The organism is Stenotrophomonas sp. BR163, from assembly GCF_047520985.2.
Lineage (GTDB): Bacteria > Pseudomonadota > Gammaproteobacteria > Xanthomonadales > Xanthomonadaceae > Stenotrophomonas > Stenotrophomonas sepilia.
This window is the reverse complement of sequence record NZ_JAXBRE020000017.1, coordinates 16,729-71,324: the sequence shown is the minus strand read 5'-3', so window position 1 is coordinate 71,324 and position 54,596 is coordinate 16,729. Positions and strand designations below refer to the sequence as shown.

Genomic DNA, 54,596 nt, shown 5'->3' with positions numbered 1-54,596 from the left:
CTCGCGCTTCAAGTTCGCGCCGTTGCAGGGTGACCGTGCCGGTGACGTACAGGCCTGGGCGCATGGCGCCGAAGGCATGGCCGGGCAGCCGCCGCACAGCCTGCCCAGCGGCCGCACCGCGTTCGTGGCCAGCGTGGCGGCACCGTCGCTGACCAGCGCGATGCTGGACCAGCTGCAACGCCGCTTCGAAAACGTGCACGTGGTGCGCACCAGCGCCGAATGCGCCGGCGTGCGCATTGCCTATGCCAGGCCGGAAAAGTTCGGCGTCGACCGCTTCCTGGCCCTGCTGGCTGCGGCCAAGGCGCAGCGCCCGGTGCTGGTGGTCGGCGTGGGCACCGCACTGACGATTGATCTGCTCGATGCCGACGGCCAGCACCACGGTGGCCGCATCTCCGCATCGCCCACCACCATGCGCGAAGCACTGCATGCCCGTGCCGTGCAGCTGCCCGCGACCGGTGGCGGCTACAGTGAGTTCGCCAACGACACCGCCGACGCGCTGGCCTCCGGCTGCGATGGCGCTGCGGTGGCGCTGATTGAACGCAGCGCGCAGCACGCGCACACGCTGCTGGGCGTGGCACCGTCGCTGCTGGTGCACGGTGGCGGCGCAGCGGCGCTGATGCCGTTGCTGCCCGCTGCCGATTACCACCCCTCGCTGGTGCTGGATGGCCTCGCCCGCTGGGCGGTGCACCAGCCCGCGCGCTAGTATCCGCGCATGCTCACCCGTGCCCTGATCGTCGTACTGGCCATTCTCAATCTCGGCGTCGCCTGCTGGTGGCTGCTGCGCGATGCGCCGCAGAAGCCTGCGCCTGCGCCGCAACCGGCTGGCGTCGCCGAGCTGCGCTGGGTGCCGGGTGGCGCGGATGCCAATGCCGCAGCCGAGGCCACCGCCGCCGCCCAGACCGCATCGCTGATGGAGCGCGAACCGGCGGCGAAGACCGCGGTGGCTGCGACACCCGCGCCCGTTGCGCCGGCCAAGCCGGAGATCGCCAAGCCGCAGGTGGCTGAGGCTGCGCCGGTTGCTGACGCCGCCAAGCCGGGAACACCGCCTGTACCCGTTCCGGCACCGGAAAAGCCCGTCACCCCGCCCGCGGCCGCCGAGCCGCCGCGCTGCGTCGCGCTGGGCCCGTTCGCCGACCGCGCCGCCGCGAGCAGCGCGCAGGGCAAGGCCGGCACGCTGCTCAGCCAGGTGCACCTGCGCGAACAGCCCGCTGCCAGCGGCAGCGCCCGTTACCGGGTGATGCTGCCGGCCGCCGCCAACCGTGACGAAGCCCAGGCCACCGTGAAACGCATTGTCGCCGCCGGCCTGAGCGACTACTACATCATCAGCCAGGGCGAGGAGGCCAACGCCGTGGCGCTGGGCCAGTACCGCAACCGCGAAGGCGCCGAACGGCGCATGGCGGCGGTGCAGGCCGCCGGCTTCCAGCCGCGCCTGGTCGCCAGCGGCGACGCCGGCCAATGGTGGCTGGAAGGGCAGCTGGCGGCGGGCACGCAGCTGGCGCAGGCCCAGCAGCGCAGCGGGGCGGCACAGAGCCGGTCGCTGGAATGCACGCGGTTGCGCTAGAATCCCCTGACCGCGGCGCTGCCGCCGGTGCACCACCCATGCCGCTTTAGCTCAGTTGGTAGAGCAACTGTCTTGTAAACAGTAGGTCATCCGTTCGATTCGGATAAGCGGCACCACCTGGGAAGCTCTGAAACGCTTTGAAAACAGGGGTTTCAATGAAAAAGGCCAGCGCGGTACGCTGGCTTTTCTACGTTTGCCGTCCGTCTCTATGCTGACCTCAGGGAAGCAGACCCCTAGGAGGAACTAATGAGCTCGACTGAACCCCGGCAACCTCGCTTCTGATCTGCTGGCATCGGTCCAGCATCAAGTCGCCGGATGAAGCTCCAAGCCGGATGCCTCCGTCCGCCAGCAACGGATAGGTTTCCAGTCGCACGCGATAGGCTTCCTGCGAGGAGTAGCGTACCGCCTGATCGCCGGACGCGAGAGGGGCCCCCGGTAAGTCTTCTTCCGCAATGAGGCCGTTGACCCGAAGCTGCGCGCACAGGCCCGCGTAGTAGGCGCTTCTTTCGTCCCGTCCTCGGGGATTTTTTTCAGCGTGGCCTAAAGCGTGAAAGCTCTCGTGCGCAACCAAGTCAACAAGATTCGCGAAGGTTCTATGTTGATTGCTGTATACAGGTGCCACAAACGCAAGCTGCCTGCCTGTGGCAAAGAGGCCAAGCGATCTTGCTCGTATTGCCCCAGCAGTGCCTTCCGGCACAAGAAGGATTCGGTACCTGTTTGATGCTGCCGGTATCCATGACTCGGATGCCGCAGCCGCAGCATCGACACGTGCGCACACATCTGCGGCATCAAGCACCAGCCCATCCGCGATCTGCAGGCTGATCGTCCGCGCAGTGTTCGTGCAGCGGACGAGATAAGTGGCACCTACGGCATCGTGACCAGGAAGCATGGATGCCGTGTACAAGTAGCGAAGAGGGCCTAGAGGGACGGAAACAACTTCAGTGTATCCCGCTGAGCCAACCCCATTGGGAAGTATCGTAGATGCGCAGCCTGAAAGAACGATGGTGCAGACGCCAACCAGGAAGATTGCGATTGTGTGCATTCTGTCCCCAAATAAAAGCGGGGCTGATGCCTCCGCTCCAGCGAATCGTGTCAGGTGTTCCACGACAATCAGGTCATCCGTTCGACTAGGATAATCGCCCAATCCCCATGATTCAGCGCCTCTTCGCGCTGCTCCAGGTACTCCCATTTGTTCGAAGAGCGGCAGAGCGGTTGCGTCGACAGCCTTACCTTGAGAAGGATGGCCCGTCCTGCGCATGAACCTGCTGCGCCGGATGCTGTTCAAGATTTGCGGCCAACACTTCAGCGCGATGAAGGGACTCTGCTTCAGGCACGCGAAGCGCGTCCATCGTATTCATGGTTCCACGGCGTTGGGCAGGATCGTCCATCGCCCCCTCGACGATGAAGACTTTCTCGCCACGTGCAAGGGACTCTGTCGGGTTGTTCAATACAACCTGGTCAACTCTTGAAAACCCTTGCTCCTTCGCGAGCACCAACAGACTCGCGGACAAGCGCTGGCTCGACTCATCCCACTGCTTCCCGCTCTGGGCGTCCAAGCGTTCCACACCCGCTCTTATCTGCATGTAGAGAGAGCGGTCAGCGTTTCCGAGTTCAGCTACTGAGGAAGCTGTTCGCTGCACTGAGAGTGAGTCGTCGGCGACCACGGCGTCTCTTTCCGCAGCCGAAGTGCGCTCGGCGTCAAATTCTGGCTCGGGCCTACGTCGACGCTGCGTGGGTGCTATGTGCTGATCATAGTGCGCGCCATAGTAAAGCTCGTATGTCGCATGAGGACCAACAGAAGGAGCCTCCGTTTTGAACACCTCAGCGATCTGTCCAAGCGCCTGGTTTCGATTGATGCGCCCGGCCTGGAGTTCAACGGCAATGGCTCCATATTGTTGCGGTCGATTACCCGTACCCGACACGCCAATGTCTGGTCCACCGGCCGCAATTAGTTCACGCTGGACCTGGACATTACTGAGCGTCGCAGCGGCTTCTCCGCGTAGCAGGGTGTTTACATAGGTTTGCTTGGACGTCGGATCGGGACGTTCGGTGAAGAGATGATGCCCCACCTCGTGTGAAAGAGAGCGCGCGATTCTGGAGCCTTGTCCAACCGCGTTCTCGTCAATAACGATCTTCTCACCGGGAACAAGATAGGTGCCCCTACCGGCTTGTCCCCAGACAACCTCCAGATCGTCGCGCTCGGCCTGTGCGAGACCCGCCCGAAGTGTTGGGGATTTCGCTAGAAGCGGCGCCAGCGAGGGGTCAGCTAACGGGGAGTCCGGCCGACGTACGGGTCCTGGGCGAGGCCCCCCCTGCGGCTGCGGCAGTACAGAGTCTTCAGTACGTTCCATGTTGGAGCTCCTGCCCTGGGGGTCAACGCTGACTGATCAATACGTGGGTCAATGTCGCATTGTCAGAGGCCAGAGTGAGTACAACCTCAGCACCGTTCACTGGCGCGGTCCAGTAAGGGCGTGAGTCAGGGGCATCAGGCCGAGGTGGATATTGCGCGGTTCCCTCCCAGATGACTTCTTTGAGCGCGACGCTCGGTGGCGCGACATCGAAGGTCAGCTTCGCCTGCGCAGGATTATCGACAGCACTTCTCAGTGAGATGTTCCGAACTTCAAGGCCGCCCAACATTCCACGTTCTGCGGTTCGCTCGTCTCTCAGGCCCTGCCGGGTCGGCTTTCCAAGATGCGTGTGAAGCTGTTCGTTCAACGCATCGATATCGCCAAAACGCACATTGGACAATCGCTCGATGCTGTTCTTGAATCGCTCCATACCAGCTTCACTCCCTGATTTGATGGCCTGTCTTTGATTCACATGATCTGATGGGGGCGGCGTCGCGGCGCTCGAACATGCTGTCAGCACCAGCGCCGGAATAACGATCGCGAGGCGACGACGCGCTGCGATCCAGAGGCGGCGCCGAAGTCCGCGTTTTGATGAAGAATCGCATTTCTCGACCCACGCATCCATGAAAGCATCTCTCGCGCCACTGTCACGCTCTTGAATCTAGCACAGCATCTTTTGACTGCGGATTGGGTCCGTGATCCGTGCCTTGGGTGTGCGCTTGCATGCCAGAGCAGCATGGGCATGCGCCGAGCATGATGCGTCGGCGCGGCGCCGGTCGCAAAGGCGGGGGAACGAAAATGAAGAAACCGCCTTTCGCCGGTCTTCTCGCCCCAACCCGGTGAGTCAGCTCAATGTATGACGTGGGCAGATCCTTCGATCAACGCCGCACACACACTGCGACCGCAGCAGCCTCAGCTACGCACCTGCAACGCCACATACTCCGCCAGTCCCCGGCAGGCCAGCATCAGTCCTTCGCGCGTGCCGTCGCCGATGTCGTCTTTCTTTTCCCCGTCCACGCGCACGCGCTCGGCGGCGTGGTACAGCTCCAACAGCGACACCAAACCCACCGCAGCGCGATCCCGGCGTGCGGCGGCCACGGCCTGGCCGGGTGTGCTGGCGGGCCCCGTCCACGGCTGTCCATCGGCGGCGTCACCGGCGCGGATGCGCTGCAGGCAGCTGGGCAGGTTGATGGACGCAGGCGCCTCGTTCGTGGCGGCGAAAGCGGCTTCCAACGGCTGCGCCAGTTCAGGTGGCAGGCGCAGCGCGGCCTCGCCGAGGGTGGCGGTCAGATACGGGTGAGGGGTTCTGGACATGCGGGCATCCTCGTCAGGAACAGAGGTGCCGCCACGGTAAGGTGGCGGGCGATACGTGGTTTCCAATCCCGGGACTGAATTAGCCGGTGGGCACGAGGCCCCCACGCACCGCCCGCCGTCGATCGGCGAACGGATTGCCAGCCGGCGCCGCACCTGGAAAGGACGACGCCGGCTGGCAAGCGTATACAGCTTTCAGTCTTCGGGTTGGAAATCCCGGCCACTTCGCTTAAGGTGGCGATTCATCATGCGCACGTGAAATCACCGCCTGCCAGTCGTTTGTTTCGATGGCATCGGGAGATCTGAAAGGAAAAATGAATTATCGCGTTTGGCCCGTTTCGAGCATCGCAATGCCAGAAGCGACAGATTGCGCAGTGGCGCCATCAGCGAGAAATCTGCCCGAACCATCGCTGCCGCATGCCCTGAGCTGGCCCACGAAGTAAAGGTGACTTAACAGCCCGGGCAAGGCTCCACAGCTACCATAGCAAACACAAACGCCCGAATGCGCTGCCGGCTTTTTTGATTCTCCTCACAGACCATTTGCAGACCCCCGACACATACTGGGGGCACATGCCCTTCGGGACCCGCCCATGCGTCGCCACGCCCTGCCGCTCACCGTCGCACTGTTGGTCACAACCTTCGCAGCCCCGGCCATGGCCGCCGTGCCGTTCTTCAACGCCAGCTGCCCGGGCGGCATCGATGTTCACGCAGACGATGGCGGGCCGGTCTACGTGCAGGGCCGCGAGACGGCGCTGAAGCGCTTCAACGACCGCTATTTCGAAGCACGCGATGCCAACAGCGGCATCACCCTGTCGATCAGCCGCAACGATGACGGCGCGCCGCAGGTCAGCTACACCGGCCGTGGCGGCGCCAATGGCATCTGCCAAGTCAGCGCCAGCGGCACGCCTGCGCCCGCCGCAAACGGCGAACGCTCTCGCGACGGTGCCGCCGGGGATGCCGCGCTGCCGCGCGAAGTCACCTGCGAATCCACCGGCCAGCAGCAGGTGTCGTGCGATCTGAATACCCGCGGCAATGTGGAAATCGTGCGCCAGCTCAGCCGCACCCGCTGCGAGGAAGGTAAGAACTGGGGCCTGTCGCGGCACTCGGTGTGGGTCAATGGCGGCTGCCGCGCGGTGTTCCGCAATGTGTCTTCGGTGACCACCCCGGCGCCGGCAGGCGATACCGCGTTGGGCGCCTGCAACATGCGCAAGGGCGCTCAGGGCGCGCTGGTCACCCAGATGCCGGTGGGCAGCGATTACCAGGAACTGATCATCGATTATCCCGACGGCCGTTTCCTGTGCATGATGCGCAACAACGGTCAGGCGCAGAGCCTGACGCCGGTTCGCCGCCGCGGCGGTTGAGGCGCGGCGGCGGCGTGTCTAAGGGGGCAGCGCGGTGCGCGTTGCCCCCGTTCCGCTACTGCTGGTTCACCGGGTCATTTCCCTTCTTGTAGGTGTAGCCGGTTACGTTCCAGCCGCCTCCATGGCCGGATGAGGGCTCCACCCAGGTGAATTCCCACGTCTGGATGGAGCCGTCGGGAAGCAGGTTTTCCACCCGGTAGATCTCACCGGGAATGCCCTGGTCCGGCAGCTTGCCGGGAATCGATTCGTCCGAGCGTGCAGACGCGCGGCCTACGGAGACTGCCTGTCGTTCCACCTGTACGTTGCCGTAGCCCTGCGGGGCGAACGACGGCTTCACCCGCTGCGCAACCCAGTCGAGTACCTGGCGTGCGCCCGCCGTCTGCATGGGATACGCATCGGAGGTCACCGTATGCGTGATGCGTTGCGAGGGTGCACTGGCAGCGGCGGGAAACAGTCCGCCCAGGGCAATTGCCAGTACCGCAAGTCCATTGAGTGCATGTTTCATGCGCGTGGTGCTCCATGATTGAGGAAGTGAGGCGGCACCTTCAGGGTGCCTGCGCAGCGTGGACACAACAACAGCCTTGCGTAAGAGGCGAAACCGACCGGGATGTGAGGTGGATCGCGGAAGGTCCAATTCCTGACGACCCAGCGCTGGAATGCCTGACCGGATACGGCTGGCAGGCCGCGGCGATCTGACCCATGCCCTGCTGCACCGCCGCGAGTGGTGTCACACAGCTCTGGCTAGACTGTGCTTCTTTTTCCGCACCGCAGGAGGCACCCATGGCCCATCCCATTTCCGTATCCCTGATCGGCGTTCCCACCGATGTCGGTGCGGGCCATCGCGGTGCGCGGCTGGGGCCGGAGGCGCTGCGCGTGGCGGGCCTGCCGGAGGCGCTGGAGGCCCGCGGCGTGGACGTGCGCGACGTGGGCAACCTGGATGGCCCGCGCAACCCGTGGACCGCGCCGGTGGAGGGCTACCGCCACCTGGATGAGGTGGTGGCCTGGAACCGCGCACTGATGGAAGCCAGCTACGCCGAGCTGAAGGCCGGGCGCATGCCGATCATGCTCGGTGGCGACCATTGCCTGGGCATCGGTTCGATCACCGCCGTCGCGCGCTGGTGCCGCGAGCAGGGGAAGAATCTGCGCGTGCTGTGGCTGGACGCGCATTCGGACTTCAACACCAGCGATGTCACGCCGTCGGGCAACATCCACGGCATGCCGGTGGCCTGCCTGTGCGGCCTCGGCCCGGACGCGCTGACCCGTCTGGGCGGCAGCGCACCGGCGATCACCCCGGCGCAGATGCACCAGATCGGCATCCGTTCGGTGGACCCGGAAGAGAAGCGCCTGATCAAGACCCACAAGGTCGATGTGTACGACATGCGCTACATCGATGAGAACGGCATGAAGCGCGCGGTGGAGGCGGCGCTGGCCGGCATCGACGAGAACACCCACCTGCATGTCAGCTTCGATGTCGACTTCCTCGACCCCAGCATCGCGCCGGGCGTCGGCACGACGGTGCCGGGCGGGGTGAACTACCGCGAGGCGCAGCTGGTGATGGAAATGATCGCCGATACAGGGCGCATGGGATCGCTGGACATCGTCGAGCTCAACCCCTTGCTGGACAAGCAGAATGCCACCGCCGAACTGGCCGTGGACCTGGTGGAAAGCCTGTTCGGCAAGTCCACCCTGATGCGCGACTGACCGCCCCCTGCTGAACGGATCGCCGAACCGTTCACGCCCGCTCCACGCCCCTGCCGCCAGATTGCACTTCACGCGGCGGCAGTGGGCATTGGTGCCCTCCCGCCGAGCGAAAGAATCCCATCCGCGAATGAAGCGGTATAGCGGCGAACCCAAGGAGAAGCCCATGAAGCGCGTAGTTGCCCTGATGCTGTTGTCGATGTTCTCGGTGGCCCTGCTGGCCGGTTGCAACACCGTGGCCGGTGCCGGCAAGGACGTGCAGAAGGCCGGTGAAAAGGTTGAGGACGCCGCCAAGGGCCGTTGAGCCTGAATTGGAACGGAAAGCAAAAAGGCCGGGGGATCTCCCCGGCCTTTTTGCTTGCGCGTTTCCCTGCAGCGTACGTGTCGAAGCGTAGTGAACCATTCAAGCAGGTGAGCGTGCATTTCATTGCCGGTTGACCGGTACTCAACAGCGACTGCGCGAAGCTGGAGCCACGGTAAGAACGCCGTTGCAACCAAGGACTCCCAGCAATGAACAAAGACATCATTTCCGGCAAGTGGTCGCAGCTGAAGGGCAAGGCCCAGGCCAAGTGGGGCGATCTGACCAACGACGACTTCGATGTGGCCGAAGGCAATGCCGAGTATCTGGCCGGCCGCCTGCAGGAACGTTATGGCTGGGCCAAGGACCGCGCGGAGAAGGAAGTGCGTGAGTTCCAGGACGCGGTGAGCAAGGACTACCCGGACTACAAGTAAGCGCTTCGGTTTCCCCCGCATCATGACGCCCGCACCGTGAGGTTGCGGGCGTCGTGTTGTCTGCGCGGGACGATCAGCGGGCCGGAGGGTCCGGCACGTAGCGGTTGGGGAACGCCTGCGGTTCGCGCGGCAGGCGCGAGGGCGCATCGACCAGGATGCCGCGCGCACGCAGGTTGCGGGCACTGTCGTAGCGCAGCTGCAATACCTGTGCAGGGCTGCGGCTGGCACGTTCGAAGTCGGTGTCGCGTACCGAGGATTGCTCGCGTGCGCCATGGCCGGTACCCAGCGCCGGGGCCTGCGACTTGCTGGCGTAACCCTCGATGCGGCTGGCACTGGCGTCGGCCGCCGCTTCGGCCTGTGCGGCTGGAGCCGGCGGCGGCAGGCCACGGCGCAGGATCGGCTCGGGGCGCCAGCGACGCGCTTCCTCGAACACGGCCACGCCGACCACACCGATGTTGTCCGGGCGGCCGGTGCGGCTGGCATAGCTGCCGCTGGGGCTGCTGAACACGAACTGCGCCACTTCGTCCTGGCTCTTGCGCCAGCCGGTGATGTCGGCGCGCTGGCCGGGATTGAGCACGTAGCCGGTCTGCGAGGGATCGGCATCCTCGCCGGAGATGGCGTTGACGCCGTCCACCGACAGCACTACCAGTACCCGGCGAGCGCTGTCGTTGTACAGGCGCACGGCGTAGCGGTGGCCGCGCTCGCCGGCCACCCAGCGCTGGCCCTCGGCAGGGTAGCTGCGCAGTTCGGTGCCGCGGTCGCGGTCGACCAGGGCCATGCGCACGGGGCCGCCGTCGTACACCGGCGGCGGCAGGGGAGCCGGGCGGAAGCCGGCCAGGGGCAGGATCAGCAGCAGGGGCAGCAGGCGTTTCATCGGGCGTCTCCAGCGGGGTTGCGTGAATGAACGCGCCGCAGGCCCTGACGGGGTTGGTGGCGTGCAAGGTAAACTGGCCCCGTTCATCGAAGGTTACCCCACGCAGTCATGACGACCCGAGTCCTTACCGGCATCACCCCCTCCGGCACGCCCCACCTGGGCAACTACGTTGGCGCCATCCGTCCGGCGATCGCGGCCAGCCGCGCGCCGGGGATCGAGAGCTTCTTCTTCCTGGCCGACCTGCACAGCCTGATCAAGTCGCAGGACCCGCAGCGCACCCAGCGCGCGACCCTGGAGATCGCGGCCAGCTGGCTGGCCTGCGGCCTGGACCCGGAACACGTGTGGTTCTACCGCCAGAGCGACATCCGCGAGACCACCGAGCTGATGTGGTTCCTGACCGCCATCGCCAGCAAGGGCATCCTCAACCGCGCGCACGCCTACAAGGCGGCGGTGGACAAGAACCGTGAGGAAGGCGTGGACGAGGACGCAGGCGTCAGCGCCGGCCTGTTCATGTACCCGGTGCTGATGGCGGCCGACATCCTGATCTTCAAGGCCAACCAGGTACCGGTGGGCCGTGACCAGATCCAGCACATCGAGATGGCGCGCGATTTCGCCCAGCGCTTCAACCACGTGTACGGCAAGGAGTACTTCCCGCTGCCGGACGTGGTGATCGATGAGCAGGTGGCGACGCTGGCCGGCCTGGATGGCCGCAAGATGAGCAAGAGCTACCACAACACCATTCCGCTGTTCGTGCCGCGCGAGGAGCTGAAGAAGCTGGTGTTCTCGATCCTGACCGACTCGCGCGCGCCGGGCGAGCCGAAGGACACCGAGGGCTCGGCGCTGTTCCAGATGTACCAGGCCTTCGCGACCCCGGAACAGACCGCGGAATTCGCCAGGGCCTTCGCCGCCGGCATCAGCTGGGGCGACGCCAAGCAGCAGCTGTTCGAGCGCATCGACAGCGAGCTGTCGCCGCTGCGCGAGCGCTACAACGCGCTGATGGCCGAGCCGGAGAAGATCGAAGCGCTGCTCAAGCGCCGTGGCCAGCAGCTGCGCGAGCAGCTGGCGGCACCGCTGCTGGAAGAACTGCGCCACGCCGTGGGCCTGCGCGACCTGTCCACGGCGGGCGACATCGCCAGCGAAGATGCCGGCGTGGCCCGCGTGGCGCCGCCGCAGTTCAAGCAGTACCGCGAGAAGGATGGGCGTTTCTACTTCAAGCTGACTGCTGGTGACGGCACGCTGCTGATCCAGAGCGAAGGCTTCGATTCGCCACGTGATGCGGGCCAGCTGATCGCGGTGATCAAGCAGGCCGAGCAGGGCGACCAGCTGCAGAGCGAGCTGTTCAAGCTGGACGCCGAGGTGGACGCGGTGCTGGCCGCCCTGGCCGCGCTGCGCGAAGCGGCCTGATCGCCGGGCCTGCCCCTGCCCTTTGTAGAGTCGAGCCATGCTCGACCCGGCTCCGCCTCTGTAGAGCCGAGCCCACGCTCGGCTGCTTTGCTGCCCAGCCGAGCATAGGCTCGGCTCTACAGGGAAGCCCCCCGCCGGCACGACCGTGGCACAGCACCCATGGCATGATGTCCGCGCGCCTCTGGCGCGATGACATGGAGTCTGCGATGGCCTGGTTGTCGCTGCTGCTGTTCCTGCCCTGGTTCCTGCTGCTGGGCAGCCTGTACTGGCTGTTTCCGCGCCAGCCGCGCAGCGCGCGGCGGCGCCTGTTCGATGGCACCACCCTGGTCGTGGCGTTCGCGCTGAGCATCGTGTCGATGCTGTGGGGCTACCGCATTGGCGTGGTGCAGCCCGGCGCCGGCCCGATCTGGCCGCAGGTGCTGGCGGTGCTGTATGCCTATGGCGCGTTCCTGGCGGTGCTGGTGCTGGCGTTGCTGCTGCGGCCGCGGTTCGGATTGCGTTCTGGCTGATCGGTAGTGCCGGCCGCTGGCCGGCACATGCATTCTCCCGGCCATCCCGAGGTTGCCGGCCAGCGGCCGGCACTACCCGACCAAAGCCGCATCGAACCCGGGCCGCATGCGCGCCTACCATGGGCGTCTGTTTCCGAGACTGCCAGGTGCGTGCCGATGACCGCCGACCCCAGCATCCACACCATCGATACCGGTTTCCAGCGCCCGGACTTCGACGCGGCCTACCTGATCGTTGAAAACGGCCGCGCGGCCTTCGTCGACTGCGGCACCGGCCTGTCTGTGCCGGCGATGCTGCAGGCGCTGGCGGACGCTGGCCTGGGCGTGGACGCGGTGGACTGGCTGCTGCTCACGCACGTGCACCTGGACCACGCCGGTGGTGCAGGCCTGCTGATGCAACAGTTGCCGAATGCGAAGGCGGTGCTGCATCCGCGCGGTGCGCCGCACATGATCGACCCGACCCGGCTGATTGCGGGTGCGACGGCGGTGTACGGCGCCGAGGAGATCGCGCGCAGCTACGGCCACATCGAGCCGATTCCCGAACACCGCGTGGTGGTGGCCGAAGACGGCCACCGCATCGATCTCGCTGGCCGCGAGCTGGTGCTGCTGCACACGCCGGGCCACGCACTGCACCATTATTGTGTGTGGGATGCTCGCAGCCGCAGCTGGTTCACTGGCGATACGTTCGGCATCTCCTACCGCGAGCTGGACAGCGCGCAGGGCGCTTTCATCTTCCCGACTTCCTCGCCGGTGCAGTTCGACCCGGAGGCGATGAAGGCCTCGATCCGACGCATGCTGGGCTACGGCCCGCAGGCGATGTACCTGACCCACTATGGGCGCGTGGAGCAGGTGCAGAAACTGGCCAACGACCTGTTCGAGCAGATCGATGCGATGGCCGCGATCGGCCGCCAGTGCGATGGCCGCCCGGACCGCCACCGCTGCCTGCTGGCGGCACTGCAGGCGCTGTACCTGGAACGGGCGCAGCAGCATGGTTGTGCGCTGGACGATGCGGCGGTGATTGCCGTGCTGGCGATGGACATCGAACTCAACGCGCAGGGCCTGGCCTGCTGGCTGGACCGCATCAGCAGGCAGAGCCACGCCCTGCGTGGATGACGTGGGCCCAGGCTGCGCCGTGATGTCACGACCACGTTACACTCTGGTGACTTCCAAGCTAGCCGTGGTACTGCCGTGAATCCGATGCGCGTGTTGCTGCTGTCGTCCTGCATGTTCGTCGGGGGCCTGGCCCATGCGGCCAACGACCTGCCGGGTGGCGGCATCGATCCGCAGGCACTGTCGCGGCATGTGCGCGTGCTGGCGTCGGATGAGTTCGAGGGCCGCGCACCGGCCACCGAGGGCGAAGAGCGCACGGTGCAGTACCTGATCGAGCAGTTCCGCAGCTATGGCCTGCAGCCGGGCGGCGTAGACGGCAGCTGGGTGCAGCCGGTGCCGCTGGTGCGCGCGCAGCTGGAGGGTGAGGCCAAGGCCAGCCTGTCGCTGAAGCAGGGCAAGCGTGCGCTGGCCAATGGCGTGGACGTGACCCTGCAGAGCCTGCAGCCGCGCAAGCGCGTGCAGATCAAGGATGCACCGTTGGTGTTCGTCGGCTACGGCATCGACGCACCGGAACGCCACTGGAACGACTACAAGGACGTGGACCTGCACGGCAAGATCGCCGTGGTGCTGATCAACGACGCCGACTTCGAGGCCGATGCACCGGGCGCGTTCGACGGCAAGGCGGTGACCTACTACGGCCGCTGGACCTACAAGTTCGAGGAAGCCGCACGCCGGGGTGCCGAAGGCGTGCTGATCGTGCACGAGACCGCGCCGGCCGCGTATGGCTGGGCCACGGTGAAGAGCTCGGGCACTTCGCCGCTGTTCGACATCGAGCGCGGCCAGGCCGAAGCGATGGCGCAGCACACGCCGCTGCGCGGCTGGATGCAGCGCGAGCTGGCCGAAGCGATCTTCGCCGACGCCGGCCTCGACTTCGATGCGGAGAAGCGCAAGGCGATGCGTGCCGACTTCCGTCCGGTGGCACTGGACAACGCGAAACTGAGCGTGGATTTCGCGCTCAAGCGCGAGCAGGTGGTGACCCGCAACGTGGTCGCCAAGCTGCCCGGTGGTGAACATGCTGACGAGGCCGTGATCTTCTCCGCGCACTGGGATGCGTTCGGTATCGGCCAGCCCGACGCCAAGGGCGACCGCATCCGCCGTGGTGCGATCGACAACGCCACCGGCGTGGCAACGGTGCTGGAACTGGGCCGTGTGTTCGCCGCTGGCCCGCAGCCACAGCGCACGCTGTACTTCGTGGCACTGACCGCCGAAGAGAAAGGGTTGCTGGGCGCCAGCTACTACGCCACCCATCCGCTGGCGCCGCTGGACAAGACCGCTGCGGTGCTGAACATCGAGATGTTCAGCCCGGATGGCCCGACCCGCGACATTGCCTCGTGGGGCAAGGGCCGGGTGTCGCTGGAAGGCGATCTGGAGCGCGTGGCCAAGGCCCGTGGCCGCAGCTACAGCCCGGACCCGAACCTGGAAGCCGGCTTCTTCTACCGCGCCGACCACTTCGCCTTTGCCCGCCTGGGCGTGCCGGCGATCACCATCGGCCCGGGCCTGGACAAGCTGGACGGTGGCGTTGAAGCCGGCCGCGCGCTGCGCGAAAAGTACTTCGCCGACTGCTATCACCAGGCCTGCGATGCCTGGACGCCGAGCTGGGACCCGAGCGGCCACGCTGCCGACACCCTGTTGGTCTACGACCTGGGCGCCGAGCTGGCCAACAGCCGCCGCTGGCCGACGTGGGAAAAGGAATCGGAGTTCCGCGGCGCGCGCGACAAGAGCGAAGCGGCCCGCCGTTGAGGTAGTGCCGGCCGCTGGCCGGCAACTCCCTGCTCTTTCCGGAGGTTCATGAGGTTGCCGGCCAGCGGCCGGCACTACCGAAAGACGGTGGCTTTGCCGGCCAGCGGCCGGCACTACCCGCGCCGGCGCAGCAGCTTCCACGCGCCCCAGCCGCCGGCGGCGAGCGCGGCCAGATAGCACGCCACCATCGTGCGCAGGCCAACCAGGGGTGCCGGACTGACGCCGCGATGCAGCCGCAGGTGCAGCGAGCTGTGGCCGCTGCCCAGGTCCATCGCCAGCTGCAGCGCCAGCGCGGCGCAGAACACCAGCAGGGCGACCCCGAACCCCGTGCGCGGCCACGTGGCCTGCGCGTTGGGGCGGCGCAGCACCCAGGCCAATGCCGTGGCTGCGGCCAGCGTCACCGCGATCCACATCAGCGCGGTGGCGGGAGACGTAGCGGCCACCGGCATTGCACCAGTGGCCGCGATCAGGGCAACGCGCTTACTTGCGGGTGCCGTCGAGCCAGTTCGGGCCCTTGTTGGTAAGGAAGAACACATAGACCACCAACGATACCGCGATCGTGGCGGTCACGTAGATGGCGAACCAATCGACGTGGCCGGTCTTCAGCGCGCCCTGGTACAGCAGCGGGGCGGTGCCGCCGAACAGCGAGTTGGCCAGCGCATAGCCCAGGCCCACGCCCAGTGCACGCACGTGGGTGGGGAACAGCTCGGCCTTCACCACCGCGTTGATCGAGGTGTAGCCGGTGAGGATGACGAATGCCAGCGCCAGGGTCAGGAAGGCCAGGGTGGCGTCATGCTGGTGCGGCAGCTGGGTGATCAGGTACCAGCTGTACAGCACGCCGCCGACGCCGAAGAACACCAGCAGGGTCTTGCGGCCGATGATGTCCGACAGCCAGCCGCCGACCGGTTGCAGCACCATCAGGAAGGCCAGCACGCCCAGGTTGATCAGGGTGCCGGTCATCGGGTCGTTGCCGGCGAAGGCGCTCTGGATCATCTTCGGGCCGTTCACCGAGTAGGTGTAGAAGGCCACGGTGCCGCCAGCGGTGATCAGGAAGCACAGCAGCAGCGGCCGCCACTGGTGCACGAACAACTCGTACATCGAACCGGACTTCTTTGCCTTGCCCTCGCGCGCGGCCTCGATGGACGACTCCGACAGCGATTCGTCCATGCCCCGGCGCAGCCAGAACACCACCACCGCGGCGATGCCACCGATACCGAAGGCGATGCGCCAGCCCCACTCGGAGATCTCCGGCTTGCCCCAGAAGGTCAGCATCAGCAGCAGGGTCAGCTGGGCCAGCACGTGGCCGCCGACCAGGGTGACGTAGTGGAACGAGGACAGGAAGCCGCGACGGCCCGGAATGGCGGCCTCGGACATGTAAGTGGCGCTGGCACCATACTCGCCGCCAGTGGCGAAGCCCTGCAGCAGGCGCGCGAACAACAGGATCACGGCGGCCCAGATGCCGATGCTGGCGGCGGTGGGGGTGATGGCGATGAGGAACGAGCACAGCGCCATCAACGTGACCGAGACGGTCAGCGCCAGGCGGCGGCCGTGGCGGTCGGCGAAGCGGCCGAAGAACCAGGCGCCGATCGGGCGCATCAGGAAGGTCGCCGCGAAGATCGCCCACACGTACAGGGTGGAGTTCTTGTCGTCCGGCGAGAAGAACTGCGATTCGAAGTACACGGCGAACACCGAGTACACGTAGACGTCATACCACTCCACCAGGTTGCCGGCGGAGCCTTTGAGGGTGTTGGAGATCGACCGCCGCAAGGCGGCACGGTCGTTCGCGGGGACAACAGGTTGGGACGTGGTGCTCATCTGGGTGGAAATCCTCGATGCGGCGCGTCCGTGCGCAGGGAAAACGGCGTCCGGTCTTGGGGCGGCGCGGCCGGGCAGCCTTCTTGGTACTGCATCGGCCGTCAACACGGGGTAGCAGACCAGAGCAGGGTGCATGGATGGATGACAGCGTGCCACCGTATGGGGTCCCGGACCATACTCAAAACGTCCTAGAATCCGCCTTCCCCCGGCTCCCTGGTGTGTCATGTCGGCTCCCCCCTCTTCGTCTGCGGCTGCCCCCCGGGGTGGCCTTGTCGCGCTGGCACTGCTGCTGGTCTACGTGGTGTGGGGCTCGACCTATCTGGGCATCGCCAAGGCCCTGCACGGCGGCGCACTGCCGCTGACGATGGTCTCCGGCAGCCGCTTCATCATTGCCGGCGGCCTGATGTTCCTGGCCTTGCGCCTGTTCTGGAAGCTGCCGAACCCGACGCTGCGGCAGTGGCGCAACCTGGTCATCATGGGCGTGACCATGCTGGTGCTGGGCAACGGCATGGTGGTGCTGGCCGAGCGCGAGGTGTCCTCGGGCCTGGCCGCCACGGCGGTGGCCTCGGTGCCGCTGTGGATGGCGCTGTTCTCGGCGCTGCGCGGGCAACATGCCAGCCGCGGTGAGTGGTTGGGCATCGCCATCGGCTTCCTCGGCGTGGTCTGGCTCAACGCCGGCAGCAGCCTGACCGGCTCGCCGACCGGGCTGGTGCTGCTGCTGATCGCGCCGATCGGCTGGGCGTTCGGTTCTGTGTGGGCACGCGGCCTGGACCTGCCGGGTCCGTTCATGACCGCGGCCGGGCAGATGATCTGCGGCGGCGTGCTGCTGGTGCTGATCGGCCTGGCGGTGGGCGAGCGCCCGAGTACGCTGCCCGATACCGGTGGCCTGCTGGCAATGGCCTATCTGTGCGTGTTCGGCTCCATCGTCGCGTTCACTGCCTACGTGTGGCTGCTGCAGAACGTGCGCCCGGCGCTCGCGGGCAGCTACGCGTATGTCAATCCGGTGATCGCGGTGCTGCTGGGCGCGCTGCTCAACGGTGAGCGCTTCGGTTGGCGCGACCTGCTGGCGATGGCGGTGATTCTTCTGGGTGTGGTGGTGCTGACAATGGCAAGGACGAGAAAGAAGTGAGCATGGACGAGAAGGAACAACGCCGGGGCCTGCTGGTCACCGCATCCACCTTCGTGATCTGGGGCCTGGTGCCGGTCTATTGGCACCTGCTCAACGAGGTGCCCTCGTTCCAGATCATCGCCCACCGCATCATCTGGAGCACGGTGCTGGTGCTGGGCTGGCTGTTGATCAGTGCGCGCCTGGGCTGGTGGCGGAAGATCGCCGCGCAGCCGCGCGCGCTGCCGATCCTGCTGGTGTCGAGTCTGACCATCGCGTTCAACTGGGGCCTGTACATCTGGGCGGTCAACGCCGGCCATGTCATCGAGACCAGCCTGGGCTACTTCATCAACCCGCTGGTGAACGTGCTGCTGGGCGTGCTGGTGCTGAAGGAACGGCTGCGCCGGCTGCAGTGGGTAGCGGTGGCAATGGCGGCGGTGGGCGTGGCCTGGCTGACCATCGATGCAGGTACGCCACCGTGGATCGCGCTGGGACTGGCCTGTTCGTTCGGCCTGTATGGCCTGCTGCGCAAGCTGGTCTCGGTCGACCCGGTGGCCGGCCTCGGCGTGGAGAGCATGTACCTGTTCCTGCCGGCGCTGGCGTTTGCGATCTGGGCCGAGAACGGCCACGGCGGTGCGTTCTTCCATGGTTGGGGGTGGCGCAACGACCTGCTGCTGATCTTCGGCGGCGCGGTCACCGCCGTACCGCTGATCGGCTTTGCCTACGGCGTGAAGCGCATTCCGCTGTCGCTGGTCGGCATCCTGCAGTACATCGCGCCGAGCCTGCAGCTGCTGCTGGGTGTGTTCTTCTTCCATGAAGCCTTCGATACCGGCAAGGCGATCGGCTTTGCCGCGATCTGGGCCGGCCTGATCCTGTTCGTCGGTGACAACCTGCGCGCGATGCGCGCGGCGAAGCGCTGACCGGCGCGGGGCCCAAAAAGAACGGCGCCCCGAAGGGCGCCGTTCTGCTTCCATCCACGGCCAGGAGAGAGATGGCCGTGACGGGAACGCGGTTGCAGATGATGGGCGCGCGATTCTAGAGGGTTTCCATTGGCAACGGTCCGGCAGCGTGCCGGCAAGATGAATCGCGTCCAACAATCCACAGACGCATGACAGAAAAAAGGACGGAGCCTTCGCTCCGTCCTTGCGGGTGTGCCGCTGCGAAGCAGGGGCTCAGGTTTCGCGCAGCGCCGTGGTGATCGGCAAACGTGCCGCGCGCAGCGCCGGGAACAGGCCGCCGACCAGGCCGATGCCCAGTGCCCATTTCAGGCCGGTCCACAGCAGTTCCGGTGATACGTGGAACTTGAACACCACCGCGCTGAAGTTGCTGCCGATGGTGGACACGCTGTAGCCATTGAACAGCAGCCATGCAACCGCACAGCCGAGCAGGCCACCGAGCAGCGCCAACAGCATCGTTTCCAGCATCACCGCCGTCACCACCGGCAGGCCGCGGAAGCCGATCGCACGCATGGTGGCGATTTCGCGGGCGCGCGTGGCCACGGCCGCATACATGGTGTTGAGCGCGCCGAACACCGCACCGACCGCCATGATCGTGCCGATCACCTTGCCCAGGATGTCGATCAGCTTGGTCAGCCCGCCGCCCTGCTTGCTGTAGTAGACGCGGGTGGTTTCCACGTCCAGCTTCAGGCGTGGGTCGGCAGCGACGGCCGCCTTGAACTGATCGAAGCCGGCCTTGCCATCGGTACGCACGCTGATCGACTGCCAGGCACTGCGCTGGTAGGTGGTGGCCAGCGTATCGGCGTCGGTCCACAGTTCCGAATCATGCGCATCGCCAGTGGCGAACACGCCGACCACGGTCCAGATCTGGTTGCCCAGGGTCAGCGTCCTGCCGACCTCCATGTCACGGAACTGGCCCTTGGCGCCCTGGCCGACCACGATCTCGCGCAGCCCGGTGGCGAACCTGCGGCCCTCGACGATCCTGACCTTGTCATGCACCGCCCACGCCTGCGGGCCGACGCCGCGGAACTGCGCGTTGACGTCGGTGCCATCGGACTTGGACACCAGGTTGACCACCTGCGACAGCTCCGGTGACAACAACGGCCGGCCCTGCGCATCGCGGCTGATGCCGGGCAGGGTGGACAGCATGGGTACCTGTTCGCGGGTGATCACCGAGTTGGTCTCGGCCTGCGAGCCACCGCGCAGCACGATGGCGGTGGTGTCATCGCCGGTGTTGTTGAGCGTGGCCTGGAAGCCTTCGCCCATCGCCAGCATCGCCACCAGTACGCCGACCACGCCGGCAATGCCGACCACGATCACCGAGGACGCGCCCCAGCGTTGCGGCAGGCTGGCCACGCCGATGCGGGTGGCGGCCAACGCCAGCCGTCCACCGCGGGTCAGCAGCAGCCACAGCGTTACCAGCACGGCCACGGCCAGAACGCCAAACCACGGCAGCCCGATCCACAACACCAGGCCGATCGCAAGCAGCAGCACGGTTACGCCGTTGCCCAGCCACTTCTTGAGCTTGTTCATCTGCAATCCTCCTCAGCGGCCGGCCAGTGCATCGACGATCTTCAGGCGCTTGGCACGCAGCGCGGGCAGCAGCCCGACGATGATGCCGATCACTACGATCAGGCCCAACCCCATCAGCCAGGTTGGCGTCGGCACGTGCGGCGGCAGCATGCCCATGCTCTTCGGGCCGATCGCCGGCAGGATCAGGGCGGCCAGGCCCATGCCGATCAGGCCGCCCAGGCCGATCAGCAGCACCGACTCCACCATCACCAGGGTCAGCACGGTGCTGTCCTTGAAGCCCAGCGTTTTCAGCGTGGCCAGCTCCGGTACGCGCTCACGCACGGCCTGCGCCATGGTGTTGCCGGTCAACAGCAGCAGGGTGAAGAACACCGCACCCATGATCGAGGTGACGATCATGCCGATATCCGCGAACTGCTTGACGAAGGCCTGCTGGAACGCCGATTCGGTCTGGGTCTTGGTCTCGTGGTCGGAGTTCGCCGAGATCGCATCGATCGCCTGTGCCACCCGCGAAGAGTGGTCCGGGTTGTCCAGCGTCACCGTGTACCAGCTCACCTGGTTCTTGATGTAGTCGTTGGATTCGTCGAAGTACTTCCAGTTCATCATCAGCTGGCGTTCTTCATTGGCGGCCAGCGCGCGGTCCTTGGAGCGGTAGATGCCCTTGAGCACCAGTGGCCAGTCATTGCTGCCGCCACGCGGAAAGATCGTCGCCTGCAGCGGGATGGTATCGCCGATCTTCCAGCCGAATTGCTTGGCCAGGGTTTCGCCGACGATGGCGCCAGTGCGGGTCTGCTTCCAGTCCTCCAGTTGTGCCGGATCGATCTGCAGCTCGCGGTAGACATCGAAGTAGTTGGGTGACACCGAGAAGTTCGGGAAGAAGTTCTTCGGGTCCTGGTAGATGCCACCAAACCACATGCCATAAGCCACGTCACGGACGCCGGTCACCTGGCGCACCTGTGCTTCCAGCCGGATCGGCAGCGACTGGGTGATCGACAGCCGCGAGGCCACGATCAGCCGGTTGGCACCTTCCACGCTGCCACCCGACGAGAACGCCACCCGCACCGAATCGAGCATGCCGAACAGCAGGAACGCGGCCACCACCGACAGCAGGGTCAGCAGGGTGCGGGTACGGCTGCGGAACAGCTGTGCCCACACCAACGAGAAGTATTTCATCGCTGTGGCCTCCGTCAGTGGGCCAGCGGCGCGTCGGCCAGCTCGCCCTTGTCCAGGTGCACCGTGTGCGTGGCGTACTCGGCGGCCTTCGGGTCATGGGTGACCATGATGATGGTCTTGCCGTGCTCGCGGTTGAGCTGCTGCAGCAGGCCGAGGATCTCCTCGGCCGATTGGCGGTCGAGGTCGCCGGTCGGTTCGTCGCAGATCAGGAAGGTCGGGTCGGAGACGATCGCGCGGGCGATCGCCACGCGCTGCTGCTGGCCGCCGGACAGTTCATTCGGGCGGTGGCTGCGGCGGTCGGCCAGGCCGACCAGGGTGAGCGCGATCTCGGCATTGCGGCGGCGCTGCGCCGCGCTGAGGTGGGTCAGCAGCAGCGGCAGTTCCACGTTCTTCTGCGCGGTCAGCATCGGCATCAGGTTGTAGAACTGGAACACGAAGCCGACATGGTGGCTGCGCCAGGTCGACAGCTGGCCGCCACTCATCTGGTCGATGCGCTCGCCCTCGATGCTGATCTCGCCGCCAGTGGGGCTGTCCAGGCCGCCGATCAGGTTGAGCAGGGTGGTCTTGCCCGAACCGGACGGGCCCATCAGCGCAACGAAGTCGCCGCTGGCGATGTCCAGGTCGATGCCGTGCAGCACCTGCACTTGCTCGGGGCCACGCTGGTAGGTCTTGGTGATGTTGCGCAGTGAAACCAGGGTCGACATGGGTGGTTCTCCACGGGAAGCGGGAAACGGGGAAGCGCACCTGCGGTGGCCGCAGGCGTGCGTCGAGCGATGCTGCCGGCCGCGCCCACGGGCGCCAGGCCGTTACTGCGCTTGTTTCTGTTGCACCTTGGCGCCATCGCGCAGGGTATCGGGTGGGTTCACCACCACCGGCTCACCTGCGCTCACGCCCTTGAGGATCTGGCGGTCCTTGCCCATCGCCTGGCCGGCCTCGACCGTGCGCTGCTGCACGCGGTTCCCGTCACCCAGCACGAAGGCCACCGAGGCACCGTCGCGCTGGACCACGGCGCCGCCCGGCACCCGCACGCCCTGCGGCTTGGCCGCGGCCTGCGGCTGCGCCTGTTCCAGGAAGCTGACCCGCACGCCCATCTCCGGCACGATGCGCGGGTCTTTCACCTTCAGCGCCACGCGCACCTTCACCGTGGCCTTGCCGCGGTCGGCGGTGGGGATGATGGCGATCACCTCGCCGGGAATCTTCCATTCCGGGTAGGCGTTGAGCGTGGCTTCCACCGGCATCTTCGGCTGCACGCGGCCGATGAAGGCCTCGCCGACCTCGACTTCGATCTCCAGCGAGTCCATGTCCACGATGGTGCCGATGCCGGTACGGGTGAACCCACCACCCGCCGACAGCGGCGAAACGATCTCACCGGGCTGCGCCGCCTTGGCGGTGACCACGCCGGAGAACGGCGCGCGCACGATGTTGTTGTCCACGCCCAGATCGGCGATGGCCAGCTGGTCGTTGGCAACCTTGACGTTGCGCTGCGCGGTATCCAGCTGCGCACGCAGGCTGTCGCGCTGGGCCACGGCCTGGTCGTACTGCGAGCGCGAGACCAGCTGCTGGCCAACCAGCGCCTGCAGGCGGCTGGCTTCGGCGGCGGCCTGCCTCTGCTGCGCCTCCAGCCCGGCGACCTGGCTGCGTGCGGCCTGCAGCTGCGAGGCGTACAGGCTGCGCTGCGCGTCGGCATCGATCGGGTCGAGCGTGGCCATCACCTGGCCAGCCTCGACCCGCATGCCTTCTTCGATCATCACCTCGCGCACCTTGCCGGTGATCTTGGCCGATACCGTGGCCATGCGCCGGGCGACCACGTAGCCACTGGCGTCGAGCACCGAGCTGCTGGCGCTGCCCTGCTGGATGGCCACGGCGGGAGCGGTTTCCACCTCTACGGCCGGTGCGCGACCGAACAGGTAGGCCACGGCCGCGGCGATCAGCAGCACGACCACGATGATCGCGATCCACAACCCGCGGCGGCCACCGCCATTGCCTCCGGCGGCCGGCGGCGGCGACTTGCGGTCGATACGGAGTTCCTTCAACAGCTCGGCAGAAGCGTTCATTCGTTCCATCACATGCGTTCGGGCGGGTGTGGCCGGAAGCGCGGACGACGGCGGTTCCGGCGGTGGAGCGTGCGGCACAGCATGAAGGCAGGCACAGCGAAGACGGCAGTGACAGCTGTCATCCGATGACACTGACGGCGGCAACTGCGAAATGTGACCACGGCGGCACAGGATGGCAACGTTCCCGCTACCGGTACTGCCCATGGATCCGATCGCCCCATTGCCGGCCCGCCGCAGCGGCGCCGCCAAGCGTACCGTGATCTGCGCTCGGTTGCGCCGGTGCCGCCCAGCCGACGGTGGCGCCTGCGCGCAGGCGGCTGAACTGGCATGATCGGCGGCGATCGTCCCCGCCTGGAACCGCCTGTGCCGTCCATCTGGCTTGCCTCGCTGCTGCGCCCCGCGCCCGACTCGGCGGTGGCCGAGACGCTGCGCCGGGGAAAGTCCCCCTGGGGCGAGGCAATCCACCTGCTGTGGTCAGTGTGGATCTTCCTGACGCCCTTGCTTGGCCATGGCTTCACCCTGCGCTGGCTGCTGCTGACGCTGGCCAGCTATCCGGTGTTCCTGCTGCTGTACGCCAAGGTGATGGTGGCGCCGCGCCATCACGCCCCGCGCTATGCCCTGGGCCTGATCGCGATGTCGCTGGTGCTGCTGCCCTGGTACCCGTCTGGGCTGACCTACTTCGTGTTCGGCTGCGTGCTGCTGCGGGTGAGCGGTCGCGGCGGCTGGTGGCAGTATCTGCTGCAGCTCACTGGTCTGAACCTCCTGTTCTGCAGCCTCGCCCTGCTGTTCCAGTACCCGTGGCAGAGCCTGGTCTGGATCCCCGCCGTGTCCTATATCGTCGGCCTGGTCGTGAACGTGGAGGCACTCAACCAGCAGAAGGATGCGGCACTGCAGCTTTCGCAGGACGAGGTGCGGCGGCTCGCAGCCACCGCCGAGCGCGAACGCATCGGCCGCGACCTGCACGACCTGCTCGGCCACACCCTGTCGTTGATCACGTTGAAGCTGGAACTGGCGCGCAAGCTGCACGACCGCGGTGATGCACGCGCGCGACAGGAGATCGGCGAGGCCGAGGCCATCGCCCGCGAGGCGCTGGCGCAGGTCCGAAGTGCGGTCACCGGTATCCGCGCCAGCGACCTGGCCGGCGAGCTGGCATCGGCGCGGCTGCTGCTGGAATGCCAGCAGGTCCACCTTCAGTACGTACCACCACCGGCGATGCCGGTGGATGTCGAACGCGGGCTGGCGCTGGTGCTGCGCGAGGCCGCGACCAATATCGTGCGCCATGCACAGGCGACGCAGGCACGGGTGGAGTTCATGCTGGAGGGACGCATGCTGGCGATGCAGATCCGCGACGATGGTCGTGGCGGCGTGCAGGCCGAGGGCAATGGGTTGTGCGGCATGCGCGAACGCGTGGCCGCCCTGGGTGGAAGCCTGCAGGTGCAGTCCGCAAAGGGCGAGGGCACGGTGCTGACCGTGCGCGTGCCACTGGCCGCTGCGACCACACCGCTGCCGCCAGGCGTGCCGCCGTCGCTGGTGCAGGACGGTGCCGCATGATCCGCATCCTGCTGGCCGAAGACCAGGCGATGGTACGCGGCGCACTGTCGGCGCTGCTGTGCCTGGAAGCGGATATCGAAGTGCTGGGCAGCGCCGCCGACGGCGAAACCGCGTGGCGCATGCTGCAGCAGCTGCAGCCGGACATCCTGGTGACCGACATCGAGATGCCGGGCCTGTCCGGGTTGGAGCTTGCACAGCGCATCGCGCGTCACGAGCTGCCGATCAAGGTGGTGATCGTGACCACCTTCGCCCGCGCAGGTTTCCTGCGCCGCGCGCTGGAAGCCGGCGTGCTGGGCTACCTGCTGAAGGACGCACCGGCCGAGAACCTGGCCGAGGCACTGCGCAAGGTCAAGCAGGGCATCCGTGCGATCGACCCGCAGCTGGCACTGGATGCGTGGTCGCAGGCCGACCCGCTGACCGACCGCGAGCGCCGCGTGCTGCGGCTGGCGGGCGAGGGCCGTACCGCCAGCGAGATCGCCGAGCAGTTGGGGCTGTCGCACGGCACGGTGCGCAACTATCTGTCCGAGTGCATCGGCAAGCTGGGCGTGGCCAATCGCATTGAGGCGTACCGGCTGGCGCGGCAGAAAGGGTGGTTGTAGGGGCGGCCTGCCTTTCCTGGTGATGTCGTTTCCGCGACCGCGGGTGGGTGTCACTTTCTTTGCTCGTGCACCACGCTGCAGGAGCAGCGTGGAACGGCGTAGCCGGCCCGTAGGGTGGCGCACATGGATGTGGGCCATCAAGAAAGTAACCAAAGAAGCGCTCCGCCGGCCGCGAGCCGGCGTGCTTCGCACGCCGGTGCCCTGCGCTCCTCGGTCCGTCGAGGGACGGCGCGGGAACTCGCTGCGCTCAGACACCCGCACCTCTTCGCCCTCGCCGGACCTGCGGTGCTCGGCTCGCTCAAGGCGGACTGGAAGGTCAAGATCAACGGCAACAGCATCCACGCATGGCGTGGATCTACTGGGTGCAGCTGTCGCTCTTGATGTTGGGTCCGCCTTGAGCGAGCCGAGCATCGCAGGGGAATCAGGGGCGAAGAGGCGCCGGTGTTTGAGCGTAGCGAGTTCGGCGCCGTCCCCTGATTCACCGAGAAGCACAGGGCACCGGTGCGCAGCACCGGCTCGCGCTCTGGCGGCGCGTTTCTTTTGGTTACTTTTCTTTTCGCGCGAAAAGAAAAGTGACACCCCCCGCGGTCGCGGAAACAATCCGCCGGGAACGCCCGGCGAATCCTTTCAATCCTTCCCGCGCGCCATCGCCTGGAACACCCCGTCCCGCCGCACCCACAGGTGGAACAACGCCGCACCCACATGCATCAGCACCGTGGCGAACAACACATAGGCCAACAGGCTGTGCGCATTGCGCAGCGCGGCATACAGCGCCGGGGTATGCGGCACGATCGGCGGCAGGTGCAGCCCTCCCCACAGCACGATCGGGTATCCGCCGGCCGACAGCATCGCCCAGCCGATCAACGGCATCGCCAGCATCAGCGCGTACAGCATCCAGTGCGAGGCCTTGGCCGCTACCCCCTGCCAGACCGGCAGGTCGGCAGGCAGCGCCGGTGGGCGATGGCGCAGCCGGTTATACAGGCGCAGCAGCGCCAGCAACAGGATCGCGATGCCCAGCGGGCGGTGCAGGTCGATCAGCGCGGGACGCAGGTGCAGCGAGGCGACCATGGTCACGCCGATGAACAGCATGGCGACGATCATCAGTGCCATGGACCAGTGCAGCACCCGCGCCAGCAGGTTGAAGTGGCCGTTGCCGGTACTCATCGTGCGGCCTCCTTCGGTTGTTCGACGTTGCCGCTGGCACGCTCGCGTTCACGGCGGTTGAAGGACTGCGAGTACACCGCCGAGCGGGCCGCCAGGATCGGATCATTACTGCCGCGCACCCCACTGGGCAGGATCAGCGGATCGAAGTTGATCTGGCCGCAGGCGCCTTCTTCCTGCGACTGCATGCGGTCCAGGCTGAGTACGCCCGCCACTACCTGGTCACGCGACTCGGGCCACGGCACCGACGGATCATCGATGGCATCACCGGGCTCGGCGGTGGTCACGACCAGGTTCCAGCGCACCGGGCCGTTGGCCAGGCGCTGCTGCAGTTCCTGGCTGAGGAAATCGACGCTGGCCTGCTTGCGCGCTTCCGCATCCATCTCCACTACCGGCGCCAGCGGCTGCCAGCGCCAGCGCACCGCACGCTTCTGGCCCTGCGCATTGGTGAACCAGAAACTGTTGACGCTGTTGAAAGTGGTGTCGGCCCAGCTGCTGGTCCATGGCGCTGTCTTCGCCCACTGCTGGAACGCCTGCGCACTGGGGTATTTCGCCAGCACTGCCGCCATCTTCTGCGGGTCCGGCTTGCCGGTGGCCGGGTCGGGAATCGAGGCGCGCGTCTGCTCGTAGAACGCCTCGGCCGTGGGTACCGCGAAGAACGGGAAGCTGTTCATCGCCATGCGCCATTCCTGGCCATCATCGCTGACCATCTGCACCGCCAGGCTGCGCACGCGTGCGGTGTTGTCGGCGCCGTAGGGGTCGCCGCCACCGATTGACAGGCGACCCATCACCGGCACACGTGTCTGCGAGAACACCCGGGCACTGGACAGGGTAGGGGCCTGCGCGCTGGGTTCGAACCAGCCGCTTACGCAGATGCCCTTGCTGTGTGCACGGCGGAAGCCCGGATGGGCCGGGCCGGTGGCCTCGATGGTGTCGGTGAAGCGCTGCGCGGTGAGGCGGTCGCCCATCCAGCCGGCCAGCCAGGCGAAGGCCAGCGCCACGGTACCCAGGATGAGCGCGATCAGCGCGATCCAGAGCAGGGGGGAATGCTTGCGCGGTGCGCCCGGCGTCTGGCCGGCACGGGTGTAGCCGAAGAGCGACATGGTCGGAGTCCTGCCTTCACGGAGCGTGTGGGTGGTCGACCCACACATCCTCGCAGAACCCGGCCGAGGCCGAAATTCAATTTTTCGTCAGATTTGCCGGGGACGGCGTGCCGACCAAGGTCGGCACCCACCGGATCAGCTGTAACGCGCCTTCAGCATCGCCCAGGCCGAGCGCAGCGCCAGCGCTTCGCCACCGGCCGGACGGCCCGGGCGTTCGCCGTCGTTCCAGGCGTACACGTCCAGGTGCGCCCAGCGCTGGCCGTCTTCGAGGAAACGCTCCAAGTACAGCGCGGCGGTCACCGAGCCGGCCATGCGCGAACCGGCATTGGCCAGGTCGGCAATGCCGCTGCTCAGATAGCGCAGGTAGGGGCGCCACAGCGGCATGCGCCAGACCGGGTCACGGGTTGCGTCGCCGGCCTGCAGCCACTGCTGCGCCACAGTGTCGTCGTTGCTGAAGAGCGCCGGCAGATCCGGACCCAGCGCGATGCGTGCGGCACCGGTGAGCGTGGCGAAATCCAGCACCAGGTCCGGCTTCTGCTCACCGGCGAAGGTCAGCGCGTCGCACAGGATCACGCGGCCTTCGGCATCGGTGTTGTCGATCTCCACGCTCAGGCCCTTGCGGGTGGCGATCACTTCGCCCGGGCGGAACGCATCCGGACCGATCGCATTTTCCACCGCCGGCACCAGCAGCGTCAGGCGCACCGGCAGTCCGCGCGCCATCACCAGGCCGGCCAGGGCCAGCGCATGCGCGGCGCCGCCCATGTCCTTCTTCATGTTGCGCATGCCGTCGGCCGGCTTGACGTCCAGGCCGCCGGTATCGAAGCACACGCCCTTGCCGACCAGCACCAGTGCCGGGTCGGTTTCCTTGCCCCAGCGCAGCACCACCAGGCGCGGCGCGCGGTGCGAAGCGCGGCCCACGGCGTGGATGGCCGGGAAGTTCTGCTTCAGCAGTTCATCGCCGGTGATCGCCTCGACCTGCGCACCATGTGCATCGGCCAGTGCACGCGCGGCGTCTTCCAGCTGCTGCGGCCCCATGTCTTCGGTCGGGGTGTTGACCCAGTCGCGCACGCGCAGGCTGGCGGCGATCAGGTCTGCCACTTCGCCGGACGGTGCGGCCACCAGCTGCGCCGGGGCGCGGTTACGCTTGCGGTAACGGTCGAAGCGGTAGCTGCCCAAACCCCAGCCCAGCTGCAGCAGCGCCTGTTCGGCGGCAGGCAGTACATTGGCCAGCTGCCAGACACTGCCTTCCGGCAGCGCGTGCGGCGCATGCGCATAGCTGTAGGCATCGGCGCGATCACCGACACCGATCACCGCGCCGGCCAGGCCCTCACTGCCGGGCAACAAAGCCACGCTGTGCGCACCGGCAGTGAAACCCTGCGAGGCCAGCCAGGCCTGGGTCGCGGCCGGTTGGCCTTGCTTCCAGGCGGCGAACTGCTCGCGGTCCAGCACGTACAACGGCAGCGCCGCGGCGCTGTCGGCGGTGAAACCAGTGATCTCGCTCATGCGTCAGGTACTCCGGGATGCGGCGGCGTCGAGGTTGGCGTCCAACCAGTCGGCCAAGCCGGTGAGGGTGTCGAACTGCAGGTCCGGCTGCAGTTTCGGATGGGTCCAGGTGGCTGCTTCGCGGTTGATCCAGCACCCGCGCAGGCCGGCGGTGATCGCCCCGGCCACGTCCATTTCGGCGTGGTCGCCGACATGTAGCACCTGTGCCGGCGCCACACCCAGTCGGGTGCAGGCGGCGTGGAAGATGCTTGCCTCCGGCTTGGCCGCGCCGTGTTCGCGCGCGCCCAGCTGGAAGGCGAAATGATGCGCCAGGCCGATCCGCTCCAGATCGGCGTTGCCGTTGCTCAGCGCTGCCACCGGCACCCGCGCGGCAATCCTCGCCAGCGCATCGATCGCATCGGGATAGCACTCGACCTGGTTGCGCGCGGCGTAGAACACTTCGTACGCCGGCTCCAGCAGATCGAGGCTGGCGCCGCTGGCGTGCAGCGCTTCGTGCAGGGTCAGCCGACGCAGCGCGCTCAGGTCGTGGTGGAGGTGCGGATGGGCGTGGTACAGGCGCTCGCGCAGTTCGCGCATCGCCGCCACCGGATACATCGCGGCGGTGGCGGGGCTGTGTTCACGCATCCACTCGTGCAGGACCAGATCGATGCGGGCGCCGATCGGAGCGAACGGCCACAGCGTGTCGTCAAGGTCGAGAGTGATGGCTTGGACGGGGAAATTCACCCCTCCATTCTACGCCTGCCCGCGCGGGCTTTCATTCCAGCAGCCGTGCCCAGCCCTGCATGCCTTCCAGCCGTGCCAGCACCAGCTTGATGCAGACCAGCAGCGGCACCGCCAGCAGCAGGCCGATCATGCCCCAGGCCCAGCCGAACACCATCAGCGCCAGGATCAGCACCAGCGGCGACAGCTTCATGCGCCGGCCCAGCACGATCGGGGTCACCATCTGCCCTTCCAGAGTGTGCAGGGCCAGGTACGCGGCCGCCGGCAGCAGCGCCTGCAGCGGGTCGCGGAATTCCACGAAGCCCATCAGCAGCATCAGTGCCACGCCGATCAGCGGACCGACGTACGGGGCAAAGTTCAGCAGCGCGGCCACCGTGCCCCACAGCAGCGCCTCCTGCAGGCCGATGCCGAGCAGCATCAGCACGCCGGCGAACACCAGCCCGACCAGGGTGTTGATCACGCTGATGGTCAGCACATAGCGCGAGACTTCGCGCTCGATCGACCGCAGGATGTCGGCGGTGAAGCGCTGCTGCTGGCGGTTCGGGAACAGCGCGATCGCCGCGCGCTGCAGGCTCTGCCCGTAGATCATGAAGAACAGGGTCAGCAGCACCACGGCCAGCACCGAGGCGGCAAGCCGTGGCGCGCGGGTCAGCATGCGGTACGGGTCGTCGAGCTGGGTGCGGATCACCTGCACCTTATGGTTGCTGTCGCCGCCGGCGACGCGGGCGAAGTTCTCCGCCGCCTGGTTGGCCTGCTGCACCGGCTTGGTCAGGTCCTGCACCTGGCGGGCGACCTTGCGCAGCTGCTGCGGGGCTTCCTGCGCCCATTCCATCGCCGGGCCGATCAATTGCACCGCCAGCGAACCGGTCACGCCCAGGCCGGCGCCGAGAATCAGCAGCGCGCCCAGCGCGCGCGGAATCCACAGTTTCTGCAGCAGGCGCAGGATCGGGTTGCCGACCAGTGCGAAGAACATCGCCAGCAGCACCGGCAGGATGATGTCCTGCGCCGCCCACAGCGTGTAGCCCACCGCCAGGGTCGCCAGCACCACCAGCGACATCGGCCCGCGTGGGCGAGACGGAGGCGGCAGCGGTGCCTCCGGGTCCTGTGGATCGGCTGGTGACGGGGACAGGGAGGACTCGCTCATCGACGCATCAGCCGGAAAGGGGAGCGCATTATCCGCCGGCCGCCATCGGCGCGGCGGATTCCATGGATCAACGTTCGGACAGTTCGGTGGCCGCCTCGGCCGGGCGCGGTTCGCGCAGGTCCGGTTCCGCCTCCGGCACAGCTCGCGCCGCCGCTGCGGGCCGCGCTTCAGCGGCGGAGGCCGCTGCGTGTGCCTGTTCGCTGGCATCGCCGGCTTCTTCGGCCGCATCGTCGGCGGTGGCCGCCGCCTGCGCCGCCATCGCCGTGGCGAACGCTGCCTGCGCACTGGCGAACAGGTTCGAGACCGAACCCACCATCTGCAGCCAGCGCGCACCGTTGACCTTGCCCGGCATTTCCAGCTTGCCGGCAATGAAGCCACCGGCCAGGCCCACTACCACGATGCGTAGTGGCGACCAGCCCTGGCGCCAGACCTGGCTGAGCGTCGACCAGTGGTCCTGGGTCTCGACCAGACGCACGGTCACCACCTGTTCGCAGCGCTTCACCCGCCGCTGCAGCGCACCGAACTTCATGGCTTGCCCTCTGGCAGCTGCACATCGGCATCGGGGTCGTCTTCGCTGGGCTCATCGAACAGGCCCAGGCGGGACAGCTGGCGCCGGGTGGCGTGCATGCCGGTGTGGTGGAAGAAGTAGGACACCCGCCAGATCGCATAACCGGTGACGGCCAGGCTCAGCAGCGAGGTGATCAGCAGGGCCTGCAGCCAGCTCAGGCCCCAGCTCTGCAGCAGGGCGATGAGGGTGGCGGCCATCAGCAGCCAGGCCGACGCACCAAATACGATCGCTACCCCGGCCCAGGCCAGTGCACGGCCGAATGCGCTGCGAGCCAGCGCAAAGTCGGCCGAGGCCAGCCGGCGCAGCGAACGCAGCGAGTGCTTGGCCGAATCGGCAGCGGCACGACCGGCCGCGCCGACCTGGCGGATGCTCTCATCCAGCGGCGGGGTGGCCGCCGGATCAGGGGCTTGCGCGTTGTCTTCGCTCACGCCGCGGCTTACTTGTCGCTGCTGCCGCGGGCCAGCTTGGCGATGATCCAGCCGGCAGCGAAGGCCACGCCGAACGAGGCCAGCGGACGTTCGCGGATCAGCTCGGCGGCGCTGTCGATCAGGTCCTTGCCCTTGTCCATCAGTGCATCGACCTGCTCCTTGGCGGCGGCACCACCAAACTCGGCAGCGGCCAGGCCGGACAGCGCGCTGTCGGACAGTTCAGCCTTGACGTTGGCCTTGCCGATCCGCAGTTCGTCGGTGGCGGCACCGGTGGCGCCCTTGATCGCACCGCCGGCGGCCGTGGCGGCCTGCTTCAGGTGGGAACCGGCTTCACCCAGGTGTTCCTTCAGGTTCTCGGTATTGGTGGGGCTCATCGAATCACTCCTGTTGCGATGGGGGAACGGGCGTCGGCGGTGCCGACCTGGACGGACAGCAATAGCATTGCCGGGGTATAGGGGGTGTTACGGCAGGGCGATCAGCGCATCACGAGCTGGCCCTGCTGCTGGCCATTGTTGCGCAGCACGCGCACCACCAGGGTCGGCGGGCGTTGCTGGAAATTGGCACGCCAGCTGGCCAGGTCGGCGAATTCACCCACGGTGGCGTCGGTGATGATGTCGCCCTGCTGCAGACCGTTGCTGGCCGCGCGGCTGCCGCGCTTGACCTCGCTGACCAGCACGCCGCCGACGCCAGACTGTCGCAGTGACTCGGGCAGGTCGACGAAGGTCGCACCGGTCAGGCGCGGGTCCAGGCTCTCACCGGTGACCGCGCGCGCCTGTTCCTTCAGCGTCGCCTTGATCTGCAGTGGCTTGCCTTCGCGGCGTACGTCCAGCGTCATCGCGCTGCCGACGGCGGCCAGGCCTTCCACGTTGTGCAGGGCCTCGGCGCTGTCCACGCGCTGGCCGTTGGCCGACACCACCACGTCGCCCGGCTTCAGCCCGGCTGCGGCGGCGGCCGAACCGGCCAGCACGCGGGTGATCAGCGCACCGCGGGTTTCGCCCAGGCCCAGGCCCTGCGCGATCTGCGCGGTCAGGTTCTGGCTTTCCACGCCCAGCGTGCCGCGCACCACCACGCCGTGCTTGACCAGCTGGTCGACCACGCTGCGCGCCAGGTTGGAAGGAATCGCCAGGCCCAGGCCGATGTTGCCGGCCATGCTGCCCTGCGGGTTGAAGCTGGCGGTATTGATGCCGACCAGCTGGCCCTGCAGGTCGACCAGCGCGCCACCGGAGTTGCCCGGATTGATCGACGCATCGGTCTGGATGAAGTTCTGGTAGCCCAGCCCGCGGATGCCGCTGCGGCCCACCGCCGAGACGATGCCGGACGTGACCGTCTGGCTGAAGCCGAACGGGTTGCCGATGGCCACCACGAAGTCGCCTACGCGCAGCTGGTCGCTGTTGCCGAGCTTGATGTCGGTCAGGTTCTGCGCCGGAATGCGGATCAGCGCGATGTCGGTATCGCGGTCCGAACCGAGGAACTCGGCCTTGACCGTGCGCCCGTCCGCCAGTGTCACCTGCACGTCATCGGCGTTCTCGATGACATGGTGGTTGGTCAGCACCAGGCCTTCCTTGGCGTCGATGATCACGCCCGAGCCCAGCGATTCGTTGATGCGCTCCTGCGGAATGTCCGGGAACAGGCGGCGGAAGAACGGGTCGTTGAAGAACGGGTTGCGCACGCGCACCACCTGCTTGGTGTTGACGCTGACCACCGCTGGCATCGCCTTCTCCAGCATCGGTGCCAGCGACGGCACTGCCTGTCCGGCCACCGAGGCCGGCAGCGCAGCCGTGGTCGGCAGCACCGCCGGCAGTGGTGCTGCATCGGCACGGTTGTCCAGGTGGGCATTGATGCCGGTGGCAACGAAGCCACCGAAGGCGGCGGCGATTGCGAGCGTGAGCAGGGTGGGAAGCGGTCGCATGGTTGTCGGTTCGCTGGCGTGGGTGGGGGCGGTTCGGCCCTACGGTAGAACAAGCTGAATGAGTGTGTCGCGATCTGGATAAATGCGCCATGAAAACGGGTGCCTCGAAGGGGAGAGCGCGGGGGCCAGAACGCGCTTGTGGCGACACCCGGGCAGGTGATGGGTGCGCCATTCAAGGCCAACGCGCGCCGCACTGGCACAGGCGGATACGTGCGCAGTTCCGCGCAGGCGGGTGCCGCAATGCGCCACGACGGATGCCGGACGCTGCCTCCGTGCACGTGCGCGCGGCGACGGCCAGACAATGCTGGGTTTGCGTAGCGCAGCACTGAAAAAAAGGGGTTTGCTGCGAACCGCAGGTGGCAACAGGGGCTGCTGCGTACACCATCGGCGTCGCAACAGATGCGATTGCCGGCACATGCCCCGTTCCACGATCGTCAATGTCGGTATAGCATCGCCCCGTTTTGATACTTAAGGCCCGCAGGAGGGCAACATGAGCAACGGTAATGGTGTGTCGGTCGTGACCGACGCTGTCGAGAACGTGAAAGAAGCCGCCACCAACGTCGGCGAGACCATCGCCCACGCCGCCGAAGACGCAGTGAAGTCGGTCAAGAAGACCGTCAAGCGCGCCAGCAAGGCTGCCGGTACCCGCGTGGCCAAGGCCAAGAAGGCCGTGGCCAAGGTCGAGAAGACCGTTGCCAAGAAGGCCGAGAAGGCTGCCAAGTCGGTCGGCAAGACGGTTGCCAACGCCAGGAAGAAGCTGGAAGCGGCCAAGAAGAACGCCAAGGCCGAAGCTGCTGCCCTGAAGAAGGAAGTGGCGAAGAAGAAGGCGGCTGCGGGCAAGGCCGTGACCAAGAAGGCCGCCGCTGCCAAGAAGACCACCAAGGCCACCACCAAGGCTGCCGGCAAGAAGGTCGCCACCGTGAAGAAGGCCGCCACCAAGAAGGCTGCTGTCGCGAAGAAGACCGTTGCCAAGAAGACCACGGCCGCCAAGAAGGTGGTTGGCAAGAAGGTCGCCACCGCCAAGAAGGCTGTGGCCAAGAAGGCCGTCGCCGCCAAGAAGGCCGTGGCTGCGAAGAAGGTTGTCGGCAAGAAGGTTGCCGCCACCAGGAAGGTCGCCACCAAGAAGACTGCCGCCGCCAAGAAGGTTGTGGGCAAGAAGGCTGCCGTCGCCAAGAAGGCCGTTGCCAGGAAGACCACTGCTGCCAAGAAGACTGTCGGCAAGAAGGTCGCTGCGACCAAGAAGGTCGTCGCCAAGAAGGCTGCACCGCTGAAGAAGGTCGCCGCCAAGAAGGCTCCGGCCAAGAAGGCTGTTGCCAGGAAGGCCCCGGCCAAGGCCGTGCGCAAGGTCGCCAAGCGCAAGTAATCGCGCCGTGACCGAAGGCCCTGCCGCCCACCGGGTGGTGGGGCCCTTCGCGTTTTCGGGGCGCGGTCTGGGGCAAGATGCAGATCCTTCCCGCCGGAGCCCCAGCATGCGCTGGTATCGATTTCAGTTCCTGGCAGGGCGTGCTGTCCACGTTGGCCGGCCTGGTCCTGATCACCCTGCTGGGCGTGGGCATCCGCCTGCTGGTGATGCAGACCCTGCAGCAGCGTCGCGAGCGCGAGAACCGGCAGATCAACGAGCGGCTGCGCACACTGATGGCGGCCTACAAGACCCTGGGCGGTTCATTCACTGGTGAACTGGGCGTGGATCCCAGCCATCGCCGCGATCTGCGCCAGCGCGAAGCGGCCGAAGGCATCGCCGAACCGCGTTCGGATCGAACGCGTCGCATCCGCGATGCGGTCGAGGCCGCGCTCTCGGACATTCTGTTGCTGGGCACCGACGAACAGGTGCGGCTGGCCGCGCGCGCTGCCAACGATCTTGCACAGGGGCGACCGGTGCATACCCACGAACTGGTGGGCTCGCTGCGCGACTTCGTGCGCGAAGCGCTGGATCTGGCGCCGATTCCTCCCGACCTGCGGATTCCGCCGCAGGGGCCGACCCGCCCCGCTGCCAGTGGTGGCGGCAAGGGGCGCAACGATGGCGATGCCAAGGGCGGCCGTGCGGGTGGTGGCGGAGGTGGGGGCGGCGGAATGGGCGCTGGCATGGGCGGCATGGGCCTCGGTGCCGGCGCCGCACTGGGCGCCGGCCATGCCACTGCCAGCGATGAAACGGACGCGCGCTGAGCACGTCCGCCGGGTTCAGCGGGTCAGCTCGTAGATCGGCACGAAGCCGCCGTAGATCATCCGCGCACCGTCAAACGGCATCGGATTCTTCGTTGGATCAAACCGCGGGTCTTCCATCATCTTCTTCATGCCGGCGTCGCGGGTCGGTTTGTCGGGCCATTCGATCCAGGAAAACAACACCGTCTCGTCCGGCGTGGCTTTCACCGCGCCGAAGAAATCGGTGGTCTTGCCGTGCGGCACGTCATCGCCCCAGCACTCGACCACGCGCAGTGCGCCGTACTCGATGAAGACCGGATCTCCTGTGCGTGCATGGGCGAGGAACTTCTCCTTGTTGGCGGTGGGCACCGCCAGGACGAAACCATCGATGTAGCTCATTGCCAGCCTCCGGATGGACCGTGCCACATGCACGGCCTTCAAGTACACGACGAACCAGCGCGGCGGGGATCGACATCCCGCGTACGCCTGTTCAGCCCGGGCCACCCGGGAGCGGGGCCAGCGCCGTATCCGGTGGCTGCTGGCCGGCGAGGTGGCGCACGAAGTAGTCCCACATGCGGTGCGTATAGGTGGCGTCGTTGCGGAACAGTTCGTGGTCCTGTCGAGCCAGGTACAGCAGGTCGTAGCGACGCTGGGCCTTGTTCAGGGCCGCGGCCAGCTGCAGGGTCAGCGCGGGTGGCGCGTTCTCGTCCAGTTCGCCATAGACCAGCAGCAGATGCCCGCGCAGGTTGCCGGCCAGCGCCGCATTGTCGAGACCGGCAAAGGGGGCCGGCACGCCATCGGCCATGGCTGTAGCTGGCACGATGCCACCGAACAGCCGGTCCATGCCGTGCAGGGCGCCGCCGTACATGCCCTGGAAATTGTGGCTGCCGGCCGAGGCCACGGCCACCCTGTAGAACGCGGGGTAGCGCAGCAGGGCACGCGCCGCGCTGTAGCCGCCGAACGAATGCCCATAGATGCCGACCCGCTGCAGGTCGATACCCTGGTAGCGTTCGCCCAGCTGGCGCAGTGCGGCCACATGGTCATCGAGCTGTACATCGGCGCCGTGCAGGAAGCTGCTGTCATGGAATGCCTTGTCGCGGCCGCCGGTGCCGCGGGCATCGATGCTGACCACCACGAAGCCGAGCTCGGCGAGGCTGGCGCGGGATACCGGGTTCTGCGCCGAGACCGCTTCGGCATAGGTGACCGGCGCATTGCTGATGAAAGCACCGCCGTACATCGCGTCGATCACCGGGAAGCTTCCGTCATCGCGATAGTCGCGGGGCAGGTAGATGGTGGCGAAGATCGGCGTGCGCCCGTCGGCGGCCAGCAGCCGCTCGCGCCGTGGCGGCCGCCAGCCAGCAGTGATGACCGCCTGCGTATCCGCAGCCTCCAGCACCATCACTTCGCGGCCATCGTCGCTGGCGCGCAGCACCGTGCGTGGCGGCTGCGTGAGGCTGGACACCGTATCCACCAGGTAGCCACCGCCGGGTGACAGCGCTTGCGGTGCACGTCCACCGAACAGCATGCCGGTGCCCGCATCAGCCAGGTGGTCGTCGCCATCGGCGGCCAGGCGCTGCACCGCTCCGCCGTGCAGCGGTACCCGGTACAGGCCACGCACGTAGGGATCGCCGCCCTCGACACCGCCGGCACTGAAGTACGCCCAATCGCCTGCGCTGTCCACGCCGAGCAGGTCCCGCACCGCCCACCGGCCGCCGGTGAGCTGGCCCATCACCTTGCCGTCGGACAGGCGCACCCGGTACAGATGGCCCCAGCCATCGCGCTGCGAGAACCACACGGCGGTGTCCCGGCCGGGCAGGATTGCCACCGCTGGCCGGTTGTAGGAATACACGTTGAGCTGCAGGCGGGTATCACTGGACTCCTCCAGCACGGTGCGCAGCGCACCGCTGCCGGCGTCGATCTCTACCAGGCGCAGGCGCCGTGGCATGCCGAAGTGCGCCATCGCGGCGTACAACCGGCCACCGTCCCAGCCCAGGATGCCCGCTTCGCTCAGGATGTTCCAGCCCTCGGGCAGGGTGATGTCCTGCTGCCGGCCGCTGCGTACATCGACGATGTACAGGCTGTCGCGCACCTGCTGTGCATCGCCCAGTACCCCCAGCTTCACGGTGTGCACGCGTGGGCGCGCGCTGTTGGCCGGCGTGCTTTCCAGATAGGGGTAGTCCTGCAGCGCACGCTCGTCGTAGCGGATGCCGGCCACGTAGCGGCCATCCGGTGACCAGCCGACCGCAAACGGCCGCACCGGCATCCGGCCCTGGCGGCGCGGAATGCCGCGGAGGGTGAAGTCCGGCAGTACGCCATAACCATGACCGGGTTCGCCGCCGGTGGTCAGTGCCCGTGCTGCCGTTCCGGGCGACTGCAGCCACAGATTGTGGTCGCGCACCTGCAGCCAGGCATCGCCAGCGGGCGAAAGCAACGCATCTGTCGGCGGCATCGCATCCTGCGACGGCGCGCATTGCCAGCGCGGCCACCGGCAATCGATCGGCGCCTCGCCGCTGAATCGCAGGCGCAGGCCATCGTCGGTTGCCTGCACGCTGGCCAGTCGCAGGCGTGGCCCGCTGGCACCGAAGGGCGCCACCGCGCTGTCCAGTGCGGCGGGCTCGAACAGGACCTTGCCCGTGGCCTGTAGCGGATCGACCAGTACCGCCTGGCGTCGACCGCGTGCATCCTCGCGCTCATACCAGAAGCGGCCATCGGCCAGCCAGTTCGGCACGACCGAGGCATTGCGCAATGCACCGCGCAGGTGGCTGTCGTGCACGCGCTCGGCCCGCTGGTAATCAGAAGGCTGCAGTGGCTGAGCCGATGCAGTGGAACACCCGTCGATGAAGGCGAGGACGACAGCGCAGAGCGGGAACCGCAGCGGGGCAGGCACGTGCAAGGTAACCTCCTGTTGCAAGGGTCAGCGAAACTCGAATGCACGCGCGCCGCGCGCGTATGCCAGATACAGCCTGAATCAAGCCAAAAAATTCAGCAACGCGAAGGCTGCTGTTTTCAGGGAGCGTTGTGGCGAATAACGGAGAATTTACATTCCCGATGCGATGGCGCCCTGGCGCTGCTGCACACCATAAGAAAGTAAAGGTGTACCCCCATGAAGAATTCGCTGATTGCTCTGGCCCTGGCCGCCGCCCTGCCGTTCACCGCCTCGGCTGCTGAGAACCTGTCCTACAACTACGCCGAAGCCAACTACGCCAAGACCGACAACGACGCGTTCAAGTCCGACGGTTGGGGTGTGAAGGGCTCGTACGGCTTCCTGCCGAACTTCCACGCTTTCGGTGAGTACAGCCGTCAGGAATTCGACCACACCAACGTCAAGCTGGACCAGTGGAAGATCGGTGCAGGCTACAACGTTGAAATCGCTCCGAGCACCGACTTCGTTGCCCGCGTTGCCTACCAGAAGCTCGACCCGAAGCACGGCCTGGACTTCAACGGCTACAGCGCTGAAGCCGGTATCCGCACCGCCTTCGGTGCCCACGCCGAGGTCTATGGCATGGTCGGCTACGAAGATTTCTCGAAGAAGCACGGCGTCAACCCGGAAGGCCAGTGGTACGGCCGCCTGGGTGGCCAGGTCAAGCTGAACCAGAACTGGGGCCTGAACGGCGAACTGAAGATGAACCGCGACGGCGACAAGGAATACACCGTCGGCCCGCGCTTCAGCTGGTAACCGCTGTTCCGGCGCGCCTGCGCGCTGGAGAAGTCTCGACAGGCCCGGCTCTTGCCGGGCCTGTTGCGTTTGTGGCGGCGCGAAACAAAATGCCGTCTGACTGGTGGCGCACGCGGGCCGAGCATTGCAAGGAATTGGATTCCGCCGCTGCGGGCACCGGCCTACGGTGGATGTTCCATGTTGCCTGGACAGGCCGCGATGCCACCGACACTCCCGCCCCTGCGGCCTGATCGGCCACGACGCCTGGCGCTGCTGGATCCGCACCCGGTACTGCGGTTGGGCGTGGAAGTTCTGCTCCGCCAACACAGTGGTGTGCAGGTGCGCGTGAGCCTGTCCAACGAGGCGCGCCTGCTGCAGTTGCTGGAGCGCAGCCCGAGGTGCGTCGACCTGCTGCTGATCGATGCGCTGCCGATGGGCGACCTGGGCGATGGGTTGGCCCTGCTGCGCGTGCTGTCGCAGCGTTGGCCGGCGCTGCCGGTGCTGGTGCTCTCGGCGCACTGCAACGCCAGTACGGTGACCACCGCGATGCGAGCCGGCGCGCGCGGCTTCCTGTCCAAGTCGATGCCACCGGAGACGTTGCTGCGCGCCATTGACGTGGTCGCCCGTGGCGGCCGCTTCGTGCCACCGGAACTGCGTGAGGAGCTGAAGCTGCCACGCACACGCCGGGTATCTGCACCGGTGCTGACGCCGCTGAGCCAGCGCGAGCGTGAAGTGCTCGGGTTGGTGCTGAAGGGCGTCAGCACCAGTGAAATGGCCCTGCGCTCAGGGCGCTCGGCCAGTACCATCAGCTCGCAGAAAACGTCGGCCTACCGCAAGCTCGGCATTCGTGGTGACGGCGACCTGTTCCGCTTCCGCCACCTGCTCGAATGCGGCTGAGCGGCCTTACTCGCCCTGGTACTGCTTCTCTTCCACCAGCGCCGAACCGGCCACGCGGTTGATCTCGTTCTTCACCTGCACGCGCTCGCCATTGGTGCCATAGACACCGCGTGCCAGCTGGATGAATGCATCATCGAACACCTGGGCCGCTTCCTTGTCGCGCAGCTGGTCCTGGATGTCCCACATGCGTTCGTTGATCGCCTTCAGCTGCTGCTTCAGCGCGTCCAATGCCGGCTGCGCCTGCAGCTGCTGCTGCAGCAAGGGCAACAGGCCATCCAGTTCGGTGCGCACGTTGGCCAGCTTGGCAGCATCATCGATGCGCTCGGCCTTGATCTCGAGAATGGTGATCTTGTCGATCAGCTCGCCGATCGATACCGGGGTCAGGATGGCGTCCACGTGGTTGGTTCCTGGAAACAAGGCGCCATGATACCGCGCGGCTGGCGCGTAGCCTCCATCGACGGGATTTACGCCGAATTTGCGCCGCAGGCCGGGCAGCACCCTCGATCCGTTACGGCGGCGCACCCGACACTGCCGTCCCGGCGGCGCGACCGCCTTCGACGAGGAACACAGTGCAGTGAACAGCAAGGGGATGATGGCGGCGCTGGTGGCCGCCCTGGCAGGGCTGCTCGGGATCGGCAGCGCGCAGGCACAGGTGCAGGCCAGTGGCAGTGCTGCATTGACCAGCGACTACGTGTGGCGTGGCAGCTCGCAGAGCGATGGCGACCCGGCGGTGCAGGCCGGCGCGAAGGTCTCGATCCCGTCGGGATGGTACGCCAGCGTGTGGGGTTCGAACGTTTCGTTCAAACCGGACAATGGCGCGCGCAGCGAGTTCGACCTGGTGGCGGGCTGGTCCGGCGCACTGGCACCGGACTGGAGCCTGGATGCGAACCTGACCCGTTACGTGTACCCGGGCACCGGCCGCGCGCTGGACTGGACCGAGCTCAACACCACGTTGACCTGGAAGCAGCGCGCCTGGCTGCAGGTCGCCCATTCCAACGATGCGTTGGCCGGTGGCCATCGCGGTACCTATGCCCAGCTGGGTGTGCGTGTGCCGTTGCACGAACGCCTCCGCCTGGAAGCAGCGGTGGGCCAGTACTGGCTGGCCACCGCGCAGGGCCCGGACTACCTGCATGGGCAGCTCAGTGCCATCGCCTCGCTTACCCCGGCATGGGAACTGCGCGCCACCGTGCATGACACGGACAACGCAGCCAAGCGCCTGTTCCCCGGCAACGCCGGTGGGCGATGGGAGCTGGCGCTGCAGGGCAGCTTCTAGTCGGCCAGCGACGCCTGGCGCGCGCGCAGCGCGCCGGGCAGCCACAGCAGCAGGGCCAGCACGGCCACGGCAGCGCCGGCCACGCAGACGCCGGTCCAGCCGAAGCGCTGGTAGACCTGCGCAGACAGCAGCGAACCCAGCGAACCGCCGATGAAATAGCCGGTCATGTAGCCGGCATTGAGGCGGTTGCGTGCCGCCGGTTGCAGCGCGTAGATCAGGTTCTGGTTGCTGACGTGCAACAGCTGCGCGGCCAGATCCAGCACCACCACGCCCAGCAGCAATGCCAGCAGCGAGTGTGCGGACAGCCCCAGCGGCAGCCACGACAGCAGCAACAGCAGCAGTGCAATGGCGGTGGCACGCCCGGTCTGGCCACGGTCGGACATGCGGCCAGCCAGGCCGGCCGCCAGTGTGCCGGCCGCGCCGACCAGCCCGAACAGGCCGATGGTGGCGTCGCTGTAGGCATACGGCGGCTGTGCCAGCAGGAACGCGAGCGGGGTCCAGAAGATCGCGAACATGGCGAAGCTGCAGGCGCCCAGCAGCGTGCGCTGGCGCAGCACCGGTTCCTGCACGAACAGCACGCCGATCGAGCGCAGCAATGCGAAATAGCCAAGGCCGGCGCTGTGGTGGAATCGCGGCAGGCCGCGCTGCAATGCCATTGCTGTCAGCACCAGGGTGGCAGCGGCGATCGCATACACCAGGCGCCAGTCGCCCAGGCTGGAAAGCAGGCCGGCCACGGTACGCGCCAGCAGGATGCCCAGCAGCAGGCCACTCATCAATGTTCCGACCACGCGGCCGCGGTGTTCCGGCGCGGCCAGCGTGGCGGCGAACGGCACCAGTACCTGGGCCACCACCGAAAACAGGCCGGTGATCGCAGTGCCCACCAGCAACCAGGTCAGCGACGGTGCGCAGGCACTGATCACCAGTCCGCCCGCCGACAGCAGGCTCATCACCACGATCAGGCGGCGGCGTTCGAACAGGTCACCCAGCGGCACCAGCAGGATCAAGCCGGCGGCATAGCTCAGCTGCGCGGCGGTAACCACCATGCCGACCTGGCCGAACGGCACGCCGAAGGCGTCGGCGATGGTGTGCAGCAGCGGTTGCGCATAGTAGTTGCTGGCCACGGCCACGCCGGTGGCGACCGACATCAGCAGCACCTGCCAGCGGTGCAGGGGGGGAAGGGACGGGCTCACGCGATGTTCCAGGAAGCGGGGGCACAGTGTCCGCCTGCTGCGAGCATGATGGAAATGAATCATCATCATCCATGCCATCTGAAAACAAGATAGTTGTATGAACCTCAAGCAGCTCGAGTTCGCCGTGGCGCTGGCCGAAGAGGGCAATTTCACCCGTGCCGCCGAGCGCTGCCACGTGGTGCAGTCCGCGCTCAGCCACCAGATCGCCCACCTGGAACAGGAACTGGGTGCCACGCTGTTCGAGCGCCTGCCGCGCCAGGTGCGGGCCACCGCCGCCGGCGAGGCGTTGCTGGTGCACGCACGCCAGGTGCTGGCCAGCCTGCACCACCTGCGCGCCGACGTGGCCGCCGTCAGTGGCGAAGTGCGTGGGTTGCTGGCCATCGGGCAGATTTCCTCGCTGACCGGAATCGACGTTGTGGCGATGCTGGCGGCGTTCCAGCGCGTGCACCCGCAGGTGGAGTTCCAGTTGCGCGTGGACAAGAGCGAGGACCTGATCGCGCAGGTACAGTCGCGCGCGCTGGATGTGGCACTGGTCGGCCTGGCGCCTTCGGCAGCGCTGGACGGTGTCTGCCATCAGGTGCTGCAGGAGGAGGATCTGGTAGCGGTACTGGCGCCATCGCACCGGCTGGCCGGGCGCAAGCGGCTGCCATTGGCCGCACTGCAGGATGAAGCATTGGTCGACTTCCCGCGCGGCACCGGCGCACGCCGGCAGACCGATGATGCTTTTGCCGCAGCCGGACTGCCGCACACGGTCCGTTTCGAGGTCAACCTGATGGAACTGGTCGAGCGCTTCGTCCGCCATGGGTTGGCGGTCGGCATCGTGCCGGCATTGATCGCCGATGGGTTCCAGGGCGTGGTGCAGATTCCGCTGCAGCCGACCCCGACCCGGCGCGTGCACCTGGTCTGGCAGCGCCTGCCGACACCAGCGGCGCGGGCGTTCGTCGACGCCGTGCTCAGCCGCGCAGGCGCAGGCTCAGGCCCTTGAGGAAGTTGCGCAGCATCTGGTCCAGGCAACGCCGGTAGTTGGCGTGCCCGGGTTGACGGAACAGCGCGCCCACTTCCGACTTGGAGACATTGAAACCTGCGCTGGCAAAGATCTCCATCAGGTCCACGTCGCGCAGCTGGAACGCCACGCGCAGCTTCTTCAGCACCAGGTTGTTGTCGATGCGGGTTTCCACTGCGCGCTGCGGCTGGCTCTCGTCGCGGCCACGCAGGTGCACGATCAGGCCGTCGAGGAAGTGCGCCAGCGCGCTGTCGTTCATCGCCTCGAAACCGGCTTCGTCCTCGCGGCGCAGCCAGGCCTTCACCTGCCCGGTATCCACGGCAAAGGCCGGGTCGGCCATCTGGCACAGGGCGACCACGTGCTGGTCACCCAGGTCCAGGGAATAGCGCACGCTGCGCAGGACATCATTGTTGATCATGGCCCAATTGTACCGGCCCCTGGCGTGTCACCGGAGTGTCATCGAACTGCAGCATCGTGAGCACTCGTTCGCTGGGACCCTTGCATGCGCCGGTATCTGTTTTCCGCACTACTGCTCGCCGGCAGCTTCGCTGCCTTTGCCCAGGACCGCTTCGTACCCGTCGAGCGGCGTCTCAGTGCATCCCAACTGGCCGAGGTCGGGCTCAGTCCAGCGCAGTTGCAGGCGTTGAACCGGGTACTGCGCGAGGCAGAGAGCACGGCCGCCGCGTCGACGGCAGCGGTGGCCCCGGTCGCTGCGCCGCTGCCTGCCAAGGTGCCGGCACCGGCAGCAATGCATCTGGGCCTGGATGACGAACCGGTCAGTGCCCGTGTGGTCGGAGAGGTCGCAGGCTGGCAGCCCGGCACGCTGTTCACCCTTGATAACGGCCAGCAATGGCAGGTGATGAAGGGACAGATGAAGCTGCACAAGGTGTTGCAGTCGCCGCAGATCGCCGTTGTTCCAGGAATTGCCGGGCGCTGGTTCCTGCAGGTCGACGAAGACCTGCCCAAGGCCAGAGTGTTTCGCGTGCGTTGAGCCGGGGGGACGACTGGACGGCGGGCACCTCAGGACGGGCCGGGAATGCCAGAATGGGCGTCCGGTTTTTCCCCCTGGAGTTGCCTGATGACCCGCACTGTCCTGATTACCGGCGCCACGTCCGGCTTCGGCGCCGCCGCCGTCCACCGCTTCGCCCAGGCCGGCTGGAAAGTGATCGCCACGGGCCGCCGCAGCGAACGCCTGCAGCCGCTGGTCGAGCGCTACGGCAAGGACGTGGTGCACGCCGCCGCCTTCGACATCCGCGATGCGGTGGCGATGGAGGCGGCCCTGCTGGCGCTGCCGCCGGCCTTTGGCGAGATCGACCTGCTGGTCAACAACGCCGGCCTGGCGCAGGGCACCGCGCCGGCACAGAGCGCCACGCTGTCGGACTGGACCACGATGATCGACACCAACATCACCGCGCTGGTGACCCTGACCCATCGCCTGCTGCCGCAGCTGGTGAAGCGCAAGGGCGCGATCATCAACATCTCGTCGGTGGCCGGCGTCTACCCGTACCCGGGGGGCAACGCCTACGGTGGCACCAAGGCCTTCGTCAGCCAGTTCTCGCTGGGCCTGCGTTCGGACCTGCACGGCACCGGCGTGCGCGTGACCACGATCGAGCCGGGCATGGCCGAAACCGAATTCACCGTGGTACGTACCCATGGCGATCAGAACGCCTCGGACAAGCTGTACAGCGGCGCCAACCCGATGACCGCCGAAGACATCGCCGAGCAGATCTTCTGGGTGGCCAGCCTGCCGCCGCACCTGAACATCAACCGGCTGGAGCTGATGCCGGTCAGCCAGTCGTTCGCCGGATTCCAGGTCGCCCGCGAGGGCTGACCGGAGTCGTAAACGCTTTTTGTAGAGTCGAACCATGCTCGACTGCATTCAACGGCAGTCGAGCATGGTTCGACTCTACAGAACAAAGAAAGCCGGGCACTGCCCGGCTTTTTCATTCACATCGGCAGGCTCACTGCGCCTTGATCGCCATCGCCTGCAGGCCGGTGCCATCCAGCTTCTGCTTGGCTTCGGACAACTCGCCGGCACTGCCGTACGGGCCCATGCGCACGCGGTACACGGTCTTGCCGTTGATCTGCGCCGACTCCACGCGTGCCGCCAGGCCCATCATGGCGAGCTTGGCCTTGGTGGCTTCGGCGTCACCGGAAGCACCGAAGGCTCCTGCCTGCAGGATGTAGCGGGCGTTGTCGGCGGCCGCCGGTGCAGCAGCGGATGCCGGCGGTGCCGACGCGGCGGGCGCGCTTTCCGCGCGCGGCGCTGGAGTGGCGGCCGCCGTGCTGGCCGACGGGGTTGCCGCGGCCGGGCGCTCGTTCAGCGGTGCCGGCAGCGGACGGTTGGTCGCGGTTACCGGCGCAGTGCTTGCGACGCTGGCCGTTGCGGTCGGTGCCGGCGTGGCCGTACTGGCCGGCGGTACCGGCTTGCCCTCCAGCGCGGCCTGCGCGCGCGACGCTTCGGCCTTGGCCCGGCGCTGATCCTCGGCGCGCGCGCTGGCGGCCAGTTCGGCGTCGGACATTTCCACTTCCTTGCCCGGCAGCAGGGTGTAGAAGTCGTACTGCGTCGCGGCGGGCTTCTCCGGTTCGGCCGGCTTCGGCGTGGCCGGCTGCGCGGCCGGCTGGCTGCCGACATCGCTGTCGGCATCAGCGACCGGGGCCGGCTGCGCGTTCGGGTTCGGCTGCGGACCGGCACGCAGGAAGCCATCGCCTTCGCCCTTGAACAGGTTCGGCGCCGCCAGGAACACCACGGCGGCGATCGCCACACCGGCCACCAGCCACACCCATCCGGGGGTGCCCTGGCTGCTGCTGTTGCGTCGTGCCTGGGTTTTGCCGCGTCGTGCTGCCATGTGTACTGCGTCTCCTGATGCTTACATTTTTTCCGGGGCACTCACGCCCAGGAGTTCGAGGCCGTTGGCCAGCACCTGGCGCGCCGCGCAGGCCAGGGTCAGCTTGGCGTTGCGATCGGTGGCGTCGTCCACCAGCACCGGCGTCCCGTGATACCACGTGTGGAAGGCATGCGCCAATTCACGCAGGTACTGCGCCACCAGGTGCGGCTCCAGCGCCACGCCGGCCGCTTCCACCACTTCCGGATACCGCGAGATCTCGTTCATCAGCCCCAGCGAGGCATCGTCGGCCAGGCGGCCCAGATTGGCCAGGCCATTGCCCTGCTCGTACACCAGGCCCTTTTCCTGGGCCTGGCGCAGCAGGCTGCAGACGCGGGCGTGCGCGTACTGCACGTAGAACACCGGATTGTCGTTGCTCTGCTGGCGGGCCAGGTCGATGTCGAAGGTCAGCTGCGAATCGGGCTTGCGCGCGATCAGGAACCAGCGGGTCGCATCGCGGCCGGCCTCGTCGATCAGGTCGCGCAGGGTGAAATAGCTGCCGGCACGCTTGGACAGCTTCACTTCCTCGCCGCCGCGCATGACGGTGACCATCTGGTGCAGCACGTATTCCGGCCAGCCCTGCGGGATGCCCACTTCCAGCGCCTGCAGGCCGGCGCGCACGCGCGCCAGCGAGCCGTGGTGGTCGGCGCCCAGTTCGGTGATCGCGCGCTCATAGCCGCGCTGCCACTTGGACAGGTGGTAGGCCACGTCCGGCACGAAGTAGGTGAAGGTGCCGTCGGACTTGCGCATCACGCGGTCCTTGTCGTCACCGAAGTCAGTGCTGCGCAGCCACAGCGCGCCGCCTTCCTCGTAGGTATGTCCCGAGGCCTGCAGCTTGGCCACGGCCTCGGCGACCTTGCCATCGGCGTACAGCGAGCTTTCCAGGAAGTAGATGTCGAAGTCGACGCCGAACGCAGCCAGGTCCAGGTTCTGCTCGTTGCGCAGGTAGGCCACGGCGAAGCGACGGATCGCCTGCATGTCCTCCGGATCCTTGGCGCCGACCACCAGGGTGCCTTCCAGGTCGACGCTGGCGCCGGCCATGTAGGCGCGGGCGACGTCGGCGATGTACTCGCCGCGGTAGCCGCCTTCCGGCCAGCCGTCCTGGTCCGGCGCAATGCCCTTAACGCGGGCCTGCACCGACAGCGCCAGGTTCTCGATCTGCACGCCGGCGTCGTTGTAGTAGAACTCGCGCTTGGCGTTCCAGCCGTTGGCATCGAGCACGCGGGCCACGCAGTCGCCGATCGCCGCCGCGCGGCCATGGCCGACATGCAGCGGGCCGGTCGGGTTGGCCGACACGTACTCCACGCCCACCGTGCGGCCATTGCCGGACAGGTTGCGGCCGTAGTCGTGGGCTTCCTTGATGACCGACGCGGCTTCGCGCTGGTACGCAGCCGGAGCCAGGTGGAAGTTGATGAAGCCGGGGCCGGCGATCTCGACCTTGCTGACGTCCTCGCTGCGCGGCAGCGCCTCGACCAGCGCCTGAGCCAGTGCGCGCGGATTGCTGCGCGCGGCCTTGGCCAGCAGCATCGCGGCGTTGGTGGCGAAGTCGCCATGGTCACGGGTCTTCGGGCGCTCGACCACGAAGTCCGGCGGCAGGGAGTCGGCGGGCAAGGTGCCATTGGCGCGCAAGGCTTCGATGCCTTGGCTGATCAGGGCGCGGAGGAGATTTTTCACGAGGCCTGCTGTGAGAATGAGCGGCGGAATCGCCCATTTTAGCGCAGATGCCCGCGCCCACGCTGACCAGAACATGCCTGCGGGGGTTCCTGCCCGGCCCTGGTCAGGCCCGCTCAGCCGAACAGGCGTGGCTGGGGCGGGGACAGCAGGCCCCGTTCAGCAAACGAAACGGGGCGGCCTTCACCGACCACGAAGTGGTCCAGCAGGCGTACGTCCACCAGTGCCAGCGCCTGCTGCAGTTCATCGGTGATCCGGGTATCGGCGCCGGAGGGTTCCGGGTCGCCGGAGGGGTGGTTGTGGCTGAGGATCACCGCTGCCGCATTGTGCAGCAGGGCTCGCCGCACCACCTCGCGGGGGTAGACCGGGGCGGCATTGATGGTGCCCTGGAACAGTTCCTCGCAGGCGATCAGCCGGTGGCGGTTGTCCAGGAACAGCGCCATGAAGATCTCGCGGGCCTGGCCGCGCAGGCGGTGCTGCAGGTAGCGGCCGACCGCGGCCGGGTTGTTGCCGACCGCCTCGCCCTGCTGAAGCTCGGCGGCCAGGTAGCGATGGGCGAGTTCCAGGCCGGCGGCCAGTGCACAGCTTCGTGCCGGCCCCAGTCCCGGCAACCGGGCCAGCTCGCGGGCCGGGCGGTCCAGCAGCACGCGCAGGGGGCCATGCGCCTGCAGCAGGTCGCGGGCGGTCTGCACCGCGTCGCGTCCACCGAAGCCGGAGCCGAGAAACAGCGCCAGCAGCTCTGCGTCGGACAACGTGGCGGGGCCGCGGGCGATCAGCTTCTCGCGGGGACGTTCCTGCTCGGGCCAGTCATGGATGGGCATGCCTGCATCATCGCCAGCGCGGGTGATGCGTCCCATCAGGGCAGGGCGCACGCCCGGGTAGGCTGTTGCCTCAGTCGCGTCGCGACTGCAGATAGGCGAACAGCTCCTGGTTGTTCTGCAGCCCCAGCTTGCGCTTGGCTTCGGCCTTCTGCCGGCTGATCGTTTTCGGGCTGCGGCCGCAGTGGACGGCGATGGCGTTCACTTTCAGCCCGGCGGCCAACAGGTCCAGCACTTCCTGTTCGCGGGCCGACAGCGCCGCCGGCTCACGCGCGAACATCAGGTCGCGCGCCTGCAGGTGGTCGCGCAGCTGCTGCGAGACGAACACCTGCCCAGCCATGGCCGCGTTCAGGGCCTGCGGCAACTCGCCGAAATCGGCGCACTTGTCGACCAGGCCACTGACACCTTCACGCAGCAGGCCATCGAGCAGGCCGGGGTGACGGGCGCCGGTAAGCACCACCACGGGCATGCCCGGGTGGCGTGCGCGCAGCTCAGCGATCAGTTCCGGGCCATCCGGGCCGGTGCCCGGCATGGAGAGGTCGGTCAGCACCGCGTCGCAGCCGTGGTGCTCGACCAGCTGCAGCAGCTGGGCGCCGTCACGCGCGCTGCCGACGACCTCCATCAGATGGGTCTGCAGCACGATGCGGATGCCGTGCAGGACGACGGGATGGTCGTCGGCGATGATGATGCGCGGGTGCACGCGGAATCCTCGAAAAGCGAAGCGGCACACCTGCGGTGGCCACTGACGATTCTGCAAACGTGGCCGGCCAACAGGTATAGGAAAGTTCCGAATCGCAGTGTCTTGAACCCCGGAAGCGTTGTGGCGCAAGTCCCATCTGCTGATAGCCGCCCGCTATGTGTGCCGTGTACCGGGACATTACCGACCATCGGGTAAGCTAATGCCCTCGTTTGCACAGGAATTCCAGGTGGCTGACTCCCCCAACGCTTCCCCCGCGCCGGCCCGCGCGCTGGAAGGCCAGAAACTGCTGTTGTGCGTCGGAGGCGGGATCGCGGCCTACAAGGCCCTGGAGCTGGTGCGGCGCCTGCGCGATGCCGGTGCCCAGGTGCAGGTGGCGATGACCGCCGGTGCCCAGCAGTTCGTCACTCCGCTCAGCTTCCAGGCCCTGTCCGGGCAGCCGACCCGCACCACGCTGTGGGACAGCGCCGCCGAGCAGGCCATGGGCCACATCGAGCTGGCCCGCTGGGCCGACCGCATCGTGGTCGCGCCGGGTACCGCCGATCTGCTGGCGCGGCTGGCCCAGGGCCATGCCGATGACCTGGTCAGCACCCTGTGCCTGGCCAGCACCGCACCGCTGACGATCTGCCCGGCAATGAACCACCGGATGTGGCTGCATCCGGCTACCCAGGCCAACATCGCCCTGCTGCGCCAGCGCGGTGCGCAGGTGATCGGCCCGGTCGATGGCCCGCTGGCCGAAGGTGAATCCGGCCCCGGCCGGCTGGCTGAACCGGGCGATATCGTGGCCGCGCTGGTGGCCAATGGCGGTACCGCTGCGACGGTTGCCGCGCCGGAAACCCGTGCCCTGCAGGGCTTGCGCCTGCTGATCAGTGCCGGCCCGACCTACGAAGACATCGATCCGGTGCGCTACGTCGGCAACCGCAGCAGCGGCAAGATGGGCTTTGCCCTGGCCGCTGCCGCCGCCGCGCTGGGTGCGCGCGTGGTGCTGGTCAGCGGCCCGGTCCAGCTGCCGACGCCACCGGGCGTGCAGCGCATCGACGTGCGCTCGGCTGCGCAGATGCGCGATGCCGTACTGAAGTCGCTGCCCGCCGACATCTATATCGGTGCCGCCGCAGTGTCCGACTACACCCCGCGCCAGGTCGCCGCGCAGAAGCTGAAGAAGACCGCCGACAGCCAGTCGCTGGTGATCGAGCTGGTGCGCACGCCGGACATCCTGGCCGAAGTCGCCGCGCAGACGCAGTCGCTGAAGCTGGTGGTCGGCTTTGCCGCCGAGACCCACGACGTGGAGAAATATGCACGCGGCAAGCTGATCGACAAGCGGCTGGACCTGGTGATCGCCAACCAGGTCGGCATCAGTGGCGGTGGTTTCGAGAGCGACAACAATGCCGCCACGGCCTTCTGGCAGGACGGTGAACAGGTATTCCCGGCCACCTCCAAGCGCGAACTGGCCGAACAACTGCTGGCGCTGATCGCGCGGAGACTCCAGGCATGACCCAGGCATCCCTTTCCCGGCCGCTGCAGGTCAAGCTGCTCGATCCGCGCTTCGGCGACAGCTGGCCGCTGCCGGCCTACGCCACCGAAGCCAGCGCCGGCATGGACCTGCGCGCGGCGCTGGATACCGCACTGACCCTGCAGCCGGGCGACACCGCGCTGGTGCCCAGCGGCCTGGCCATCCACATTGCCGACCCGAACCTGTGCGCGGTGATCCTGCCGCGTTCAGGGCTGGGCCACCGGCACGGCATCGTGCTGGGCAATGGCACCGGCCTGATCGATGCCGACTACCAGGGGCCGCTGCTGATCAGCGTCTGGAACCGTGGCCGCGAGGCCTTCACCATCGAGCCCGGCGATCGCATCGCGCAGCTGGTGGTGGTTCCGATTGCCCGCGTCAGCCTGCAGGTGGTGGATACTTTCACCGACAGCGTGCGGGGCACGGGTGGATTCGGCCATACCGGGGTGCGTTGACAGGGGACATCGATGAGCGGCATCGGGGAAGGACAGCGGGGACGGTCGTTGGGTCGCAGTGCACCACTACTGGGGGTGCTGCTGATCCTGCTGGCCGGCTGGTTCGGATGGAGCGCGGTGCAGCAATGGCGGCAGGAGGCCAACGGCCAGGCGCTGGAAGAAGCGCGCGACCAGGCCGTGCAGGGCCTGCAGCAGGCCGCTGCTGGCCAGTTGCAGCAGCTGCAGCAGCAGTTGAAGAACGATCGCGTGCAGCAGGCGCTGCAGGCCGGCGATGCCGCTGCAGCGGCGCTGGCCGTGCGCGAGAGCTGGACCGGGGTTGAGCAGGTCGAGGTGCTGACGGCCGATCTGGCCAACGCCTATGCCGATCCGGCCACCTTCGGGTATGCACGCCTGGCCCTGCTGGAAGCGGCGGTGGCTGAGGGCAAACCCAGCCTGCGCGTCGTCCGCGATGGTGGCAGCAATCGCCTGGGCCTGGCTGCGCCAGTGCAGCTGGGCAGCCTGGGGCCGGCCGTGATCTATGTCCGCCAGCCGCTGCTGCGGCTGACCTCGCCGCTGGACCAGGTGCGTGCGCCGTCCGCCGGCTTCCTTGGCCTGCGCCAGGGTGGCTTCGATCTGGTCACCCAGGGCGACGCGGGCCTGTCCGAAAGTGCGGAAGCGCTGGCGCGCCCGGTTGCAGGCACGCCGCTGCGACTGGTCGCGTCGGTACCGAATGTCGACGCCGGTCCGCTGGGCCTGGGCGCGCTGGCCAGCGCCATTGTGGCGTTGCTGCTGGCGTTCATTGCCGTGTTGCTGGTGGTGGGACGTGACCGACTGCCGAAGTCGCTGCCCTTGCCGCGCCGCGCCGCAGCGTCCGAGGCCGACCATGGCCCGACCCTGAGCGAGAGCCTGCAACAGGCGCCGCCACCCGTGGCCGCTGTGACCGGCAGTGGCGATGTCAAACCACCGCCGCCACCGCCGTTGCCGGCCGAGGAGCTGGCCGCCGGCATCTTCCGCGCTTATGACATCCGCGGCGTGGTGGGCAGTGAACTGACACCGAAGACCGCGGCGCAGATCGGCCAGGCCATCGGCACCGTGGCACTGGAGCAGGGCCTGCGCGAGGTGGTGATCGGTCGCGATGGCCGCCTGTCCGGTCCCGAGCTGACGGCCGGGCTGGCCGAGGGCCTGCGCCGTTCCGGCTGCGCGGTGATCGACATCGGCCTGGCGCCGACACCGCTGGTGTACTACGCCGCCTTCCATCTGCGTACCGGCACCTGCGTGGCAGTCACCGGCAGCCACAATCCGCCCGAGTACAACGGCTTCAAGGTGGTCATTGGCGGCGAGACGCTGTCCGGCGATGCCATCACCGATCTCTACCAGCGCATCGTCGAGGGCCGCCTGGTGCAGGCCGCCGAGCCCGGTGACTACCAGCAGCGCGATGTCAGTGCCGACTACATCCAGCGCATCGCCGATGACGTGCAGCTGGACCGCCCACTGAAGGTCGTGGCCGATGCCGGCAATGGCGTGGCCGGCGCACTGGCGCCGCAGCTGCTGGAAGCGATCGGCGCCGACGTCATTCCGCTGTACTGCGATGTCGACGGCACCTTCCCCAACCATCATCCCGACCCGAGCGAACCGGCCAACCTGGAAGACCTGGTGCAGACGGTCAAGCGCTTTGGCGCCGATCTCGGCGTGGCCTTCGATGGCGACGGCGACCGGCTGGGCGTGGTGACCGGCGAAGGCCGGATCATCTACGCCGATCGCCTGCTGATGCTGTTCGCTGCCGATGTGTTGATGCGCAATCCGGGCGCGATGGTGATCTACGACGTGAAGTGCACCGGCAAGCTGTCCGACCATGTGCTGCGCAACGGTGGCAGCCCGCTGATGTGGAAGACCGGGCATTCGCTGATGAAGGCGAAGATGCGCGAGACCGATGCCGAGCTGGCCGGCGAGATGAGCGGCCACTTCTTCTTCAAGGAACGCTGGTTCGGTTTCGACGACGGTCTGTACGCCGCTGCGCGATTGCTGGAGATCCTGGCCCAGCGCGAGGAAACCCCGGACGAGGTGCTGGGCGAACTGCCGGAAATGGTCGCCACGCCGGAGCTGAAGGTACCGGTGGCCGACGGGACGCCGCATGCCCTGGTGGCGATGCTGGTGGCGGCGGCGCAGTCGCCGGACAACCCGTATGTGGGTGGCCGCCTGTCGACCATCGATGGGCTGCGCGTGGACTTCGCCGATGGCTGGGGCCTGGTGCGTGCCTCCAATACCACGCCGGTGCTGGTGCTGCGCTTCGAAGGCAACGACGAGGCCGCACTGGAACGCATCCAGGCCCTGTTCCGCAGCCAGCTGCAACCAGTGCTGGGCGACACCCCGCTGGGGTTCTGACCCCTTTGGAAGCTGCAGCAGAATGGGTAGTGCCGGCCGCTGGCCGGCAAGCCCATGAACCTCACACACCCTGCAGTTGCC

54 protein-coding genes and 1 tRNA gene (1 of these 55 running past the window's edge) are annotated in these 54,596 nt (G+C 67.2%); 26 read left to right on the top strand and 29 right to left on the bottom strand.

What is annotated here, in order from left to right; all coding sequences use genetic code 11:
* The 3 genes from ACM0PY_RS14590 to ACM0PY_RS14580 form a co-directional block, all read left to right on the top strand.
* Nucleotides 1-703: the 3' portion of a type III pantothenate kinase gene (locus tag ACM0PY_RS14590; protein WP_180885683.1), read on the top strand. The gene continues 29 nt to the left of window position 1, outside the view; 703 of the gene's 732 nt are visible here — the last part of the coding sequence; the start codon falls outside the window, past its left edge; its stop codon occupies nt 701-703.
* A gap of 9 nt (nt 704-712) precedes the next feature.
* The gene (locus tag ACM0PY_RS14585; protein ID WP_180885685.1) at nt 713-1,561 is read left to right on the top strand and encodes an SPOR domain-containing protein; all 849 of its coding nucleotides are present in this window, start codon (nt 713-715) and stop codon (nt 1,559-1,561) included.
* Between the two features lie 40 nt (nt 1,562-1,601).
* Nucleotides 1,602-1,677, top strand: a tRNA-Thr gene (locus ACM0PY_RS14580).
* Nucleotides 1,678-2,787: 1,110 nt separating this feature from the next.
* Here ACM0PY_RS14580 and ACM0PY_RS14575 read toward each other — a convergent pair.
* From ACM0PY_RS14575 to ACM0PY_RS14565, 3 genes are all read right to left on the bottom strand, one after another.
* A complete protein-coding gene (locus ACM0PY_RS14575) occupies nt 2,788-3,912 on the bottom strand; it encodes an XVIPCD domain-containing protein (protein WP_180885686.1) in 1,125 nt (374 codons plus the stop codon).
* Nucleotides 3,913-3,934: 22 nt separating this feature from the next.
* Nucleotides 3,935-4,534 (bottom strand): hypothetical protein, encoded by a 600-nt coding sequence (locus ACM0PY_RS14570; RefSeq protein WP_180885687.1) that lies wholly within the window; start codon nt 4,532-4,534, stop codon nt 3,935-3,937.
* Nucleotides 4,535-4,821: 287 nt separating this feature from the next.
* Entirely contained in the window at nt 4,822-5,223 is a 402-nt protein-coding gene (locus ACM0PY_RS14565) for a hypothetical protein (protein ID WP_180885689.1), read from the bottom strand.
* Nucleotides 5,224-5,810: 587 nt separating this feature from the next.
* On the opposite strand from ACM0PY_RS14565, the gene ACM0PY_RS14560 reads away from it, so the two are divergent.
* Complete coding sequence (locus tag ACM0PY_RS14560) at nt 5,811-6,581, top strand: DUF3011 domain-containing protein (RefSeq protein WP_180885690.1); 771 nt, start codon at nt 5,811-5,813, stop codon at nt 6,579-6,581.
* A 55-nt stretch (nt 6,582-6,636) separates the two neighbouring features.
* Here the strand turns inward: ACM0PY_RS14560 and ACM0PY_RS14555 are convergent, their stop codons facing one another.
* Complete coding sequence (locus ACM0PY_RS14555) at nt 6,637-7,086, bottom strand: hypothetical protein (RefSeq protein WP_134956062.1); 450 nt, start codon at nt 7,084-7,086, stop codon at nt 6,637-6,639.
* 275 nt (nt 7,087-7,361) lie between these two features.
* Here ACM0PY_RS14555 and rocF point away from each other — a divergent pair, with 275 nt between their 5' ends.
* The 3 genes from rocF (at nt 7,362) to ACM0PY_RS14540 (ending at nt 9,011) form a co-directional block, all read left to right on the top strand.
* A complete protein-coding gene (gene rocF, locus ACM0PY_RS14550) occupies nt 7,362-8,282 on the top strand; it encodes an arginase (protein WP_180885691.1) in 921 nt (306 codons plus the stop codon).
* 163 nt (nt 8,283-8,445) lie between these two features.
* On the top strand, nt 8,446-8,583 hold the full coding sequence (locus ACM0PY_RS14545) for an entericidin A/B family lipoprotein (RefSeq protein WP_005407710.1): 138 nt from the start codon (nt 8,446-8,448) through the stop codon (nt 8,581-8,583).
* A 206-nt stretch (nt 8,584-8,789) separates the two neighbouring features.
* Nucleotides 8,790-9,011, top strand: coding sequence for a CsbD family protein (locus ACM0PY_RS14540; RefSeq protein ID WP_004153772.1), 222 nt, complete (start codon nt 8,790-8,792; stop codon nt 9,009-9,011).
* A gap of 73 nt (nt 9,012-9,084) precedes the next feature.
* Here ACM0PY_RS14540 and ACM0PY_RS14535 read toward each other — a convergent pair whose 3' ends face one another.
* On the bottom strand, nt 9,085-9,885 hold the full coding sequence (locus ACM0PY_RS14535; protein WP_134972376.1) for a hypothetical protein: 801 nt from the start codon (nt 9,883-9,885) through the stop codon (nt 9,085-9,087).
* Nucleotides 9,886-9,993: 108 nt separating this feature from the next.
* Between ACM0PY_RS14535 and ACM0PY_RS14530 the strand changes: the two genes are divergently transcribed.
* The 4 genes from ACM0PY_RS14530 to ACM0PY_RS14515 all read left to right on the top strand — a co-directional run bounded on the left by ACM0PY_RS14530 (nt 9,994) and on the right by ACM0PY_RS14515 (nt 14,645).
* Nucleotides 9,994-11,289, top strand: a complete 1,296-nt coding sequence (locus ACM0PY_RS14530) for a tryptophan--tRNA ligase (RefSeq protein ID WP_069138048.1) — start codon at nt 9,994-9,996, stop codon at nt 11,287-11,289.
* Nucleotides 11,290-11,495: 206 nt separating this feature from the next.
* The gene (locus ACM0PY_RS14525) at nt 11,496-11,798 is read left to right on the top strand and encodes a hypothetical protein (protein WP_032954673.1); all 303 of its coding nucleotides are present in this window, start codon (nt 11,496-11,498) and stop codon (nt 11,796-11,798) included.
* Between the two features lie 156 nt (nt 11,799-11,954).
* Nucleotides 11,955-12,908 carry an MBL fold metallo-hydrolase gene (locus tag ACM0PY_RS14520; protein ID WP_134972378.1) on the top strand — a complete coding sequence of 318 codons (954 nt, stop codon included), beginning with the start codon at nt 11,955-11,957 and terminating at the stop codon, nt 12,906-12,908.
* Between the two features lie 84 nt (nt 12,909-12,992).
* Nucleotides 12,993-14,645, top strand: a complete 1,653-nt coding sequence (locus ACM0PY_RS14515; protein WP_134972379.1) for a M28 family metallopeptidase — start codon at nt 12,993-12,995, stop codon at nt 14,643-14,645.
* A gap of 113 nt (nt 14,646-14,758) precedes the next feature.
* On the opposite strand, the gene ACM0PY_RS14510 is transcribed toward ACM0PY_RS14515, so the two are convergent.
* Together ACM0PY_RS14510 and ACM0PY_RS14505 are read right to left on the bottom strand one after the other, a co-directional pair.
* Nucleotides 14,759-15,094 (bottom strand): hypothetical protein, encoded by a 336-nt coding sequence (locus ACM0PY_RS14510; RefSeq protein WP_235646843.1) that lies wholly within the window; start codon nt 15,092-15,094, stop codon nt 14,759-14,761.
* A gap of 31 nt (nt 15,095-15,125) precedes the next feature.
* On the bottom strand, nt 15,126-16,460 hold the full coding sequence (locus ACM0PY_RS14505) for an MFS transporter (protein ID WP_005420583.1): 1,335 nt from the start codon (nt 16,458-16,460) through the stop codon (nt 15,126-15,128).
* 223 nt (nt 16,461-16,683) lie between these two features.
* On the opposite strand from ACM0PY_RS14505, the gene yedA reads away from it, so the two are divergent.
* Nucleotides 16,684-17,589: a drug/metabolite exporter YedA gene (gene yedA / locus ACM0PY_RS14500; protein ID WP_134971648.1), complete on the top strand. Its 906-nt coding sequence runs from the start codon at nt 16,684-16,686 to the stop codon at nt 17,587-17,589.
* Complete coding sequence (rarD, locus tag ACM0PY_RS14495) at nt 17,586-18,485, top strand: EamA family transporter RarD (RefSeq protein WP_111201143.1); 900 nt, start codon at nt 17,586-17,588, stop codon at nt 18,483-18,485. Before yedA ends, rarD begins: the two co-directional genes overlap by 4 nt.
* Nucleotides 18,486-18,737: 252 nt before the next feature.
* On the opposite strand, the gene ACM0PY_RS14490 is transcribed toward rarD, so the two are convergent.
* The 4 genes from ACM0PY_RS14490 to ACM0PY_RS14475 all read right to left on the bottom strand — a co-directional run bounded on the left by ACM0PY_RS14490 (nt 18,738) and on the right by ACM0PY_RS14475 (nt 23,278).
* Nucleotides 18,738-20,054, bottom strand: a complete 1,317-nt coding sequence (locus ACM0PY_RS14490; protein ID WP_111201144.1) for an ABC transporter permease — start codon at nt 20,052-20,054, stop codon at nt 18,738-18,740.
* A 12-nt stretch (nt 20,055-20,066) separates the two neighbouring features.
* Nucleotides 20,067-21,224: an ABC transporter permease gene (locus tag ACM0PY_RS14485; RefSeq protein ID WP_111201145.1), complete on the bottom strand. Its 1,158-nt coding sequence runs from the start codon at nt 21,222-21,224 to the stop codon at nt 20,067-20,069.
* A 14-nt stretch (nt 21,225-21,238) separates the two neighbouring features.
* Entirely contained in the window at nt 21,239-21,928 is a 690-nt protein-coding gene (locus ACM0PY_RS14480; RefSeq protein WP_005420572.1) for an ABC transporter ATP-binding protein, read from the bottom strand.
* Nucleotides 21,929-22,030: 102 nt separating this feature from the next.
* Nucleotides 22,031-23,278, bottom strand: coding sequence for an efflux RND transporter periplasmic adaptor subunit (locus tag ACM0PY_RS14475; protein ID WP_180885693.1), 1,248 nt, complete (start codon nt 23,276-23,278; stop codon nt 22,031-22,033).
* 327 nt (nt 23,279-23,605) lie between these two features.
* On the opposite strand from ACM0PY_RS14475, the gene ACM0PY_RS14470 reads away from it, so the two are divergent.
* Together ACM0PY_RS14470 and ACM0PY_RS14465 are read left to right on the top strand one after the other, a co-directional pair.
* On the top strand, nt 23,606-24,829 hold the full coding sequence (locus ACM0PY_RS14470; protein WP_180885695.1) for a sensor histidine kinase: 1,224 nt from the start codon (nt 23,606-23,608) through the stop codon (nt 24,827-24,829).
* Nucleotides 24,826-25,428 (top strand): response regulator transcription factor, encoded by a 603-nt coding sequence (locus ACM0PY_RS14465; RefSeq protein ID WP_134971642.1) that lies wholly within the window; start codon nt 24,826-24,828, stop codon nt 25,426-25,428. The genes ACM0PY_RS14470 and ACM0PY_RS14465 overlap by 4 nt, the downstream gene beginning before the upstream one ends.
* Before the next feature lie 627 nt (nt 25,429-26,055).
* On the opposite strand, the gene ACM0PY_RS14460 is transcribed toward ACM0PY_RS14465, so the two are convergent.
* From ACM0PY_RS14460 to ACM0PY_RS14420, 9 genes are all read right to left on the bottom strand, one after another.
* Nucleotides 26,056-26,592 carry a cytochrome b gene (locus ACM0PY_RS14460; RefSeq protein WP_111201148.1) on the bottom strand — a complete coding sequence of 179 codons (537 nt, stop codon included), beginning with the start codon at nt 26,590-26,592 and terminating at the stop codon, nt 26,056-26,058.
* Nucleotides 26,589-27,692, bottom strand: a complete 1,104-nt coding sequence (locus tag ACM0PY_RS14455) for a catalase family peroxidase (protein WP_134971640.1) — start codon at nt 27,690-27,692, stop codon at nt 26,589-26,591. Before ACM0PY_RS14455 ends, ACM0PY_RS14460 begins: the two co-directional genes overlap by 4 nt.
* Nucleotides 27,693-27,827: 135 nt before the next feature.
* Nucleotides 27,828-29,195, bottom strand: coding sequence for a leucyl aminopeptidase family protein (locus ACM0PY_RS14450; RefSeq protein ID WP_134971638.1), 1,368 nt, complete (start codon nt 29,193-29,195; stop codon nt 27,828-27,830).
* A gap of 3 nt (nt 29,196-29,198) precedes the next feature.
* Nucleotides 29,199-29,918 (bottom strand): HAD family hydrolase, encoded by a 720-nt coding sequence (locus ACM0PY_RS14445; protein WP_134971637.1) that lies wholly within the window; start codon nt 29,916-29,918, stop codon nt 29,199-29,201.
* 31 nt (nt 29,919-29,949) lie between these two features.
* On the bottom strand, nt 29,950-31,059 hold the full coding sequence (locus ACM0PY_RS14440) for an AI-2E family transporter (protein ID WP_072168716.1): 1,110 nt from the start codon (nt 31,057-31,059) through the stop codon (nt 29,950-29,952).
* A 67-nt stretch (nt 31,060-31,126) separates the two neighbouring features.
* The gene (locus tag ACM0PY_RS14435) at nt 31,127-31,588 is read right to left on the bottom strand and encodes a protein sip-5 (RefSeq protein ID WP_069138037.1); all 462 of its coding nucleotides are present in this window, start codon (nt 31,586-31,588) and stop codon (nt 31,127-31,129) included.
* Nucleotides 31,585-32,055 (bottom strand): phage holin family protein, encoded by a 471-nt coding sequence (locus ACM0PY_RS14430; RefSeq protein WP_004153834.1) that lies wholly within the window; start codon nt 32,053-32,055, stop codon nt 31,585-31,587. Before ACM0PY_RS14430 ends, ACM0PY_RS14435 begins: the two co-directional genes overlap by 4 nt.
* An 8-nt stretch (nt 32,056-32,063) precedes the next feature.
* Nucleotides 32,064-32,429: a hypothetical protein gene (locus tag ACM0PY_RS14425; protein WP_004153835.1), complete on the bottom strand. Its 366-nt coding sequence runs from the start codon at nt 32,427-32,429 to the stop codon at nt 32,064-32,066.
* A gap of 101 nt (nt 32,430-32,530) precedes the next feature.
* Nucleotides 32,531-33,964, bottom strand: coding sequence for a Do family serine endopeptidase (locus tag ACM0PY_RS14420; RefSeq protein WP_180885696.1), 1,434 nt, complete (start codon nt 33,962-33,964; stop codon nt 32,531-32,533).
* Nucleotides 33,965-34,454: 490 nt separating this feature from the next.
* On the opposite strand from ACM0PY_RS14420, the gene ACM0PY_RS14415 reads away from it, so the two are divergent.
* Nucleotides 34,455-35,327 carry a histone gene (locus ACM0PY_RS14415; protein WP_180895462.1) on the top strand — a complete coding sequence of 291 codons (873 nt, stop codon included), beginning with the start codon at nt 34,455-34,457 and terminating at the stop codon, nt 35,325-35,327.
* Nucleotides 35,328-35,404: 77 nt separating this feature from the next.
* Nucleotides 35,405-36,127 (top strand): hypothetical protein, encoded by a 723-nt coding sequence (locus ACM0PY_RS14410; protein ID WP_180885699.1) that lies wholly within the window; start codon nt 35,405-35,407, stop codon nt 36,125-36,127.
* Between the two features lie 15 nt (nt 36,128-36,142).
* On the opposite strand, the gene ACM0PY_RS14405 is transcribed toward ACM0PY_RS14410, so the two are convergent.
* Together ACM0PY_RS14405 and ACM0PY_RS14400 are read right to left on the bottom strand one after the other, a co-directional pair.
* Complete coding sequence (locus ACM0PY_RS14405) at nt 36,143-36,502, bottom strand: DUF1428 domain-containing protein (RefSeq protein WP_180885701.1); 360 nt, start codon at nt 36,500-36,502, stop codon at nt 36,143-36,145.
* A 91-nt stretch (nt 36,503-36,593) separates the two neighbouring features.
* The gene (locus ACM0PY_RS14400) at nt 36,594-38,996 is read right to left on the bottom strand and encodes a S9 family peptidase (protein WP_180885703.1); all 2,403 of its coding nucleotides are present in this window, start codon (nt 38,994-38,996) and stop codon (nt 36,594-36,596) included.
* Between the two features lie 210 nt (nt 38,997-39,206).
* On the opposite strand from ACM0PY_RS14400, the gene ACM0PY_RS14395 reads away from it, so the two are divergent.
* Nucleotides 39,207-39,779, top strand: a complete 573-nt coding sequence (locus ACM0PY_RS14395) for an OmpO family porin (protein ID WP_072168711.1) — start codon at nt 39,207-39,209, stop codon at nt 39,777-39,779.
* Between the two features lie 177 nt (nt 39,780-39,956).
* Nucleotides 39,957-40,655, top strand: coding sequence for a response regulator transcription factor (locus tag ACM0PY_RS14390; RefSeq protein WP_111007699.1), 699 nt, complete (start codon nt 39,957-39,959; stop codon nt 40,653-40,655).
* Nucleotides 40,656-40,661: 6 nt separating this feature from the next.
* On the opposite strand, the gene ACM0PY_RS14385 is transcribed toward ACM0PY_RS14390, so the two are convergent.
* Nucleotides 40,662-41,051: a DUF6165 family protein gene (locus tag ACM0PY_RS14385; protein WP_049414316.1), complete on the bottom strand. Its 390-nt coding sequence runs from the start codon at nt 41,049-41,051 to the stop codon at nt 40,662-40,664.
* Between the two features lie 178 nt (nt 41,052-41,229).
* Between ACM0PY_RS14385 and ACM0PY_RS14380 the strand changes: the two genes are divergently transcribed.
* Complete coding sequence (locus ACM0PY_RS14380; protein ID WP_072168709.1) at nt 41,230-41,928, top strand: TorF family putative porin; 699 nt, start codon at nt 41,230-41,232, stop codon at nt 41,926-41,928.
* On the opposite strand, the gene ACM0PY_RS14375 is transcribed toward ACM0PY_RS14380, so the two are convergent.
* Nucleotides 41,925-43,073 (bottom strand): MFS transporter, encoded by a 1,149-nt coding sequence (locus ACM0PY_RS14375; protein WP_219633469.1) that lies wholly within the window; start codon nt 43,071-43,073, stop codon nt 41,925-41,927. The genes ACM0PY_RS14380 and ACM0PY_RS14375 overlap by 4 nt on opposite strands.
* Before the next feature lie 142 nt (nt 43,074-43,215).
* Between ACM0PY_RS14375 and ACM0PY_RS14370 the strand changes: the two genes are divergently transcribed.
* Nucleotides 43,216-44,103, top strand: coding sequence for a LysR family transcriptional regulator (locus ACM0PY_RS14370; RefSeq protein ID WP_180885707.1), 888 nt, complete (start codon nt 43,216-43,218; stop codon nt 44,101-44,103).
* Here the strand turns inward: ACM0PY_RS14370 and ACM0PY_RS14365 are convergent.
* Nucleotides 44,072-44,539: a YehS family protein gene (locus ACM0PY_RS14365; protein WP_005420526.1), complete on the bottom strand. Its 468-nt coding sequence runs from the start codon at nt 44,537-44,539 to the stop codon at nt 44,072-44,074. The genes ACM0PY_RS14370 and ACM0PY_RS14365 overlap by 32 nt on opposite strands.
* 84 nt (nt 44,540-44,623) lie before the next feature.
* On the opposite strand from ACM0PY_RS14365, the gene ACM0PY_RS14360 reads away from it, so the two are divergent.
* Entirely contained in the window at nt 44,624-45,112 is a 489-nt protein-coding gene (locus ACM0PY_RS14360; protein ID WP_180885708.1) for a hypothetical protein, read from the top strand.
* 87 nt (nt 45,113-45,199) lie between these two features.
* The gene (locus ACM0PY_RS14355) at nt 45,200-45,952 is read left to right on the top strand and encodes an SDR family NAD(P)-dependent oxidoreductase (RefSeq protein WP_180885710.1); all 753 of its coding nucleotides are present in this window, start codon (nt 45,200-45,202) and stop codon (nt 45,950-45,952) included.
* A 130-nt stretch (nt 45,953-46,082) separates the two neighbouring features.
* Here ACM0PY_RS14355 and ACM0PY_RS14350 read toward each other — a convergent pair whose 3' ends face one another.
* The 4 genes from ACM0PY_RS14350 to ACM0PY_RS14335 form a co-directional block, all read right to left on the bottom strand.
* Entirely contained in the window at nt 46,083-46,970 is an 888-nt protein-coding gene (locus ACM0PY_RS14350) for an SPOR domain-containing protein (protein ID WP_065179000.1), read from the bottom strand.
* Nucleotides 46,971-46,991: 21 nt separating this feature from the next.
* The gene (gene argS, locus ACM0PY_RS14345; RefSeq protein ID WP_180885711.1) at nt 46,992-48,680 is read right to left on the bottom strand and encodes an arginine--tRNA ligase; all 1,689 of its coding nucleotides are present in this window, start codon (nt 48,678-48,680) and stop codon (nt 46,992-46,994) included.
* A gap of 113 nt (nt 48,681-48,793) precedes the next feature.
* On the bottom strand, nt 48,794-49,498 hold the full coding sequence (radC, locus tag ACM0PY_RS14340; protein WP_014035697.1) for a RadC family protein: 705 nt from the start codon (nt 49,496-49,498) through the stop codon (nt 48,794-48,796).
* Between the two features lie 70 nt (nt 49,499-49,568).
* Nucleotides 49,569-50,195 (bottom strand): response regulator, encoded by a 627-nt coding sequence (locus ACM0PY_RS14335; protein WP_061478747.1) that lies wholly within the window; start codon nt 50,193-50,195, stop codon nt 49,569-49,571.
* 199 nt (nt 50,196-50,394) lie between these two features.
* On the opposite strand from ACM0PY_RS14335, the gene coaBC reads away from it, so the two are divergent.
* The 3 genes from coaBC to ACM0PY_RS14320 are packed head-to-tail and all read left to right on the top strand — an operon-like array spanning nt 50,395 to nt 54,515.
* Nucleotides 50,395-51,684, top strand: coding sequence for a bifunctional phosphopantothenoylcysteine decarboxylase/phosphopantothenate--cysteine ligase CoaBC (gene coaBC, locus ACM0PY_RS14330; protein ID WP_180885713.1), 1,290 nt, complete (start codon nt 50,395-50,397; stop codon nt 51,682-51,684).
* Nucleotides 51,681-52,154 carry a dUTP diphosphatase gene (gene dut, locus ACM0PY_RS14325; protein WP_061478745.1) on the top strand — a complete coding sequence of 158 codons (474 nt, stop codon included), beginning with the start codon at nt 51,681-51,683 and terminating at the stop codon, nt 52,152-52,154. Before coaBC ends, dut begins: the two co-directional genes overlap by 4 nt.
* 12 nt (nt 52,155-52,166) lie before the next feature.
* Nucleotides 52,167-54,515 (top strand): phosphomannomutase/phosphoglucomutase, encoded by a 2,349-nt coding sequence (locus ACM0PY_RS14320; RefSeq protein WP_180885727.1) that lies wholly within the window; start codon nt 52,167-52,169, stop codon nt 54,513-54,515.
* Nucleotides 54,516-54,596 lie beyond the last annotated feature (81 nt).

Excerpts from the sequence above, each read along its gene's own strand:
- ACM0PY_RS14505 (WP_005420583.1), bottom strand. The coding sequence starts at position 16,460 with ATGAGCACCACGTCCCAACCTGTTGTCCCCGCGAACGACCGTGCCGCC.
- radC (WP_014035697.1), bottom strand. The coding sequence starts at position 49,498 with ATGCCCATCCATGACTGGCCCGAGCAGGAACGTCCCCGCGAGAAGCTG.
- ACM0PY_RS14565 (WP_180885689.1), bottom strand. The coding sequence starts at position 5,223 with ATGTCCAGAACCCCTCACCCGTATCTGACCGCCACCCTCGGCGAGGCC.
- ACM0PY_RS14530 (WP_069138048.1), top strand. The coding sequence starts at position 9,994 with ATGACGACCCGAGTCCTTACCGGCATCACCCCCTCCGGCACGCCCCAC.
- ACM0PY_RS14460 (WP_111201148.1), bottom strand. The coding sequence starts at position 26,592 with ATGAGTACCGGCAACGGCCACTTCAACCTGCTGGCGCGGGTGCTGCAC.
- ACM0PY_RS14585 (WP_180885685.1), top strand. The coding sequence starts at position 713 with ATGCTCACCCGTGCCCTGATCGTCGTACTGGCCATTCTCAATCTCGGC.
- ACM0PY_RS14410 (WP_180885699.1), top strand. The coding sequence starts at position 35,405 with ATGCAGATCCTTCCCGCCGGAGCCCCAGCATGCGCTGGTATCGATTTC.
- ACM0PY_RS14545 (WP_005407710.1), top strand. The coding sequence starts at position 8,446 with ATGAAGCGCGTAGTTGCCCTGATGCTGTTGTCGATGTTCTCGGTGGCC.
- ACM0PY_RS14415 (WP_180895462.1), top strand. The coding sequence starts at position 34,455 with ATGAGCAACGGTAATGGTGTGTCGGTCGTGACCGACGCTGTCGAGAAC.
- ACM0PY_RS14560 (WP_180885690.1), top strand. The coding sequence starts at position 5,811 with ATGCGTCGCCACGCCCTGCCGCTCACCGTCGCACTGTTGGTCACAACC.
- ACM0PY_RS14440 (WP_072168716.1), bottom strand. The coding sequence starts at position 31,059 with ATGAGCGAGTCCTCCCTGTCCCCGTCACCAGCCGATCCACAGGACCCG.
- ACM0PY_RS14525 (WP_032954673.1), top strand. The coding sequence starts at position 11,496 with ATGGCCTGGTTGTCGCTGCTGCTGTTCCTGCCCTGGTTCCTGCTGCTG.
- ACM0PY_RS14435 (WP_069138037.1), bottom strand. The coding sequence starts at position 31,588 with ATGAAGTTCGGTGCGCTGCAGCGGCGGGTGAAGCGCTGCGAACAGGTG.
- ACM0PY_RS14425 (WP_004153835.1), bottom strand. The coding sequence starts at position 32,429 with ATGAGCCCCACCAATACCGAGAACCTGAAGGAACACCTGGGTGAAGCC.
- ACM0PY_RS14365 (WP_005420526.1), bottom strand. The coding sequence starts at position 44,539 with ATGATCAACAATGATGTCCTGCGCAGCGTGCGCTATTCCCTGGACCTG.
- ACM0PY_RS14490 (WP_111201144.1), bottom strand. The coding sequence starts at position 20,054 with ATGAACAAGCTCAAGAAGTGGCTGGGCAACGGCGTAACCGTGCTGCTG.
- ACM0PY_RS14520 (WP_134972378.1), top strand. The coding sequence starts at position 11,955 with ATGACCGCCGACCCCAGCATCCACACCATCGATACCGGTTTCCAGCGC.
- ACM0PY_RS14485 (WP_111201145.1), bottom strand. The coding sequence starts at position 21,224 with ATGAAATACTTCTCGTTGGTGTGGGCACAGCTGTTCCGCAGCCGTACC.
- ACM0PY_RS14375 (WP_219633469.1), bottom strand. The coding sequence starts at position 43,073 with ATGTCGGTCGCCACCGGCGTGGCCGTGGCCAGCAACTACTATGCGCAA.
- yedA (WP_134971648.1), top strand. The coding sequence starts at position 16,684 with ATGTCGGCTCCCCCCTCTTCGTCTGCGGCTGCCCCCCGGGGTGGCCTT.
- ACM0PY_RS14420 (WP_180885696.1), bottom strand. The coding sequence starts at position 33,964 with ATGCGACCGCTTCCCACCCTGCTCACGCTCGCAATCGCCGCCGCCTTC.
- ACM0PY_RS14515 (WP_134972379.1), top strand. The coding sequence starts at position 12,993 with ATGCGCGTGTTGCTGCTGTCGTCCTGCATGTTCGTCGGGGGCCTGGCC.
- ACM0PY_RS14475 (WP_180885693.1), bottom strand. The coding sequence starts at position 23,278 with ATGAACGCTTCTGCCGAGCTGTTGAAGGAACTCCGTATCGACCGCAAG.
- ACM0PY_RS14540 (WP_004153772.1), top strand. The coding sequence starts at position 8,790 with ATGAACAAAGACATCATTTCCGGCAAGTGGTCGCAGCTGAAGGGCAAG.
- ACM0PY_RS14465 (WP_134971642.1), top strand. The coding sequence starts at position 24,826 with ATGATCCGCATCCTGCTGGCCGAAGACCAGGCGATGGTACGCGGCGCA.
- ACM0PY_RS14370 (WP_180885707.1), top strand. The coding sequence starts at position 43,216 with ATGAACCTCAAGCAGCTCGAGTTCGCCGTGGCGCTGGCCGAAGAGGGC.
- rocF (WP_180885691.1), top strand. The coding sequence starts at position 7,362 with ATGGCCCATCCCATTTCCGTATCCCTGATCGGCGTTCCCACCGATGTC.
- ACM0PY_RS14570 (WP_180885687.1), bottom strand. The coding sequence starts at position 4,534 with ATGGATGCGTGGGTCGAGAAATGCGATTCTTCATCAAAACGCGGACTT.
- ACM0PY_RS14575 (WP_180885686.1), bottom strand. The coding sequence starts at position 3,912 with ATGGAACGTACTGAAGACTCTGTACTGCCGCAGCCGCAGGGGGGGCCT.
- ACM0PY_RS14405 (WP_180885701.1), bottom strand. The coding sequence starts at position 36,502 with ATGAGCTACATCGATGGTTTCGTCCTGGCGGTGCCCACCGCCAACAAG.
- coaBC (WP_180885713.1), top strand. The coding sequence starts at position 50,395 with ATGCCCTCGTTTGCACAGGAATTCCAGGTGGCTGACTCCCCCAACGCT.
- ACM0PY_RS14480 (WP_005420572.1), bottom strand. The coding sequence starts at position 21,928 with ATGTCGACCCTGGTTTCACTGCGCAACATCACCAAGACCTACCAGCGT.
- ACM0PY_RS14455 (WP_134971640.1), bottom strand. The coding sequence starts at position 27,692 with ATGTCGCTCTTCGGCTACACCCGTGCCGGCCAGACGCCGGGCGCACCG.
- ACM0PY_RS14535 (WP_134972376.1), bottom strand. The coding sequence starts at position 9,885 with ATGAAACGCCTGCTGCCCCTGCTGCTGATCCTGCCCCTGGCCGGCTTC.
- ACM0PY_RS14555 (WP_134956062.1), bottom strand. The coding sequence starts at position 7,086 with ATGAAACATGCACTCAATGGACTTGCGGTACTGGCAATTGCCCTGGGC.
- ACM0PY_RS14320 (WP_180885727.1), top strand. The coding sequence starts at position 52,167 with ATGAGCGGCATCGGGGAAGGACAGCGGGGACGGTCGTTGGGTCGCAGT.
- ACM0PY_RS14510 (WP_235646843.1), bottom strand. The coding sequence starts at position 15,094 with ATGCCGGTGGCCGCTACGTCTCCCGCCACCGCGCTGATGTGGATCGCG.
- ACM0PY_RS14350 (WP_065179000.1), bottom strand. The coding sequence starts at position 46,970 with ATGGCAGCACGACGCGGCAAAACCCAGGCACGACGCAACAGCAGCAGC.
- ACM0PY_RS14470 (WP_180885695.1), top strand. The coding sequence starts at position 23,606 with ATGATCGGCGGCGATCGTCCCCGCCTGGAACCGCCTGTGCCGTCCATC.
- ACM0PY_RS14395 (WP_072168711.1), top strand. The coding sequence starts at position 39,207 with ATGAAGAATTCGCTGATTGCTCTGGCCCTGGCCGCCGCCCTGCCGTTC.
- dut (WP_061478745.1), top strand. The coding sequence starts at position 51,681 with ATGACCCAGGCATCCCTTTCCCGGCCGCTGCAGGTCAAGCTGCTCGAT.
- ACM0PY_RS14360 (WP_180885708.1), top strand. The coding sequence starts at position 44,624 with ATGCGCCGGTATCTGTTTTCCGCACTACTGCTCGCCGGCAGCTTCGCT.
- ACM0PY_RS14355 (WP_180885710.1), top strand. The coding sequence starts at position 45,200 with ATGACCCGCACTGTCCTGATTACCGGCGCCACGTCCGGCTTCGGCGCC.
- ACM0PY_RS14450 (WP_134971638.1), bottom strand. The coding sequence starts at position 29,195 with ATGAGCGAGATCACTGGTTTCACCGCCGACAGCGCCGCGGCGCTGCCG.
- ACM0PY_RS14390 (WP_111007699.1), top strand. The coding sequence starts at position 39,957 with ATGTTGCCTGGACAGGCCGCGATGCCACCGACACTCCCGCCCCTGCGG.